Source organism: Acinetobacter sp. NIPH 1852, from assembly GCF_022549455.1.
Classification (GTDB): domain Bacteria; phylum Pseudomonadota; class Gammaproteobacteria; order Pseudomonadales; family Moraxellaceae; genus Acinetobacter.
Window position 1 is genome coordinate 1 of record NZ_JAKZGG010000022.1, and the last position, 57,373, is coordinate 57,373.

63 protein-coding genes are annotated in these 57,373 nt (G+C 39.0%); 43 read left to right on the top strand and 20 right to left on the bottom strand.

Features of this window, described 5'->3' with window-relative positions; translation table 11 throughout:
- Positions 1–196 precede the first annotated feature (196 nt).
- The 5 genes from rtcA to MMO38_RS14475 form a co-directional block, all read right to left on the bottom strand.
- Positions 197–1,246, bottom strand: a complete 1,050-nt coding sequence (rtcA, locus tag MMO38_RS14455) for an RNA 3'-terminal phosphate cyclase (protein WP_241323987.1) — start codon at positions 1,244–1,246, stop codon at positions 197–199.
- A 258-nt stretch (positions 1,247–1,504) separates the two neighbouring features.
- A complete protein-coding gene (locus MMO38_RS14460) occupies positions 1,505–1,963 on the bottom strand; it encodes a DIP1984 family protein (RefSeq protein WP_241323988.1) in 459 nt (152 codons plus the stop codon).
- Between the two features lie 12 nt (positions 1,964–1,975).
- Positions 1,976–2,359 (bottom strand): hypothetical protein, encoded by a 384-nt coding sequence (locus tag MMO38_RS14465; RefSeq protein ID WP_241323989.1) that lies wholly within the window; start codon positions 2,357–2,359, stop codon positions 1,976–1,978.
- 2 nt (positions 2,360–2,361) lie between these two features.
- Positions 2,362–3,633 (bottom strand): RtcB family protein, encoded by a 1,272-nt coding sequence (locus MMO38_RS14470; RefSeq protein ID WP_241323990.1) that lies wholly within the window; start codon positions 3,631–3,633, stop codon positions 2,362–2,364.
- Positions 3,634–3,911: 278 nt separating this feature from the next.
- Positions 3,912–4,877 carry a ribonuclease Z gene (locus MMO38_RS14475; protein WP_241323991.1) on the bottom strand — a complete coding sequence of 322 codons (966 nt, stop codon included), beginning with the start codon at positions 4,875–4,877 and terminating at the stop codon, positions 3,912–3,914.
- A 67-nt stretch (positions 4,878–4,944) separates the two neighbouring features.
- Here MMO38_RS14475 and rtcR point away from each other — a divergent pair, with 67 nt between their 5' ends.
- Entirely contained in the window at positions 4,945–6,543 is a 1,599-nt protein-coding gene (rtcR, locus tag MMO38_RS14480) for an RNA repair transcriptional activator RtcR (protein WP_241323992.1), read from the top strand.
- Positions 6,544–6,546: 3 nt separating this feature from the next.
- Here the strand turns inward: rtcR and MMO38_RS14485 are convergent, their stop codons facing one another.
- Together MMO38_RS14485 and MMO38_RS14490 are read right to left on the bottom strand one after the other, a co-directional pair.
- A complete protein-coding gene (locus MMO38_RS14485; RefSeq protein ID WP_241323993.1) occupies positions 6,547–7,623 on the bottom strand; it encodes a DUF2157 domain-containing protein in 1,077 nt (358 codons plus the stop codon).
- A 90-nt stretch (positions 7,624–7,713) separates the two neighbouring features.
- Entirely contained in the window at positions 7,714–8,343 is a 630-nt protein-coding gene (locus MMO38_RS14490; RefSeq protein ID WP_241323994.1) for a hydrolase, read from the bottom strand.
- A gap of 124 nt (positions 8,344–8,467) precedes the next feature.
- Between MMO38_RS14490 and yaaA the strand changes: the two genes are divergently transcribed.
- The 4 genes from yaaA (at position 8,468) to MMO38_RS14510 (ending at position 10,712) form a co-directional block, all read left to right on the top strand.
- The gene (gene yaaA, locus MMO38_RS14495) at positions 8,468–9,241 is read left to right on the top strand and encodes a peroxide stress protein YaaA (RefSeq protein ID WP_241323995.1); all 774 of its coding nucleotides are present in this window, start codon (positions 8,468–8,470) and stop codon (positions 9,239–9,241) included.
- Positions 9,242–9,271: 30 nt separating this feature from the next.
- A complete protein-coding gene (locus MMO38_RS14500; RefSeq protein WP_005197227.1) occupies positions 9,272–9,532 on the top strand; it encodes a hypothetical protein in 261 nt (86 codons plus the stop codon).
- Positions 9,533–9,544: 12 nt separating this feature from the next.
- Complete coding sequence (locus tag MMO38_RS14505) at positions 9,545–10,159, top strand: metal-dependent hydrolase (protein WP_241323996.1); 615 nt, start codon at positions 9,545–9,547, stop codon at positions 10,157–10,159.
- 97 nt (positions 10,160–10,256) lie between these two features.
- Positions 10,257–10,712, top strand: coding sequence for an NUDIX domain-containing protein (locus tag MMO38_RS14510; RefSeq protein WP_241323997.1), 456 nt, complete (start codon positions 10,257–10,259; stop codon positions 10,710–10,712).
- Positions 10,713–10,763: 51 nt separating this feature from the next.
- On the opposite strand, the gene MMO38_RS14515 is transcribed toward MMO38_RS14510, so the two are convergent.
- From MMO38_RS14515 to MMO38_RS14535, 5 genes are all read right to left on the bottom strand, one after another.
- Complete coding sequence (locus MMO38_RS14515; RefSeq protein ID WP_005197222.1) at positions 10,764–11,549, bottom strand: thiazole synthase; 786 nt, start codon at positions 11,547–11,549, stop codon at positions 10,764–10,766.
- Positions 11,550–11,575: 26 nt separating this feature from the next.
- Positions 11,576–11,773, bottom strand: a complete 198-nt coding sequence (gene thiS, locus MMO38_RS14520) for a sulfur carrier protein ThiS (protein ID WP_241323998.1) — start codon at positions 11,771–11,773, stop codon at positions 11,576–11,578.
- A 9-nt stretch (positions 11,774–11,782) separates the two neighbouring features.
- Positions 11,783–12,148, bottom strand: coding sequence for a DUF423 domain-containing protein (locus MMO38_RS14525; RefSeq protein ID WP_004671423.1), 366 nt, complete (start codon positions 12,146–12,148; stop codon positions 11,783–11,785).
- A gap of 101 nt (positions 12,149–12,249) precedes the next feature.
- Complete coding sequence (gene rpoH, locus MMO38_RS14530; protein WP_004671421.1) at positions 12,250–13,119, bottom strand: RNA polymerase sigma factor RpoH; 870 nt, start codon at positions 13,117–13,119, stop codon at positions 12,250–12,252.
- 138 nt (positions 13,120–13,257) lie between these two features.
- Positions 13,258–13,500 carry a sulfurtransferase TusA family protein gene (locus MMO38_RS14535; RefSeq protein ID WP_034595159.1) on the bottom strand — a complete coding sequence of 81 codons (243 nt, stop codon included), beginning with the start codon at positions 13,498–13,500 and terminating at the stop codon, positions 13,258–13,260.
- Positions 13,501–13,856: 356 nt separating this feature from the next.
- On the opposite strand from MMO38_RS14535, the gene MMO38_RS14540 reads away from it, so the two are divergent.
- From MMO38_RS14540 to fba, 3 genes are all read left to right on the top strand, one after another.
- Positions 13,857–14,069, top strand: coding sequence for a cold-shock protein (locus MMO38_RS14540; RefSeq protein ID WP_004653893.1), 213 nt, complete (start codon positions 13,857–13,859; stop codon positions 14,067–14,069).
- A gap of 106 nt (positions 14,070–14,175) precedes the next feature.
- Positions 14,176–15,327 (top strand): ATP-dependent RNA helicase RhlB, encoded by a 1,152-nt coding sequence (rhlB, locus tag MMO38_RS14545; RefSeq protein WP_034595158.1) that lies wholly within the window; start codon positions 14,176–14,178, stop codon positions 15,325–15,327.
- Positions 15,328–15,540: 213 nt separating this feature from the next.
- Entirely contained in the window at positions 15,541–16,578 is a 1,038-nt protein-coding gene (fba, locus tag MMO38_RS14550; protein ID WP_004671418.1) for a class II fructose-bisphosphate aldolase, read from the top strand.
- 118 nt (positions 16,579–16,696) lie between these two features.
- Here the strand turns inward: fba and MMO38_RS14555 are convergent, their stop codons facing one another.
- Positions 16,697–18,004, bottom strand: a complete 1,308-nt coding sequence (locus MMO38_RS14555; RefSeq protein ID WP_004671417.1) for a peptidylprolyl isomerase — start codon at positions 18,002–18,004, stop codon at positions 16,697–16,699.
- The gene (gene lptD / locus MMO38_RS14560; RefSeq protein ID WP_241323999.1) at positions 18,004–20,478 is read right to left on the bottom strand and encodes an LPS assembly protein LptD; all 2,475 of its coding nucleotides are present in this window, start codon (positions 20,476–20,478) and stop codon (positions 18,004–18,006) included. The genes MMO38_RS14555 and lptD overlap by 1 nt, the downstream gene beginning before the upstream one ends.
- A 118-nt stretch (positions 20,479–20,596) precedes the next feature.
- Between lptD and MMO38_RS14565 the strand changes: the two genes are divergently transcribed.
- From MMO38_RS14565 to pyrF, 29 genes are all read left to right on the top strand, one after another.
- Positions 20,597–21,610: a phosphotransferase gene (locus MMO38_RS14565; protein ID WP_241324000.1), complete on the top strand. Its 1,014-nt coding sequence runs from the start codon at positions 20,597–20,599 to the stop codon at positions 21,608–21,610.
- Positions 21,610–22,299 (top strand): N-acetylmuramate alpha-1-phosphate uridylyltransferase MurU, encoded by a 690-nt coding sequence (gene murU, locus MMO38_RS14570; RefSeq protein WP_241324001.1) that lies wholly within the window; start codon positions 21,610–21,612, stop codon positions 22,297–22,299. Before MMO38_RS14565 ends, murU begins: the two co-directional genes overlap by 1 nt.
- A 168-nt stretch (positions 22,300–22,467) precedes the next feature.
- A complete protein-coding gene (gene rsmG, locus MMO38_RS14575) occupies positions 22,468–23,103 on the top strand; it encodes a 16S rRNA (guanine(527)-N(7))-methyltransferase RsmG (RefSeq protein ID WP_004671412.1) in 636 nt (211 codons plus the stop codon).
- Between the two features lie 18 nt (positions 23,104–23,121).
- Positions 23,122–23,904: a ParA family protein gene (locus MMO38_RS14580; protein ID WP_005197197.1), complete on the top strand. Its 783-nt coding sequence runs from the start codon at positions 23,122–23,124 to the stop codon at positions 23,902–23,904.
- A complete protein-coding gene (locus MMO38_RS14585; RefSeq protein ID WP_005197195.1) occupies positions 23,901–24,788 on the top strand; it encodes a ParB/RepB/Spo0J family partition protein in 888 nt (295 codons plus the stop codon). Before MMO38_RS14580 ends, MMO38_RS14585 begins: the two co-directional genes overlap by 4 nt.
- A gap of 55 nt (positions 24,789–24,843) precedes the next feature.
- Entirely contained in the window at positions 24,844–25,473 is a 630-nt protein-coding gene (locus MMO38_RS14590) for a MotA/TolQ/ExbB proton channel family protein (protein WP_241324002.1), read from the top strand.
- Between the two features lie 14 nt (positions 25,474–25,487).
- A complete protein-coding gene (locus MMO38_RS14595; protein ID WP_004671404.1) occupies positions 25,488–25,916 on the top strand; it encodes a biopolymer transporter ExbD in 429 nt (142 codons plus the stop codon).
- Positions 25,913–27,640 carry a lipid A export permease/ATP-binding protein MsbA gene (gene msbA, locus MMO38_RS14600; protein ID WP_004671402.1) on the top strand — a complete coding sequence of 576 codons (1,728 nt, stop codon included), beginning with the start codon at positions 25,913–25,915 and terminating at the stop codon, positions 27,638–27,640. The genes MMO38_RS14595 and msbA overlap by 4 nt, the downstream gene beginning before the upstream one ends.
- Before the next feature lie 2 nt (positions 27,641–27,642).
- Positions 27,643–28,653, top strand: coding sequence for a tetraacyldisaccharide 4'-kinase (lpxK, locus tag MMO38_RS14605; protein ID WP_241324003.1), 1,011 nt, complete (start codon positions 27,643–27,645; stop codon positions 28,651–28,653).
- A gap of 9 nt (positions 28,654–28,662) precedes the next feature.
- Positions 28,663–29,424, top strand: a complete 762-nt coding sequence (gene kdsB / locus MMO38_RS14610; RefSeq protein WP_241324004.1) for a 3-deoxy-manno-octulosonate cytidylyltransferase — start codon at positions 28,663–28,665, stop codon at positions 29,422–29,424.
- A gap of 4 nt (positions 29,425–29,428) precedes the next feature.
- Positions 29,429–30,427, top strand: coding sequence for a DNA polymerase III subunit delta' (locus MMO38_RS14615; RefSeq protein ID WP_241324015.1), 999 nt, complete (start codon positions 29,429–29,431; stop codon positions 30,425–30,427).
- A 202-nt stretch (positions 30,428–30,629) separates the two neighbouring features.
- Positions 30,630–30,938, top strand: coding sequence for a hypothetical protein (locus MMO38_RS14620; protein ID WP_241324005.1), 309 nt, complete (start codon positions 30,630–30,632; stop codon positions 30,936–30,938).
- 358 nt (positions 30,939–31,296) lie between these two features.
- Entirely contained in the window at positions 31,297–31,641 is a 345-nt protein-coding gene (locus tag MMO38_RS14625; RefSeq protein WP_004671391.1) for a PilZ domain-containing protein, read from the top strand.
- Between the two features lie 22 nt (positions 31,642–31,663).
- Positions 31,664–32,437, top strand: a complete 774-nt coding sequence (locus tag MMO38_RS14630; protein ID WP_241324006.1) for a TatD family hydrolase — start codon at positions 31,664–31,666, stop codon at positions 32,435–32,437.
- Between the two features lie 42 nt (positions 32,438–32,479).
- The gene (locus MMO38_RS14635; RefSeq protein WP_171063481.1) at positions 32,480–33,091 is read left to right on the top strand and encodes a TetR/AcrR family transcriptional regulator; all 612 of its coding nucleotides are present in this window, start codon (positions 32,480–32,482) and stop codon (positions 33,089–33,091) included.
- Between the two features lie 8 nt (positions 33,092–33,099).
- Positions 33,100–33,651: a type II secretion system protein gene (locus tag MMO38_RS14640; protein WP_241324007.1), complete on the top strand. Its 552-nt coding sequence runs from the start codon at positions 33,100–33,102 to the stop codon at positions 33,649–33,651.
- Positions 33,638–34,024: a type II secretion system minor pseudopilin GspI gene (gene gspI / locus MMO38_RS14645; RefSeq protein ID WP_004671386.1), complete on the top strand. Its 387-nt coding sequence runs from the start codon at positions 33,638–33,640 to the stop codon at positions 34,022–34,024. The genes MMO38_RS14640 and gspI overlap by 14 nt, the downstream gene beginning before the upstream one ends.
- Entirely contained in the window at positions 34,024–34,641 is a 618-nt protein-coding gene (gene gspJ / locus MMO38_RS14650) for a type II secretion system minor pseudopilin GspJ (RefSeq protein WP_241324016.1), read from the top strand. Before gspI ends, gspJ begins: the two co-directional genes overlap by 1 nt.
- A 5-nt stretch (positions 34,642–34,646) precedes the next feature.
- Positions 34,647–35,606: a type II secretion system minor pseudopilin GspK gene (gspK, locus tag MMO38_RS14655; RefSeq protein WP_241324008.1), complete on the top strand. Its 960-nt coding sequence runs from the start codon at positions 34,647–34,649 to the stop codon at positions 35,604–35,606.
- A gap of 102 nt (positions 35,607–35,708) precedes the next feature.
- Complete coding sequence (locus tag MMO38_RS14660; protein ID WP_005197174.1) at positions 35,709–36,305, top strand: 6-carboxytetrahydropterin synthase; 597 nt, start codon at positions 35,709–35,711, stop codon at positions 36,303–36,305.
- A gap of 44 nt (positions 36,306–36,349) precedes the next feature.
- Positions 36,350–37,063 (top strand): uracil-DNA glycosylase, encoded by a 714-nt coding sequence (ung, locus tag MMO38_RS14665; RefSeq protein WP_004671382.1) that lies wholly within the window; start codon positions 36,350–36,352, stop codon positions 37,061–37,063.
- Positions 37,060–38,184, top strand: a complete 1,125-nt coding sequence (locus MMO38_RS14670) for an enoyl-CoA hydratase/isomerase family protein (RefSeq protein WP_241324017.1) — start codon at positions 37,060–37,062, stop codon at positions 38,182–38,184. Before ung ends, MMO38_RS14670 begins: the two co-directional genes overlap by 4 nt.
- A 5-nt stretch (positions 38,185–38,189) precedes the next feature.
- On the top strand, positions 38,190–38,696 hold the full coding sequence (gene tadA / locus MMO38_RS14675) for a tRNA adenosine(34) deaminase TadA (RefSeq protein WP_004671379.1): 507 nt from the start codon (positions 38,190–38,192) through the stop codon (positions 38,694–38,696).
- A 70-nt stretch (positions 38,697–38,766) separates the two neighbouring features.
- Complete coding sequence (locus tag MMO38_RS14680; RefSeq protein WP_004671377.1) at positions 38,767–39,207, top strand: SRPBCC family protein; 441 nt, start codon at positions 38,767–38,769, stop codon at positions 39,205–39,207.
- A 9-nt stretch (positions 39,208–39,216) separates the two neighbouring features.
- Positions 39,217–39,897 (top strand): (d)CMP kinase, encoded by a 681-nt coding sequence (gene cmk, locus MMO38_RS14685; RefSeq protein ID WP_241324009.1) that lies wholly within the window; start codon positions 39,217–39,219, stop codon positions 39,895–39,897.
- A 114-nt stretch (positions 39,898–40,011) separates the two neighbouring features.
- Positions 40,012–41,694, top strand: a complete 1,683-nt coding sequence (gene rpsA / locus MMO38_RS14690; RefSeq protein WP_005197163.1) for a 30S ribosomal protein S1 — start codon at positions 40,012–40,014, stop codon at positions 41,692–41,694.
- A gap of 156 nt (positions 41,695–41,850) precedes the next feature.
- Positions 41,851–42,153, top strand: coding sequence for an integration host factor subunit beta (locus MMO38_RS14695; RefSeq protein WP_004671373.1), 303 nt, complete (start codon positions 41,851–41,853; stop codon positions 42,151–42,153).
- Positions 42,154–42,167: 14 nt separating this feature from the next.
- On the top strand, positions 42,168–42,533 hold the full coding sequence (locus tag MMO38_RS14700; protein ID WP_004671371.1) for a lipopolysaccharide assembly protein LapA domain-containing protein: 366 nt from the start codon (positions 42,168–42,170) through the stop codon (positions 42,531–42,533).
- Positions 42,534–42,815: 282 nt separating this feature from the next.
- A complete protein-coding gene (pyrF, locus tag MMO38_RS14705; protein ID WP_004671369.1) occupies positions 42,816–43,496 on the top strand; it encodes an orotidine-5'-phosphate decarboxylase in 681 nt (226 codons plus the stop codon).
- 69 nt (positions 43,497–43,565) lie between these two features.
- Here the strand turns inward: pyrF and MMO38_RS14710 are convergent, their stop codons facing one another.
- Positions 43,566–44,483: a lysine exporter LysO family protein gene (locus MMO38_RS14710; RefSeq protein WP_005197155.1), complete on the bottom strand. Its 918-nt coding sequence runs from the start codon at positions 44,481–44,483 to the stop codon at positions 43,566–43,568.
- Between the two features lie 47 nt (positions 44,484–44,530).
- Positions 44,531–46,045, bottom strand: a complete 1,515-nt coding sequence (locus MMO38_RS14715) for an NAD(P)/FAD-dependent oxidoreductase (protein WP_241324010.1) — start codon at positions 46,043–46,045, stop codon at positions 44,531–44,533.
- A 155-nt stretch (positions 46,046–46,200) separates the two neighbouring features.
- Between MMO38_RS14715 and MMO38_RS14720 the strand changes: the two genes are divergently transcribed.
- The 5 genes from MMO38_RS14720 (at position 46,201) to MMO38_RS14740 (ending at position 52,510) form a co-directional block, all read left to right on the top strand.
- Positions 46,201–47,220 (top strand): AraC family transcriptional regulator, encoded by a 1,020-nt coding sequence (locus MMO38_RS14720; protein WP_241324011.1) that lies wholly within the window; start codon positions 46,201–46,203, stop codon positions 47,218–47,220.
- A gap of 118 nt (positions 47,221–47,338) precedes the next feature.
- Positions 47,339–48,484, top strand: coding sequence for a cell division protein ZapE (gene zapE / locus MMO38_RS14725; RefSeq protein WP_004671365.1), 1,146 nt, complete (start codon positions 47,339–47,341; stop codon positions 48,482–48,484).
- A 291-nt stretch (positions 48,485–48,775) separates the two neighbouring features.
- Positions 48,776–50,938: a malate synthase G gene (locus MMO38_RS14730; RefSeq protein WP_241324012.1), complete on the top strand. Its 2,163-nt coding sequence runs from the start codon at positions 48,776–48,778 to the stop codon at positions 50,936–50,938.
- A gap of 205 nt (positions 50,939–51,143) precedes the next feature.
- Complete coding sequence (locus tag MMO38_RS14735; protein WP_004671363.1) at positions 51,144–51,764, top strand: 2OG-Fe(II) oxygenase; 621 nt, start codon at positions 51,144–51,146, stop codon at positions 51,762–51,764.
- A 77-nt stretch (positions 51,765–51,841) separates the two neighbouring features.
- Positions 51,842–52,510 carry an SOS response-associated peptidase family protein gene (locus MMO38_RS14740; RefSeq protein WP_241324013.1) on the top strand — a complete coding sequence of 223 codons (669 nt, stop codon included), beginning with the start codon at positions 51,842–51,844 and terminating at the stop codon, positions 52,508–52,510.
- Between the two features lie 58 nt (positions 52,511–52,568).
- On the opposite strand, the gene MMO38_RS14745 is transcribed toward MMO38_RS14740, so the two are convergent.
- Together MMO38_RS14745 and MMO38_RS14750 are read right to left on the bottom strand one after the other, a co-directional pair.
- Entirely contained in the window at positions 52,569–53,033 is a 465-nt protein-coding gene (locus MMO38_RS14745; protein ID WP_004671360.1) for a MarR family winged helix-turn-helix transcriptional regulator, read from the bottom strand.
- 710 nt (positions 53,034–53,743) lie between these two features.
- Positions 53,744–54,601, bottom strand: a complete 858-nt coding sequence (locus MMO38_RS14750) for an alpha/beta fold hydrolase (protein WP_241324018.1) — start codon at positions 54,599–54,601, stop codon at positions 53,744–53,746.
- A gap of 137 nt (positions 54,602–54,738) precedes the next feature.
- Between MMO38_RS14750 and MMO38_RS14755 the strand changes: the two genes are divergently transcribed.
- Complete coding sequence (locus MMO38_RS14755) at positions 54,739–55,194, top strand: hypothetical protein (RefSeq protein WP_005197142.1); 456 nt, start codon at positions 54,739–54,741, stop codon at positions 55,192–55,194.
- A 12-nt stretch (positions 55,195–55,206) separates the two neighbouring features.
- Here MMO38_RS14755 and MMO38_RS14760 read toward each other — a convergent pair whose 3' ends face one another.
- Together MMO38_RS14760 and brnQ are read right to left on the bottom strand one after the other, a co-directional pair.
- On the bottom strand, positions 55,207–55,467 hold the full coding sequence (locus MMO38_RS14760; protein WP_005197139.1) for a hypothetical protein: 261 nt from the start codon (positions 55,465–55,467) through the stop codon (positions 55,207–55,209).
- A gap of 391 nt (positions 55,468–55,858) precedes the next feature.
- Positions 55,859–57,160 (bottom strand): branched-chain amino acid transport system II carrier protein, encoded by a 1,302-nt coding sequence (brnQ, locus tag MMO38_RS14765; RefSeq protein WP_004671355.1) that lies wholly within the window; start codon positions 57,158–57,160, stop codon positions 55,859–55,861.
- Between the last annotated feature and the right edge of the window lie 213 nt (positions 57,161–57,373).

Genomic DNA, 57,373 nt, shown 5'->3' on the forward strand with positions numbered 1-57,373 from the left:
ATGGTGGCTGAAGGCATAGGTTGTGTGGTAACTCCCTAATGGTTTTCAGCCACCTTTTTTTCAAGCTAATTTCTTATCCGCGATTCAGGTTAGTTAATATATTGGGTTTAAATAAGATTTAAAAATAAGATATGGATTAGGGCTTTGAGCCTGTATCTTTAAAAGATGATTGAAAAGAAGCTCAAGGCTGAGCTTCTTAAACTTTTACATTAATTTGAAACAGATCCTTATCCAATTCGATAAAGTCAATTTCACAATCAATAAATTTTTCAATCATGGCGGCCTGAGTACGGGTATGCTCGCTAATACATTGTGCGGTAAATTCACCACCTTGACCCAATGCCAAAGGCAATAACAACTGATCCGCTAAATACTCATCAACGACAGCTTTGGACACAAGATAAAGCTTCACTTTTTCTGCTAAGTGATTTGCTATTTGTTCGGCACTTTTTCGCATTTCGCCTAAAGCTGTGAATAGCTGAGCGTGATGTTCATGCTCAACTTTGACATACGCCGTATTTCCTTGGCTGATTCCATGTAAATGAAATTGCTGTTGAGTATCTAGTTTCAGCCTTTTGTTTAAAGTGGCTAATTCACGTTGCGCAATTTGTGCTTCTTCTGAAAGATTGAGGACTGCTACAAAGGCATCAATTGATTGTAACGAGCCACGATCTAATAAGCTTAGCTTGTTTCGATGCTGCCACGGCTGAATCTTGATTTGAATTTCACCCGCACCAATCGGAAAGAAGCCTGCTTTATTTAATTTAAACTCGACCTCTATTCCAAGTTTTTCTAATGCAGGCAAAAAGCAATGTTCAACAAAATCAGCCGTTGGCGCAAGCGGATTATGTGTGCCACCAGAAATCGTGAGTTCACTGGCTTCATTTTGTAATAACAACGCAGGCAATAGCGTCTGTAAAACCAGTGTGGCACTTCCAGCAGATCCAATCTGAAACTGGTATTTTCCGCTTTGCACATGCTGTGGCGCAAAATACAAACGTTGGCTATGCAGTTCAGCCCCTTCAACATAAGCTTGGCTGATATGTTGGGATGCCTGTACACAGACCAAATGCTGACGCATTAAGCCCGGTTTTTTACGCCCAGCACGAATGTTGATTAATTCAAATGCTTGACCTGTAATCATTGAAAGAGAGAGGGCAGTTCTTAAAATTTGCCCACCACCTTCACCTTGAGAACCATCAATCTGGATGGTTGTTGCTGGCATATTTGCCAAAGCCTTATTCACGTCTATTTTCCTTATTTTCTAATTTAATGAACATACTGTCAGTACATGGTAATGCGAAGTAACGCGTGACTTTGCTTTTGGCAAAGGTTTACTAGGTACATGGTGCTGAGCCTGATCGGTGAAGATTGATGCACGGCTCACATGCTGCCATAGCCGCCTGAATTGTTTTCAATCCCTCAGATCGGAGTAACGCAGGATCTTGTACTCGCCCAGTATGTCCAAACTGTGATTGTGAACTAAATTCACAAAATCTGTTGTTTATTGAACTAAATCAATCTGCCAATTTGCAGCCTGAATCTTGATATTTAAATCACGTAGTTTCACGCTGATATCATCGGCTTGTTTTTGCAAGCTAGAAACAGGGATGACTTTTTGCCATTTAATCTCACGTGAGCTATAACGATCAGGTTCACGATGTGTATTGACAATCGCATCAACGAGAATCTTATGTTGTTCAGCATAACTATCTCTTAAGCTGAGTAACGATAGTAATATTTTTCCATCCTCAACTTTTGCTTGTGCATTGGTCAAATGAATACGACAAATCAATTGATTGCTTTCTTGGGTTAAAGCAAACACTTCTTTGATCAGTTCATTTGGATCTTCGCTTGGTTCATCACCATCTTGTACCAATACATTGGCATTGATCCGTTGTTTTAATGAAGCGAGCTTTTTCTGTTGATCGCTTCGAAGTAAAAGTGCTTCTGCGAGTTTCATTTTATTTTCCTTTTATTCAATATGTACAATAACTAAGTTTGAAACACCTTCCAATTCCATACTAAATTTTGCAAATTCAATAACTTCATCTAAAGTTTCATTTTCATGCCAAGTTGTCATGAAGCAATTATTGGCTGGTGGTTGATAGTTATAAAAACCTAGATATGTTTCATCTAGGACATCATCCCAAATAGAGCACTCATATCCTGTCACCATTGCCTGAGTGCATAGTTTTGAGTAGACAATCTGCTCACAAATCCAATTACGCCATTCAGACAGGATTTGCTTAGTACCCACAATCAGAATGATGTAATAGGATTGCTCAGGTAGTACGAGATGAGCATCTTCATTTGTCCTGATTCTATAGCTCCGAATATCTAAACAATCCTTTTTCATCATTACCCCTTAACACAAACCACTTGTCTTAGTGTATAAACCACTTCAACCAAATCTTTTTGCGCATTCATTACGTCTTCAATCGGTTTATAAGCTGATGGAATTTCATCAATTACAGCAGCATCTTTACGGCATTCCACACCTTCAGTCTGAGCAATCTGATCTTCTACGGTAAAGCGACGTTTTGCTTCAGCACGACTCATCACTCGACCTGCACCATGCGAACATGAGCAGAACGACTCTTGATTTCCAAGCCCGCGAACGATGAAAGATTTAGCACCCATTGAACCAGGAATAATTCCATATTGTCCAAGTTTTGCACTTACAGCACCTTTACGGGTTACCATCACTTCTTCGCCATAATGTTCTTCCTTTTCCACATAATTATGGTGACAGTTCACCGCTTCCAATTTTGCATTAAATGGTTTTGGAATAATCGTTGCCAAAGCTTTAATCGCTGACTGCATCATGATTTCACGATTTTTCATTGCAAAGCGTTGTGCCCAACCCACAGCAAACCAATAATCATTAAAATGCTCAGTTCCTTCAACTAAATACGCCAAGTCTTTATTCGGCAAATTAATGAAATGCTTTTGCATATCTTTTCGTGCAAGCTCGATAAAATGATTTCCGATGGCATTACCTACACCGCGAGAACCTGAGTGCAACATAATCCAAACGTGATCATGTTCATCTAAACAGACTTCGACGAAGTGATTTCCTGTTCCTAAAGTCCCCAATTGTTTGCGGTTGTTGGTGTTTTTAAGGCGGGGGTGCTTTGCACAAATCAACTCAAAATCAGTCACTAAGTCTGCCCAAGCCTGATCCACTATTTCAGGTGGGTTTTCCCAAGACCCACGATCTCGTCCTCGACCTTTAGTCATTCCATGTGGAATTAAGCGTTCAAGTTCAGTACGTAATCCGTGTAAGTTATCTGGTAAATCAGAAGCGGTTAAGTTCGTACGAGTTGCCATCATTCCACAACCGATATCGACGCCAACAGCCGCAGGAATAATCGCGCCTTTGGTTGGAATTACACTTCCAATGGTTGCCCCTAAACCAAAGTGTACGTCTGGCATTACTGCCATCCATTTATAAATAAATGGCATTTGGGCAGTTTGTAGTAATTGTTGTTTTGAGTTGTCATCAACAAGTACGCCGTTGGTCCACATTTTCACAGGCATACTTTTTTCACTATGTAGAACTTGATAAGCACGTTGTTGCTGTTCTTGTTCAAATTGAGCTTGTTGATTGACTTGTTCAATGACAGACATTTTCATTTTTCCTTTCAAAGCCTGCCTGCCAAGCGTTTGCAGGCAGGTGTTATTCACAAGATCCCAATGATGTTGTGTGCTTATACTATTGCAGCGACTGTGCCAACTTTATAAAAATAAAATCATATATTTTTAATACATTGATAATTATAAACAAAATATTTTAAATCTATTTTTAGATGGAATTTATGAAGTTTTTTATAAATAAAAATATATCTATAAAGATATTGAAGTATCTTTATAGATATATGTGTGTTTTTAGCAAGGTCGATATGCCATCAAGATGATTTACTGATTTTCAAAAGCTGACCAGTTTCATCTAAGCTAAATTGATCAAAATCATGAGCTAAATAAAAATTACCTTTGAAAAACTCTCTGACTTCCTCGGCGATCGCTTGCTGCCCAGCACTATCTTGATGTCGCGGACTAAAGTGGGTGAGAATGAGATTGCCTAATCCTTGCTGCTGAGCAAATTCAGCCACCATTTTTGCTGAACTATGCATCGGACCTTGCCCAACTTTATCCAGAACTGCTTGAGTGTAGGTGCTTTCATGAATCAACAGTTGAGCATCTTGACATGGCTGAGCTAATAACTCAGGACGATCATTGTCACCACCAACTATCGCGCGAACGCGCTGTATATGGGTTTGAATAAAATCACTGGCTTTTAAGGTTTGATCATTGAACTGGATATCTTTGCCTTGTTGCAAATCACCCCAAGCTTTACCTTTAGGTACACCAAGTTGAATTAAAGCCTGTGTGTCTAATTTCTTTTGGGTGTGTTGCGTGATAATACTAAAGGCAAAGCTTGGTACTCGATGGCTAAGTGGGTGGGCTTGAATTGAAAGTTCATCCGTTAATGGTTGTATTTGAGTCGCTTTATTGACATCAATAAAGTTGAGCGGATACGGAAGGTGGAGATCGGTGAGTTCTGTAGTTGCTTCAAACCATTGTTGAATTTCTTTGGGGGCGATAATGGTTAAGGGCGCAGTACGTGCATTCATGCCAGCACTTGCCAATAAGCCGACTAGCCCATAACAATGATCGCCATGTACATGGGTAATACAAACCGCAATCAGATTTTGTAAAGAAAGTTTGGCTTGTTGAATACGGTGTTGTGTGCCTTCACCAGCATCGACCAAGATCCAATCTTTGTTTTTACTGTTTCGTATCGCTAAACCTGAAACATTACGAGTGAGTGTGGGTACACCTGAAGATGTACCTAAAAAAGTAAAATGAAGCATATTGTTGGAATTTTTCACTTAAATGCGTATTGTATATTATAGACATTTATAAAATTTTATAGAAATCATGACGGATGTGAAAAAAACAGTCGTAATAGGCTTTGTTGGTTCAACTTTAGATCAAGGAAAACGTCCTGATCGCTGGCAACGTTGGCGTCCAACGCTGAGTCTATTGATGCATGAAGATCTAATTGTAGATGAGCTGATCTTATTGCATGATCGCCAACATCATAATTTGGTGAAGTTTATTGCTGAAGATGCAAAGGATGTATCTCCATCTACAACAATATCAGGTCATCGAGTAAGTATTCGTGATCCTTGGGATTTTGCCGAGGTATACGGTGCACTTTATGATTTTGTAAAAACATATTCATTTGATACCGAAAAAAATAACTATCTTTTGCACATTACGACTGGAACACACGTTGGCCAAATTTGTTGGTATCTTTTGGTCGATGCGAACTATTTACCAGCCAAGCTGATTCAAAGTGCACCAAATCAACAGAAAACGCCTGAGGGCGAATATCGCATTATAGATTTGGACTTGTCTAGATATGATGTTCTCAAACAGCGTTTTGAAGATGAACAGCAGCAAAACTGGCAACAACTCAAAGCCAATATTTCAACCTATAATCTTGATTTTAATCAGCTGATTAGTGAAGTTGAATTGGTCGCAACACGGTCTAGTGCGCCGATTTTGATTATGGGTGCAACAGGTGTTGGAAAATCTCATTTGGCTAAACAAATCTTTCAATTGAAGAAAGATAAGTTCCATTTGAATGGGCGTTTTATTGATGTGAACTGCGCCACTTTACGTGGTGACAGTGCCATGTCGAGTTTGTTTGGGCATATCAAAGGAGCTTTTACAGGCGCAGCAGCTTCTCGGGCAGGTTTATTAAAAAGTGCCGATCAAGGCATTTTATTTTTAGATGAAATTGGGGAGCTTGGATTAGATGAGCAAGCCATGTTGCTCAAAGCACTCGAAGATAAATCCTTTTTTCCAGTAGGTAGTGATAAGGAAGTTCAGGCAGATTTTCAACTGATTGCGGGGACAAATCGAGATTTGAGAACCGAGGTGCAAGCAGGGCGTTTTCGCGAGGATTTATGGGCGCGACTCAATACATGGACTTTCTTTTTGCCAAATCTAAAAGATCGTGTTGAAGATATCGCGCCGAATATTGAGTTCGAGCTACAACGTTTTGCTGCTAATCATCAACGTCAACTTCGTTTTCAGCGTGACGCTTTAGATCTATATTTGAAATTTGCCAAGTCGAAAGATGCTTCTTGGCAGGGAAATTTCAGAGATTTAACCGCAAGTGTGACGCGTTTAGCGACATTATCGGATGGAGAGTTGATTCGCTCTGAAACAGTGGAAAAAGAGATTTATCGTTTAAAACAATTGTGGTCTATTCAGAAACATTCACATGATGAAAATGATCAAGATATTTTGCTGAAATATTTAGATCAAATGCAATTAATGGAAATTGATGAATTTGACCAGATTCAGCTACGTGGTGTGCTTGAGGTTTGTAAAAATGCCAAGTCAATGGCAGATGCTGGTCGTCAGCTTTTTGCTGCATCGCGTCAGCAGAGAAACACAACCAATGACAGTGACCGAGTCAAAAAATATTTGGCTCGGTTTGGCTTGAGTTGGAGTGATTTCTAATCGTTATTCAGCTTGATCAGGTTGTTGTTTCTTACGCTGCGATTGGCTAGATAAAAACTCTAAATTCCAAAGTTTTTCTGCATGTCGACCAATCCACCAAAATGAAGCAGCCAGTATAATAAAGAAGATTGCTTTATGCATACCAACCCAAAAGAACTCAAAATATTTGGTATATAAATTTAGAAATAAAAAGGTAATGCCAAAACCGCGTGAAGTGGCATCATCATGTTTTAAGCCATATACAATAGCAATGATGGCAACAAATGCGAATAAGATGCCCCAATGAAGTAGCTCGTATTGTTTAACGTTGTACCAGCTATTCAGGTCACCATAATTGCCAAAGATTGAAAGAATCCATAGCGCGATAAATAGATAAAGCAGACCCATGACATAGGTTGAATGCGCAAAGTCAGAAAAACGCGCGTGGCGTTTAAACAATAGACTGAGTCCAATCAGCACACCGCCGAATAATACAAAGCGCAAAGGAAAGTTCATACCTAAATAGTATGCACCCCAACCAGACATATAGCCTGTTTCAGTTCCAAACCAAGAGCCGAGCGAAAGCAGCGAAAAGATCCAAATCAATTTGGAAGGAAACCAGAAAGCCAGTGCAGCGTAAATAATTGTTGAAAGTAAAAATAGCAACGAGAAATGTCCGCTACCAGTATCAATCGCTTGTCCAAAATACGCCACCGAAACGGCAGTAGAAAGTACACCCGCAAAAATAATCGCTTCATTGCTAAAATGATGTAAGGGTTTGGTTTTCCTACGACGATAGGCAAATATATAAAAAGCAGCCGCCGCAGCAGCAAAGATAAGACATGGGATAACATTTGAACTTAAAAATAATTGTTCAAGTATTTTCATTAGCCATTCATCAAGGGTGATTGCAGCAACTGCAATCACTGCGCAAATCATCGAAATCCAAAATGAATATTTTGCTAGTCGTTCCCAATCAAAAGATCGAATGGAAAAGCTACTTCTAAGATCATTGGCGACGTCAGGTGTAATCGTTCCTTGTTGTTGCCAATACTCAATTGTGTGTTTTAAAAATAGTCCCTGTTTTTTATTTAATTTCATCAAAGAACCCTAATGCCTATTCATCTGTACTGATATAACAGACATGGGATTCAAAAGAAGTATATTTTTCTTAATAATTTGTTGTTAAGTCTACACTTTTAAAAAGCGAGTGATCACTTGACGTAATTGCTTTAAATAACCTGTAAAGAAATGATTTGCACCAGGCATGATGGTAATTGGATGCTTTTGTGGTTTTGCCCACGCAACCATATCTGAGAGTAGGGTGATATCATCTTGTTCCCCATGTACAAACAAAATATCACCATTAATTTCAGGGGTTTTGTAGTGACGTAAATCAACCACTGAACCTGTTGGTAAGCCACACAAAACTAATTGTTTCGGGCGTAGCTCTTCACTGAGCTGCACTTGGCATTTGGCTAAGACATGTGAGCCAAAACTAAAGCCACCCGCATGGAACGTTAAGCCTGCATGTTTTCCACGTGCATATTCAATCACTGCCATAATGTCATCAGTTTCACCATGACCTTGATCATGTGTGCCTTCGCTACCACCTAAACCGCGAAAACTTGGACGATACACGATACAGCCCATTTCATTAAAAATTTGCGCTAATAAAACAGGCACTTTGTGATTGGGTGTGCCACCTTGTAATGGATGGGGGTGACAGACGACTGCAAAACCTGTGATTTCACCTTTGGGATGATCAACAAACATTTCGATTTGACCAACAGGACCTTGGATGAATAGTTGCTCAGACATAAAGTAAGTAATGAATTATGGAAGAATCCACTATTTTACCGATAATGAAGAATGAAAACACGAATTGGCATTAAAAATTCTCAACTGTTATAGTTTAGCCAAGATAAATTGATATTGATTGAATATGCTTGCTCTAATTTCTCCTGCTAAAACACTTGATTACACAACAGCTTTACCAACAGATACACACACGCAGCCACGTTTATTGGAACAATCACAACAGTTGATCGAGGTTTGTCGTAAACTTTCAGCGACTGAAATCGCATCTTTGATGGCTGTGAGTGAAAAAATTGCCAATCTCAATGTAGAGCGTTTTCGTGACTGGAATTCAGATTTTGATTTTTCCAATGCTCGTCAAGCGATATTTGCATTCAAAGGTGATGTTTATACAGGTTTAGATGCCTATCATTTAGACGACCAAGATATTGATTTTGCACAGCAGCATTTAAGGATGTTGTCGGGGCTTTATGGTTTGTTACGTCCTTTAGATCTCATGATGCCATACCGCTTGGAAATGGGAACAAAGTTAAAAAATACGCGTGGACATAACTTATATGAGTTTTGGGGCGATATTATCACTGATCAAATTAATCAAGATTTAGCAAATATCGATGCAAAAGTGTTGGTAAATTTAGCTTCTGACGAATATTATAAATCTGTGAATGAAAAGAAAATTCAGGCGGAAATTATCAAACCTGTGTTCTTAGATCAAAAGAATGGAAAATATAAAGTGATTAGTTTCTATGCGAAAAAAGCGCGTGGTCTAATGGCAAGATACTTAATTGAAAATCAATTGAGTGGAGCAGAACAATTAAAAGCATTTAATAGTGAAGGATATTACTTTGATGCAGAAAGTTCATCAAATAAAGAACTTGTATTTAAACGGGATGAACAGTAGTCATCCTGAGTTTGTCGTGGGTGGGGTGAGATGTTAAGCAAAGAACATTTATTAAAACATGCGATTTCATCTGATCAAGTCTGTATTAAAGGACATTTGACAGAACCGCGTAGTTATGGGGTTTATGCTTTGCCATTAGATACGGATGGAACAAGACGTTTTCGTTTTGGCAATCACCCAGTACGTCAACAGGAACTGAGACATGAATTTGGTTCCTGTACCTTATATCAGCTTTTTCTTGATCGTAAAGATGCCGAATCATTGGCAAAATGGCTGAATCAAGCAATGTAGAGATGACTGATTATGCAGCAATATTTATCTACATTAGAAAAATCATGGTATGAGTTGCATCGGCATTATCAGTTTTCTGAACCTCAGAGAACTTTTAATAAACTGATTGCTGCTTATAGCGAAAAGCAAAGGGCTTATCATACGATTCAGCATTTGTATGAGTGCTTGGTTTTACTCGAAGCTACTCGATCTGATTTAAATGATGATCATGCTGTTGCATTGGCACTTTGGTTTCATGATGCAGTTTATGATCCGCAAGCAAAAGATAATGAGCTGAAAAGTGCTGAACTATTTGAACAGTACTTGGCTCAAGATTTAACAAGAGAGATTGTTCAGAAAATAAAGCGTTGGATTGTTGCCACGCAAAAGCATGAGCCGACTGAAGAACTGGATTTACAGTTTTTATTAGATATTGATTTAGCGATTCTAGCGGCTTCACCAGAACGTTTTGTGGAATATGAACAGCAGATTCAGCAAGAATATGCTTGGGTTGATCCTGATGTATATTCTATTAAAAGAAAAGAAGTGCTAGCACATTTTTATCAGACAGAACCACTTTATCAAACGGAATATTTTCAGAAGTGTTTCGAGCAAAGAGCGAAAGAGAATTTGCGGAAATATAATTAGCGCTTAGTGTTTATTTTATCCAGATAAAAGATATAAAGGTTTTTATTGCTGATTAAAAAAATATAATACAGAGATTAAATAACCTATTGAGTGTGCAGTGAAAGATCTAACATTAAAAGTAGCCGAGGGAAAACTCAATATTCGTGTGGCAGCATGGATAGAACACAAAGATCAAATTTTAGTATCTGCATTCCCAGATGGAACAATTTCTTTGGTGGGTGGTCGATTAAAATTTTCTGAAACAACGCTTGAGGGAATTCAACGAGAAGTATTTGAGGAAACGGGAGAAGCTTTTAACTCACCTGTACTTTTTGCAATTGTTGAAAACTTCTTTTGTGATGTTGTATCCCAAGAGCAATTTCATGAATTTTTATACATTTATAAAGGTCAGATTCAGCCAAAACTATCCTATCTAGATGGAGGGGAATCTCAGATTATTTCATGGATGGAAAAAACAAAAATAGCAGATTTAAAACCTGATGTTTTGCAAAAAATTGCTTTGTTATCCCACCAAGAAAATATTATTCATCTTGTTAACTTGGAATCACGATAAATATAAGTTGATAGAAGAAGGGGCTTTATATTGCCCCTTACTACTCAATTCTTATTTAAAGAAATAACCCGTTTCAGGTGAGCTAGCATTCGCCATACGCTTACGTGGCATACGACCTGCTAAAAATGCCTCACGACCTGCTTCAACTGCTTTCTTCATCGCGGAAGCCATCAAAACCGGATTTTGAGCAGCCGCAATCGCCGTGTTCATCAATACACCATCGCAGCCCAGTTCCATCGCAATCGCAGCATCACTAGCCGTACCTACACCAGCATCAACTAACACAGGAACTTTGGCATTTTCTTTGATGATTGAAATAGTATGCGGATTGAGAATCCCTAAACCAGAACCAATCAAGCTACCCAAAGGCATAATCGCAACACAGCCCATGCTTTCAAGTTCTTGAGCGACAATTGGATCATCTGAGGTGTAGACCATAATTTCAAAACCATCATCAATCAATGTTTGAGCTGCTTTAAGCGTCGCTGTCACATTTGGATATAAGGTTTTTTCATCACCAAGCACTTCGAGCTTAACTAAGTTATGACCATCAAGTAATTCACGAGCCAACATACAAGTACGAATTGCGCTATCTGCATCGAAACAGCCTGCAGTATTTGGCAGAATCGTGTATTTCTCAGGTGGAATCACTGAAAGTAAATTGGGTTGATCTGGATGCTGTCCAATATTTACACGACGAATCGCAACTGTGACAATCTCAGCACCACTGGCTTGAATGGCTAAATCAGTTTCATTTAAATCTTTATATTTACCAGTTCCGACCAATAAACGTGATTGAAAAGTACGTGAACCAATAATTAAAGGGGAATCTTGCATGGGCTTATTACTCCATTTTTAGCCATTTAGCCGCCACCAACAGCTTGAATAATTTCAATACGATCTTCAGGAGCAATTGTTGTTTGCTCAAGTCTACTTTTCGGAATGATCTGTTGATTCTTTTCTACAGCGAAGCGTTTGCCTTCTAGGGCTAAGTCTTGAATCAGTTGCTGTAGGTTTTCGCAAGACGTGTCAATTAACTCGCCATTTAGATAGATTTGCATGATAAATCCTTATTTCGCATGCTTGATTGCTTGCCATGCGAGTAGCACCCAACCCACAATCATAAATGCACCACCAATCGGGGTGATTGCACCTAATATTCTAGGTAAGCCAAGCGCCATAATGTACAACGAACCGCAGAAAAAGAGGATACCAATTTGAATCAAAATAAAAGGAATTTTTATTGGAAAGGTTGGTGTGGTTTTATTTAATACAGCCAAGATAAGCAAACCAATAGCATGATAGAAGAAGTATTGTGTTGCGGTAGCCCACCAAGTAAGTTGTTCAGGCGTAGCAAAAGACTTTAAGCCATGTGCACCAAAGGCACCGAGCATCACCGCAAGCGCGAGATTCAGCGCAGAGATCGCTATCCACATAATTACAATGTAACTAGAAATTTGAGTGGTAAAGTTACCATATTCAGAAAGTTAAGCATAGCCAAATACAACAAAAGGGCTTATGGCCCTTTTGTTGTATTTTAACTCGCTGACATCGCGGTTTTGATTTTTTCCATTGCATTTTTTTCTAGCTGGCGAATACGTTCGGCAGAAACGTTATATTCAGCAGCAAGTTCATGCAAGGTAGACTTATCATCATCTAGCCAACGGCGTTGTAAAATATTTCGTGATCGGTCATCCAACTGATCCATTGCTTCATGTAAAGCAGCAGTACTTTGCTCTTCGTAGTCTTGTTCTTCGACAAGTCGAGCAGGGTCGTAACGGCTATCTTCTAAATAAAGCGCTGGTGCGGTATGAGGTGTGTCATCGTCGTCATCGCCTTGTGCTTCAAATGCAGCATCATAAGCGGTTAAACGACCTTCCATTTCAATCACTTGTTCTGCTGTGACATTTAAATCACGTGCTATGGCTTTTGCTTCTTCAAGCGTCAGCTTTTTGCTTGATTTTTTTAGACTACGTAAATTAAAAAATAATTTACGTTGAGCCTTGGTGGTCGCAATTTTGACGATACGCCAGTTACGAATCACATATTCATGAATTTCAGCTTTGATCCAATGTACAGCAAAAGAGACTAAACGAACGCCCATATTTGGATCGAAACGTTTTACTGCTTTCATTAATCCAAGATTACCTTCTTGGATTAAATCACCTTGTGGTAATCCGTAACCTGCGTAGCTACGCGCAATGTGTACCACAAAGCGTAAATGTGACATGACCAATAGTTTGGCAGCATCAAGGTCTTGGTCGTAATAATAACGATCAGCAAGTTCTTTTTCTTGCTCGGCCGTTAAGATCGGAATTTGATTGACAGTACTGATATATGCACCAAGGTTTACGCCAGGCGCAGACAATGACAGGGGCATCAATTGATTGCTGCTGTCAGTAGTCATGGAGTCTCCTTATAGGATGGTATTGAGTCAGCAATTTCATCTTAATGCGAATGTGCTTCATCATTAAGGAAATTTGAGTATATAAATGTAAATCTATCTTTACCAAGAGTTTAACAAAAAAAGTAAATTGGAAAAACCCTAAAGAGATTCAATTAAATAGTGGAATTCATTTTCTGAAACTTTTTGGACTTGGCATTGTAGTTGCTGAATTTGGCAATATCGTGTTACATCAATTTCACTATGTGGATCAGAAGACTTTAATAGGTATTGTATTTTACCGTTTGCTTTTTTTAGGGCGCGTTTGAGCAAAAGTAGTGGCATCGGACAGGGTTGTCCTAAAGCATCAATAACTTCAGTTGAGCTAGAAAGTGTAAAGGTCATAATCATTTAAATAACTTCATTCAAAATGATCTTAACAAATTTTGAAAGGCTTTTAGAGAAAAAGTTTTATTAAAAATGCAACCAAATAATCGTACGAAATCAATGGAAACAGGGGAAATAACTTAAAATAAATCTATTAATTGTTAGAAACCCATGTTAAGCTCGGTGCGTTTTAGGGAGTGTTTAATACAATTAGATTGTACTAAAACCTATAACAAATGGATGTAACCGGAAATTGTTGTTAGTTTTACAGAATGATTACAAGCTTTAAAATTATAAAAAATTTTAAAACCTTGTTGGCTCTGCTGTTTGCAACACCGGAAGGTCCTTATCTTTCAATATCTGAGGATTGACTTATGACAGCTCGTGAACAAGGCGTAGTAAAGTGGTTTAACGACACTAAAGGCTTTGGTTTTATTCAGCGTAATGGTGGTGATGACGTATTTGTTCATTTCCGCGCAATTATGGGCGACGGTCACCGTTCTTTACGTGACGGCCAACGCGTTGAATTCAGCGTAGTTCAAGGACAAAAAGGTTTCCAAGCTGAAAACGTTCAGCCTTTAGACTAATTTGTTTTATTGCTTTAATGCAATATGAAACGCTCCAATGTTATATTGGGGCGTTTTTGTTTATAATAACGACTTTGTTTTGGTCATTGATGGTTCGAGAGCATATATGACACCAGGTTTTGAAACCTTAAATTTACATCCGCAGTTGAAAAAAGCGATTGATGCTTTGGGTTTTACTCAGATGACCCCAATTCAACAAAAGGTTTTGAAATATACGCTAGCAGGGCATGATGCCATTGGTCGAGCACAAACAGGTACAGGTAAAACAGCTGCCTTTTTGGTGAGTGTGATCAATGATCTATTAAATAATCCGATTCAAGATCAGCGCTTTCGTGGTGAGCCGCGTGCATTAATTTTGGCACCTACTCGTGAGTTGGCTTTGCAAATCGAAAGTGATGCACAGGCACTTACAAAATTTTCAGATTTGCATGTTGTTACCTTGTTGGGTGGTGTGGATTTCGATAAGCAAAAGAAAATGTTGGATCGCAACTTTGTTGATATTATTGTCGCAACACCGGGGCGTTTAATTGATTTTGTTGAACAAAAAGAAGTTTGGTTGGATCGCATCGAATTTTTAGTGATTGATGAGGCTGACCGTTTACTTGATATGGGTTTTATTCCTTCTGTAAAAAGAATTGTTCGTTTTTCCTCGCCTAAAGAGCAACGTCAAACATTATTATTTTCTGCAACATTTAGTTATGACGTCTTAAATCTTGCTCGCCAATGGTTGTTTGAGCCAGTAACGGTTGAAATCGAACCAGAGCAAAAGACCAATAGTGATGTAGAGCAACGGGTTTATATGGTTGCGAAGCAAGATAAGTATAAGCTTTTACAAGAAATACTTCGTGATGAGCCGATTGATAAGGTCATGATCTTTGCAAACCGTCGTGATCAAGTGCGTCGTTTGTATGATCATTTAAAACGCGATGGTTATCGAGTTGGGATGTTATCAGGTGAAATTGCGCAAGATAAGCGCGTGAAAATGCTAGATCAATTTAAGAATGGCAAGAATAATATTATGATTGCAACGGATGTTGCGGGTCGTGGTATCCATGTGGATGGTGTTTCACATGTCATTAATTTTACTCTGCCTGAACAATCTGACGATTATGTGCATCGTATTGGTCGTACTGGGCGTGCAGGTGCACAGGGTGTGAGTATTAGTTTCTTGTCAGAAGATGATGCGTTTTATTTACCAGAGATTGAAAAAGCGATTGGTAAAAAATTACCGCTGACTCGAATGGAAGGCTATTGCTAGATTTAAGTAAATAGAGTGACTTGGTGGTTTTAAAACCAAACATTTGATTCATAGAAGACTAAATCATTTTTTGATTTGGTCTTTTTTATTTGTAAGTGTGTCTTGATACGCAAATTACACAAAAGATTCAGTTTTTTTTTGAAATCCTGCGATTAGTTGCTGAATTGAAATAGATCAACATGTAGAATATGGCGCATTACCTGGGAGGATATTATGGCTCTAATCTCGATGCGCCAGCTCTTGGACCACGCTGCAGAACATAACTACGGCGTACCAGCGTTTAACGTAAACAACTTAGAACAAATGCGCGCAATTATGCTTGCTGCAGATGCGACAAATTCACCTGTAATCGTGCAAGCTTCGGCTGGTGCACGCAAATACGCAGGTGCACCTTTCTTGCGTCATCTTATTTTGGCGGCGATTGAAGAGTGGCCACATATTCCTGTGGTAATGCACCAAGATCATGGTACAAGTCCTGATATTTGCCAACGTTCGATTCAGTTGGGCTTTAGCTCGGTGATGATGGATGGTTCATTGGGTGTAGATGGTAAAACGCCAACTTCGTATGAGTATAATGTTGATGTAACACGTCGCGTGGTTGCATTGGCACATGCATGTGGTGTTTCAGTTGAAGGTGAGATCGGTTGCTTGGGTAGCCTTGAAACTGGTATGGCTGGTGAAGAAGATGGTGTAGGTGCAGAAGGTGTACTGGATCATTCTCAGCTTTTAACCTCTGTTGAAGAAGCAACTCAATTCGTTACAGATACGAATGTAGATGCTTTGGCGATTGCTGTAGGCACTTCACATGGTGCGTACAAGTTTACTCGTCCACCTACAGGCGATATCTTGGCAATTGATCGCATTAAAGAAATCCATACTGCGTTACCAAACACGCATCTTGTGATGCATGGTTCAAGCTCTGTACCACAAGAGTGGTTGGCGGTAATCAATCAATATGGTGGCGATATTAAAGAAACTTATGGTGTGCCAGTAGATCAGCTTGTAGAAGCGATCAAGCATGGTGTGCGTAAGATTAATATTGATACTGATTTGCGTTTGGCGTCTACAGGCGCAATGCGTCGTATGATGGCTGAGAAACCAAGTGAGTTTGATCCGCGTAAATTCTTTGGCGAAACTGTTGAAGCAATGAAAGATATTTGTGTCGCTCGTTACGAAGCATTTGGTACAGCGGGTAATGCAGACAAGATTCGCCCAATTTCTTTAGAGAAAATGGTCGATCGTTACAAATAAAACCGATTTGTGATGAATTAAAAACAGCGGCAATTGTCGCTGTTTTTTTTGTGTGATTTAAGTGAAAAAATGCCAGCGATAAGCTGGCATTTCCTTGAAGGTGGTTACTTACTGATGCTTATTGTGCTTTTGCATCTAAGCTAACATCTTTGATTTCAACGTAGGCATTGGCACGAAGTTCACGTGACCAACTATCTACTTCCATTTCAAACTGGCGCTCACCTAAGATCTGACGAGCCATACGTTCTTGGGCTTCTTTGGTCATATCTTGTTGGCGAGTGTCCATAACTTCTAAAATATGCCAACCAAATTGGCTTTGGAATGGTTCACTTACTTGTCCAACAGGTATGTCTTTCATGACCTTGTCAAACTCTGGCACCATCACACCTGGACTCACCCAGCCAAGACTTCCGCCATCACGAGCTGAACCAGGATCATTTGAATAGGTTGCAGCGAGGGTCGCAAAATCATCACCAGCCTTGACTCTATTATAGAGGCTATCAATCATTTGTTTGGCACGATCGAGGCTAACAACCTCTGATGATTGAATGAGGATGTGGCGTGTTTGATATTGGGGTACTAGGGCTTTTTGATCATTTTGTTTGCGATCAAGCAATTTTAAGACATGTGTGCCATCACGAACGTTAACGAGTTCAGTCGTTTGTCCGACTTTTAATGGGGTAATGCGTGCAGATAGCTCTGTTGGAATGTCTGATAAAGAGCGGAAGCCCATATCTGCACCATCAACGGTAACTGCTGAAGTCGAAAACTTGGTGCTGATGGCTTTGGGATCATCACTCGTAGTTAGAGATTTTCTTACTTCTTGAGCAACTTTTTGTACTTCAGCGGTATTTTCACCAGCAATACGCATATGGATGACATGAACTTGCGTACCAAGTGCGGCTTGACCTTCTGGTGAGTTTAAAAAGTTTTCAACATCATGATCGCTGATTTTGATGCGAGACATGACTTGTTGTTGGCGCAGACGACCAATTGCAAGATCTTCAGCAATACGATTACGTAAGTTTTCATAAGTACCCGGTGCAATCGCATCTAGCTTTTGCTGGAAAGCGGAGAGTGTGCTTGAACCAGACTGGTTTGCAACTCTCAATACTGCAGCATTTAAGCTATTTTCATCGGCTTTAATACCATAGCGCTTTACTTGTTCCAGTTGGGCTTGGCGAACAATAAGTTGATCCAAAACCTGCATTTGTAAGTATTGTTGTGGAGGGACTGGCTTATTTTGCGCTTTTAACTGGTGTTCGGTTTCAGCAATTCCTTGCACTAAATCACTTCTGAGAATGACACTACTATCCACAATTGCAACAACCTCATCCGTAGGTTGAGCAAAGCTTTGCATTGATGAAGAAATTAGGGCAGCGAGAACAGTGGCTCTAAAGATATGTTGAAAATGTTTTATCTTCATTAACGTTGTGTCCAAGATTGATTGATTTTGTTAAAGCCTAAAACTCTATTCTCAAGAAGAGAAGCAAGTTTATTGTTTAAAGCACCTAGACCTTTAAGTGTGAACTCCGCCATTACAGCGCGCTTTCTATGTACGTCTGGAAGGTTTGGATCATCCAAATCATTATAGTAAGAGCGACCATAAACTGAGACAGCCCAACAACATGATTCGTAATTTACGCCAAGTAAATATTCTCGTATCAGATTATTGTCTAGGTCATATTGAGCATGACCCATAATACGCCAATTATCTTTTACAGGTTGTATAAAGGATGCAACAACTTGGTCATATGCATCTTGGCGATCTTTAATGTCTTTTCGGTAGAAATAACCGACATTGTAGAGATTGCCTTTATCACCCGTGTAGTAGGCTTGGAAATCGCGTTGTGCGTTATCTCCATTTGACATCCAAGCTGAGTTTGCACTAATAGTGACATTCTGATTCAGTTGGCTAGATAAGCTCACGATTGGTCCTGTGCGACTTTGTGTATCAAAGCGATCAAGTTCCTCATTTAAACTGACACGACGATCGTTGAAGTAGTAACTTTGACCGACACTAGCACGAATACGCTCCAAACCTTCCATATCCAATAGACTGTAAGTTAGACCTAAAGATAAAAAGTTATTATCTTCTAGGCGGTCATGTCCATAAAAGCGATAAGGATTGAAAAGTTGGTCATAGCTGATCGAGGCTGTAGTCGAGTCGAAGTTCGGATAGTCGTCTTGCTTTTTATATGGTGAATAGGCATAGAAAGCACGAGGGGAAATACTTTGTAGGTATTTACCATCTTTTTCAAAGGTCAAACCTGTCGCAAGCGTAAATTGAGGGACGACAACGGATTTCTCTAAGTCATCTGAGGTAGAAAGTCCGCGACCTTCTTTTGAGTCTCGATCATAAAAAGTATTGATGCTGCGTATAGAGGCTTCTGGGATGACATAAAACCATGAAGGTGTAATATAGTTGTAACGTACTGCGAATTGATTGTAGATACGTGTACCGCTAGACTCTAAGGCAGAGCCATCACTAATAGATTTTTTAAAATAAGCGGTATCATTATTGAATTCGTACTGTAGTCCTTGTGGGTTACCAGTGACGTAATTCAATAAGAACTGAGGTAGACGTGCATAAGGCTTATCTTTATCTTCGATTTCTTTATCAAGGGTTTGGAAGTCTTCAACTTTTAACTGTGCTTTGAGTCCAGGAATACCATTTCGATAATTAAGTTCCCACGCACGACGTAAGTTTAAATCGGTTCTCGTGTTTGGGTTGTTATTGAAATCAGAAAAATAATCTTTATCCGATGCGTAATTGTATTCTAAGTGAGTTGACCATTGATTATTGATGAACCAATTATGAATAAGGTGTAGATCTGAGCGATTTTCTTTGTCGTACTCTTTATCATTTGGTATATAACCACCCCAAATTTGACCTGAACCGAAGTTTTCGGTCATGTAGCGGTATTCGGCATCTAACTTAACACCACGTTTACTCATAAAACTTGGTGTAAGTGTTAGATCGTAGTTCGGCGCGAGATTGAGGTAGACAGGTACGGCGAGTTGTGCGCCACCATCGTTACTATAGCCAAAGTTAGGGCTTAGCATACCAGTAGTGCGTCGGTCATCTATAGGGAAGTTAAAATAGGGTACAGCAAGTACAGGTACATCTTTTACATAGAGTTTTGTGCCACGTGTGACACCACGTCCACTCTCTTGATTAAGTTCAATTTGCTTGGCTTGGATTTTCCATGCTGGTTTTTGGCCGGGTGGACATGCGGTATAGCTTGCATCTGTAAAAACAACTAGATTTTCATTTTGACGTCGAATTTGGTTGGCATGACCATGCGCATGCTGTTGTTCAGCGATATAGAAACTATTGTTTAAATCGCCTGTTTGAGTCTTTAAGTTATAGTTGATCTGATCACTTTGGGTGAGTAAGCCAGCTTGTGCAAGTTGAACACGACCTTGTGCATTTGCATGAGTTTGCGTGGAATCAAGAATGACGTGATCTGCACGAATCATACGACCTTCTTGATCAATCACAACATTACCTTGCAAAACAGACTCGCCATTTGGATCGTAGTGTCCATAATCTGCTGTAATGACGGATGTTGTTGCATTCTGATCAGCAGTTTTGGTGACTGGGTTGATCGGTGTGACCCATGTGCCTTGACAGAAAGCTGAACTTAAATATTGGTTGTTGCGTAATTGTGCTTCTGGCGCAGACTTGTCAACATAATATTGCTGGAAAAATTTTTCTCCTGCATAAGTCTCTTGCTCCTGTTGAGCAAGGGCTTTGAGCTGTGTATTGTCAAGCGTAGAGGCATGAGACGTAAACGGCACAGATTGATCCGCTGCGAGACTTGATTGAATCGAGCCGCCACACAAGAGTGTCAAAATAGCAGTTGCTAAAGGATTATATTTAAACTGATGTTTCATTGTCTCATTAACCAATATGCTAATTCACAATTAATTATTGTCGCATCATAGAGAAAAAGTTGATAAGTGGCTACACTTAAGCTTTCAAAATCTCAGCTAGTTTTAGATTTTATTGCAAATGAATACACAACGTGAACAATTGATACAAACTTGGCTGCATACCACGCTGCAATCTGATCAGTTCGAGATCAGCTTTTTAGCGGGTGATGCTAGCTTCCGCCGCTATGCGCGAATCAAGTTACAAAACAAAACATATATGCTGATGGATGCTCCTCCTGAAAAAGAAGATTGTATTCCATTTGTGAGTATTGATGAGTTCTTTGATCAGCATGGTGTTCGTGTGCCCCATATCGTTGCGAAAGACTTAGCGCAAGGTTTGCTGCTGTTAGAAGATTTTGGTGATGTAGTGCTATCTACATTGTTGAATGATGAAACAGTCGATCAATACTATGCGCAGAGTTTTAAGCAGTTGATCGAATTGCAGCAAATTGATGGCCGAGACCATTTGCCAGCATATTCGTATGAAAAGTTAATGACTGAAATGCGATTATTGACGGAGTGGTTGTTGCCTTCGTTGAATATTCAGCCTACAGAACAGCAGCTTGAAACGATTGAGCAAGCATTTGACTTTCTGGCTGTCGAGGCGATCAATCAACCACAAGTGATTGTGCACCGTGACTTTCATAGTCGAAACCTCATGAAAATTGGGAATGAACAAGATTTGGGTGTGATTGATTTTCAGGATGCTGTGATTGGTGCTGACACTTATGATCTCATTTCGATTACACGTGATGCTTATGTGCAATGGAATGCTGAACGTGTGTATCACTGGTTTGAGCTGTTTTATAATTTGTTGCCTAGTTCTGCCAGAGAAAGCCGCAGTTTTGAACAGTTCAAACGCGATGCAGATCTTATGGCGATTCAGCGTCATCTCAAAATTCTAGGTATTTTTGTGCGTTTGTTTGAGCGCGACGGAAAATCTGGTTATTTAAGTGATTTGCCACGAGTGATGTGGTATTTGCTTGAAGAAAGCCAAGGCTATGATGAATTAAATGACTTTATGCAGTTCATTCGTGATGTGGTGATGCCGAAGTTTGTTGTGAAATATGGTAATTACGAGGTTGCGGCATAATGAAAGCGATGATTCTTGCTGCGGGTCTGGGCAATCGCATGCGACCTCTAACCCTACATACGCCAAAACCTCTGTTAGAAGTCGGTGGGAAACCATTGATTGTTTGGCATATTGAAAAGCTACAACAAATCGGTATAACTGAAATCGTCATTAATACGGCTTGGTTAGCTGAAAAACTTGTTGCTGATTTAGGTGATGGCAGCCAATTTGGTGTAAATATACTGTGGTCGCATGAAGGTGAAGGGCTTGAAACTGCGGGTGGAATCATCAATGCATTGCCGTTGTTGGGTGATCAGCCATTTATCTTGGTCAATGGTGATGTATGGACGACGATGGATTTTTCCTCGTTGTTGAATGTTGAGCTGGGTGATAAAAAAGCACATTTGGTGTTGGTTGAAAACCCACCACAACATCTAAAAGGTGACTTTGTTCTAGCAAATGAGCATGCTTATACTTTTGAGCAGGCACAATTGGGTGAGGCGCTGACTTATAGTGGTGTGGCGGTATTATCTCCACAAATGTTTGCTGGTTTAGAGGGTGGAAAGCGACCGTTAGCACCATTGTTAAAGCAAGCGATGCAACAACAGCAGGTTTCGGCTGAGAAAATGCAAGCCGTTTGGGTGGATGTTGGAACGCCTGAGCGTTTAGAACAACTTGATCAACAAATTCAGCAAGGCGAGCTTTTATAAAATACCTTGTCTATCTTTGATTTGTATGAAGAATGGCAAAATACAGAGGATTATGCAGTTTATCATGCTGTAAGATGTTTAACTGCATAATCGTTCAACAAGTCCTACTGTGTCTTGTATCAGAAATCGGTATACTGCACAGCAAATTTATCGAGATGTTGCACCGTTATGCATCCTTTTTTTCAAGAATTAAAGCAAGGAAGTCAAGCCTTAGGATTAAGCCTAAGCGAAGAAACCCTAACACTCTTACTGAAATATCAAGATGCTTTAGTGCTATGGAATAAGGCATATAACCTGACGGCTATTCGTGACCCTAAAGAAATGTTGGTTAAACATTTATTGGATAGTTTAAGTATCTTAAAAGATTTACCACAGGGGCGTTTGTTGGATGTGGGTACTGGTGGTGGTATGCCGGGCATGATCATTGCATTGTGTCAACCAGAACGTCATTGTGTGTTGTTGGATTCAAATGGTAAAAAGATTCGTTTCTTGAAACAATTTATCGCAGATTTGAAGCTAAAAAATGTAATTGCAGTGCAAACACGTGTTGAAAATGAAGAAAGCATCAATGAGCTTGGTCATTTCGATGTCATTACAAGTCGAGCTTTTGCATCATTGTCTGACTTTGTGGATGCGGCACAACCTTATATGCATGAGCAGAGCATCATTGCTGCGATGAAAGGCTTAATTCCAACGGATGAGGTTGAGCAGTTGAAAGATAAATATTCGTGTAAAGTGATTGAGCTTCGGGTACCAAGATTGGATGAACAGCGTCATTTACTTTTACTTCAACGTATTCAATAAAAAATATTAAGGGTAATCATGGCTCAAATTATTGCGATTGCAAACCAAAAAGGTGGTGTCGGGAAAACCACGACAGCCGTAAATCTTGCTGCGTCCTTGGCGATCTTAAAGAAACGTGTCTTGTTGATTGATATGGACTCACAAGGCAATGCCACGATGGGGTCTGGCGTTCAAAAAAATGATCTACTTTATTCAATAACCGACGTCCTTCTGGGTGAAGTTCCGATCGAGACCGCAATTCAAAAAGCCGAGGTGGGTTATAAGGTTTTAGGCGCAAATCGTGAGCTTGCAGGTGTCGAGCTTGCAATTGCAGAGCAAGATGGACGCGAGTTTATTCTTAAAAATGCATTGCAAGAAATTTCCGCATCTTATGATTATATTATTGTCGACTGTGCGCCAAGTTTAAGCCTTATTACGGTCAATGCCTTGGCTGCAGTCACTGGTGTGATTATACCAATGCAATGTGAGTATTATGCTTTGGAAGGGTTGGCTGATTTAACCCAAACAATTGATCGTATACAAAAAGCCCTTAATCCAAACTTGGAAATTGTTGGGGTATTACGTACCATGTACGATGCTCGTAATGCATTGACACGTGATGTCTCGGCTGAGTTGGAGCAATATTTTGGTAAGAAACTGTATGATACGGTTGTACCAAGAAATATCCGTTTGGCTGAAGCACCCGCACACGGTTTACCTGTGATCTATTTTGAAAAAAGCTCGAAAGGTGCGGTCGCATATTTGAATTTGGCCGCAGAAATATTGAAGAAAAGTAAAGTGAAAAAAGGAAGTGCTGTATGAGCATCAAAAAACGCGGGTTGGCTAAAGGTCGTGGTTTAGATGCGCTACTGGGTTCAATTCAGAAAGAGAAATTGCAACTTGAAGCACAAGCTTTAGATCATGGTCAACTCAAGCAGATTGATGTCAATTTATTGAAACGTGGGGAGTATCAGCCGCGTCGTTTTATTCAGGAGCAAGAGTTAAAAGAGCTTGCTTCTTCGATTGAAAAACATGGTGTGATGCAACCAATTGTGATTCGTCCTGTCGACGATGAACAGTATCCATACGAAATTATTGCGGGTGAGCGTCGTTGGCGCGCAGCGCAGATGGCGGGATTGACAGAAATCCCTGCAATTGTGCGTGAACTCAATGATCAAGTGGCGATTGCTTTGGCGTTAATCGAGAATATTCAACGTCAAGATTTAAATCCGATCGATCAGGCTTTAGCTTTACAGCGTTTCCATGAAGAATTTGGTTTAAGTCATCAGGAGATTGCTGAAACTGTTGGTAAAGCACGGACGACAGTTAGTAATTTATTGCGGTTACTCAGTTTGGCTGACCCAATTAAAGACTTTATGCAGCAAGGTCAAATCGATATGGGGCACGCACGTGCCATTTTGACCCTAAAGGCCAAAGATCAAATTGCAGTTGTAGATATCGTTATTGAAAAAGGCTTATCGGTACGTCAAACTGAACAATTGGTTCGTGAGTGGAATGAGCCAAAACCTGAAAAGGAAAAGGCGCTAATTTCTCCAGATATTGAACAACTGACTCAAAAGTTATCTGAACGTTTTGGGGCAAATGTGAAAATAGACCATAATCAAAAAGGCAAAGGGAAATTAGTGATTCAATATCATTCATTGGATGAGTTGGATGGAATCCTAAATATTTGTTTACCGAATTAAACTGATAATATTGAGAAACCATCCTTTTATATTTTAAATATTATTGGGGAATAATATGTGGGAACTTGTGAAAGCGGGTGGCTGGTTGATGCTGCCCCTTATTTTCTCATCAATTTTTACGGTTGCGATTATCATTGAGCGTTTCATCCGCTTGAAGCGTTCGCAGGTTTTACCTCAAGCACTCCTTGTTCAGGGGGCTGATGTAGAATCAGTTATTTCACATTTAGAACATGATGACGCTCAAAATAGCCCTTTAGGTCGTATCCTAAAAGCGGGCTATAAACATCAAAACCAAGGTGAGCAATTTGCTCGTGCGCAAATGGAAGCCACGGCTTCACAAGAAATCAGTTATCTAGAAAAGAATATCAATTTTTTAGGTACATTAGGTGCAATCGCACCATTACTTGGCTTGTTGGGTACGGTTATTGGCATCATCGAGGCTTTTTTGGTGGTTGATATTGGTTCTTCTGGTAATGCAAGCATGATGATGCCAGGGATTTCGACTGCGTTAATTACCACTGCTGTCGGGATGTTAATTGCTATTCCTGCCATGATTGCGTACCGCTATTTTCAACGAGTAGTACATGAATATGTTGCTGAGCTAGAGCAACAATCAACATTGTTTCATGCCGCGCTTTTTTATAAAAAAGCAGCGCATGTACAAGAACACCGTCGTGCAAGCTAAGCATAGGTGTCATGATGAAATTTAAACGTTCTCAGGTTGAAGATATTCATATCAATTTGACACCAATGATTGATTGCATGTTATTTATTTTGGTGTTTTTATTGCTTTCAACCACTTTTAGTCAGCAAAGTCGTATAAATCTTACGCTGCCTGATGCGCAAGGCGTTCCGCCGAAACAATTCGATCACAAAATTGAAATCATGGTAGACTCAAAAGGGTATTATTCTGTGAATGGTCAAGCATTATCAAGCAAAGAAATTGCTGACCTAAGCACTGCAATTAAACAAGTTGCCCAAGATCGCCGAGATTTTATGTTCATTATTGCCGCTGATTCAAATGCAGCACATCAAGATGTGATTCGTGTGATGGATGTGGCGGGACAGCTTGGCTTTGTCAATGTCAACATTAGCACTAAAGTTCCAACTAGAGGTTTTACTGAGTGAGTCAAGATTTTAAAGTCTATTTGCGTCTTTTAACTTATTTAAAATCTTATTGGGGCGTTGCCTTATTAGTATTGCTTGGTTTTAGTATCAATGCCGCCACCGAGGTGTCGGTCGCTAAACTACTTAAATATATTATTGATGCGATTCAGGAAGGTAGTCGAGAAAATTTAAACTGGTTTCCAGTTTTAATTATTTTGCTTATGTTTTTCCGCGGCATAGGCTTGTTTCTAGGTGGCTACTTTACAGCAGTAATTTCAAGAAGATTGGTGTTTAGTATTCGCCAAGAGGTTTATGCGAAACTCCTAAGGCTACCTGCACAATATTATCTTGATAATACTTCAGGACATATCAGTTCTAAGTTGATGTACAACGTACAACAGTTAACAGCAGCCTCGTCGGACTCACTGCAAACCGTCGTAAAAGATGGTTTAATTGTGATCGCGCTGCTCAGTTATTTATTTTATACCAACTGGCGCTTAACGCTTTGTATTATTGTATTTATGCCTGTGATTGGCTTGTTAGTTCGTGTTGCTGCGAAACGAATGCGTAAGCTTTCACTGCAAGTACAAAATACCATGGGTGATGTCAATCACGTGGTTCAAGAAACCATTAATGGTAATTCAGTAGTCAAAAGTTTTACAGGTGAAGCTTTCGAACAACAACGTTTTTATACATCATCGGTAGAAAACCTTCGCCGTGGTTTAAAAATGGTCGTGGTTCAAAATATTAACAGTCCTGTTGTTCAGCTTGTTTTGTCTTGTGCAATGGCACTTATTCTTTGGTTAGCGTTAAGACCACAAGTATTTGGTGATACTTCAGCTGGTGAATTTGTAGCTTATATTACTGCTGCAGGTTTGATTTCTAAGCCAGTGAAAAACTTAACGGATATCAATGAAAAACTACAACGTGGTTTAGCTGCTGCGCATTCAGTTTTTGAGTTATTGGATCTACCAGAAGAAGAAAATAAAGGCCAATTAAAACCTGCATTGAAAGGCAATATTCGATTTGATCATGCAAATTTGCAATATAGCGATGGCACCCATGCGATTAAAGATTTCACTTTAGATATAAAAGCTGGGCAAACGATTGCATTGGTTGGGCGCTCTGGTGCGGGTAAAACCTCGTTAGTGAATATGTTGCCGCGCTTCCAAGAACTGAGTCGCGGTCAGATTTATTTTGATGATATTCCTGTTCAAGAGATTGAGTTGCTTAGTTTGCGTTCGCAAATTGCGATGGTGAACCAACAAGTGGTGCTATTCAACCGTAGCGTGCGTGACAATATCGCCTATGGACAACTGCAAGATTCAAGTGATGAGCAAATCATTGCAGCGGCTAAAGCAGCCTATGCGCATGACTTTATTATGGAGTTGCCGCATGGGTATGACACCGTTCTAGGTGCACAAGGTTTAAATCTATCTGGTGGTCAACGTCAGCGTATTGCGATTGCCAGAGCAATTTTGAAAAATTCACCGATCTTGATTTTAGATGAAGCAACCAGTGCGCTTGATAATGAGTCCGAATACTTTATTCAACAAGCATTTGATGAGGCGATGCAAGGTCGTACCACGATCGTGATTGCACACCGTCTATCAACGGTTGAAAATGCGGATATTATTGTCGTGATGGACAAAGGTACGATTATAGAGCAGGGTACGCATACAGAGTTACTTGCTAAACATGGTATGTACTACCAGTTACATCAGCGTAATTTTGAGGAAGATTAAGCATGTCGATGGCGCAACGTATACAAGATGCTTGGAATGAACAAGCTTCATGGTTAATTGTTTTGCGCCCATTGTCATGGTTATATCGGTTTGGTTTTTGTCTAAATCAAAGCTTGTATAAAGTAGGCATCAAAAGTGTTTATCACGCGCCTGTGCCCATCATGGTGATTGGTAATATTACGGTTGGTGGAAGTGGTAAAACCCCATTGCTGATTGAGTTGGTGAAATATTTACAACAGCAAGGTGTACGTGTTGGGGTGATCAGTCGTGGTTATGGCGGACAAGGTCCTTTTCCTGCAAGCGTGGAACAGTCATCTGAGCCCTCCGTTGTTGGTGATGAGCCTTGTTTGATTGTTCAATCGACTGATGTGCCGATGGCGGTTGGGCCAAATCGTCAAGCATCTATAGAGTTGCTGTTGCGAACCGCGGGTGATCTTGATTTGATTATTAGTGATGATGGTCTTCAGCATTGGGCTTTGGGTCGTCAGATTGAATGGATTGTTTTAGATCAAAACCGTGGTTTAGGTAATGAAAAGCTATTACCTGAAGGGTATTTGCGAGAACCAAAATCAAGATTAAAAAGCAGCACGGTCATCGAGCATACTAAAGTTGCTCAGCCACATAACAATATGCATTTAGATGTGGGACAGCCTTATTTACTCAATACTCACTTGGCGTTAAGTTGGTTTGATGCAAATCAATATTTTAATGCGGTCGTCGGTATTGGCTTTCCACAGCGCTTTTATCAAACATTGAGTAAGCTTGGTGTGAGTCAATATCAAGCGCATGAGTTTCCAGATCATTATGATTATGAAGTCGAAGATTTAATCTTTGATTCGCAAGATGCAATTATTACGACTGAAAAAGATGCTGTAAAATTTAAAAGTTTATTGCAACAGCATCCTGATTTTAATATCCCAATTTGGGTTGTGCCAGTTGAAGCTGTTTTATCATCTGATTGTTATGATTTGTTGAAACAGCAGTTGCAACAAGTCGGTATTCAATTTTCTTAGAGAAACACCATGAAACATATCGTTATACCTGCTCGTTTTGCGAGTTCTCGTTTGCCAGCAAAACCACTTTTATTGATTCATGGTCGTCCGATGATTTTACGTGTGGTCGATCAGGCGAGTAAGGTTGATGGCTTTGACGATTTATGTGTAGCCACTGATGATCCTCGAATTGCTGATGTTTGTCGTGCCGAAGGTGTGGATGTGGTTTTAACCAGTGCCGACCATCCATCTGGGACAGATCGTTTGAGTGAGGTTGCACGCATTAAAGGTTGGGCAGCAGACGATATTATTGTCAATGTTCAAGGTGATGAACCATTGCTTCCTGCACAGCTCGTTAAACAAGTAACACAGCTTCTTGTTGATAATCCTCAATGTTCAATGTCAACATTGTGCGAGCGAATTTATCATTTAGATGAGTTTCACCGCGATAGTATCGTTAAAGTCGTGATGTCTAATCGCAATGAAGCACTCTATTTTAGTCGTGCCACAATTCCATATGATCGTGATGGCGCGAAACAAGCTGAAGCCAAGGTACATGATCAGGCATTTCGTCATTTAGGTTTATATGCCTATCGAGTGAAATTACTGCAAGAATATGTCACATGGGATCAAGGTCAATTAGAGCAATTAGAAAGTTTGGAGCAACTTCGAGTGCTAGAAAATGGCCATCGTATTGCGATTGCAGTTGCCGAAGCCAACTTACCACCAGGTGTCGATACTCAAGCTGATTTAGATCGACTGAATGCAATGCCAGTGAGTGCATTTGAATAATATGATCGTCGATATCCAGTCTACAAAAACTTACGCTTGGCATGAACAAACTTGGGAATTGCTTACAACCCGATTTCCAGAAATAGGGCATGGCCTATTATTCTATGGCAAGCAAGGCTGTGCTAAAAAAGAGTTTGCTGAGCGCTTTGTTGCTTGGATATTATGTGCGAATAAACAGCCTCAAGCAGCCTGTGGCGAATGTGCAAGCTGCCAATGGTTGAAATCAGATACACATCCGAATTATGTGCACATCACCACAGATGAAGATAATAAAAAACAAAATGCGAAAATTAAAATAGAAAAAATACGAGATTTACTTCCTTTTGTTCAGCAAACTGGTGAGGGGTGGCGAGTTATCGTGATTGAACCTGCGGAAGCGTTAAATATGGCTTCTGCAAATGCTTTACTGAAAACACTTGAAGAACCGGGTGAGAAAGTCATTTTGATTTTACTTGCCGATCATTATTTAAAATTACCTGCAACGATTCGCAGTCGTTTGCAACGTTTCGCTTTAGATCGCTTAAGTTTGGAAGATGCACAGTCATTTGTGCAACAACAAGTTCCAAACATTGGCACTCAACATATTTCATTATTGTTAAATCTAGCCAACGGAATGCCATTGACAGCGATTGAAATAGAGCAAAGTGGTTGGTTGCAAAAACGCACTTCGTTTTTAAGTGATTGGCTAAAATTAGTTGCTGAAAAAAGTATGCCGTTGCACTATGCCAACAAATGGTCTAAAGAGTTAAGTTTTACAGAATTTATGACCATGTTCGAATATTTATTAGCTGATTTAATTAGTTTTAAGTTGAATCAATCATTGAGAAATGATGATTTAGATTTTCGAGATTTAGCTGAACAATATCATTTAGAACACTTATTTGCGATTTATGCTGACGTACAACAAAAGAAGCTGATGGTGGCGCAGAATGTACAGTCGCAATTGGTCGTAGATGAGTTATTTATTCAGTTGATGGATGTTGAGCTTGGGTTTTCGCAATAACAAAGTGATGGACTATCATGCTTTTGATTCGCAAGAATCCCTATTTTTGTGGCTAATTGGATAGTCACTTTTAAGGTGGGACTGCATTTTAAGATGTTTTGTAAAGATTGTATTTAAATTGTTTTTTATTATAACTTCCGAACTAAAAATATATAAAATGTGAGGTACTTCACAATAATATCAAAAAATAAGGAATATGATGATGAAAATAAGATCTATAGCTGTTGCATTATCACTTGTAATTTTACCAGCCATTGCAATGGCTGAGCCCAAGTTTGAGTCAAATATCAATGGCTCATCTATTCTGATCAACGCATCTAATCATGGTTCACAAGCCTATGAGTGCGTGTATAGCTACTCATTTAATCATAACGAACAAAATGCAAAATCGAATCAGTTCAGCGGTAAACTGTATATTGAAGCAGGGGCGCGGCAGATCGCTGTTGTGACACGACATACCGATCAAGCGATTAGTAAACTAAATTTTGATTATAAGTGCACTGAAAAATAAGCCCTTTTAAAATAAAGTAAACCGCTCATGATGTATTCTGATGATGAGCGGTTTTTTAGTTTTTGTCGTAAGCATGATTTGAAAGTTTGGTCTGATGTCGTGTGGCGCAAGGTCTATGTAAAACCCCTAATCTAGCTAAATACAAGCCGTTTTGAGTGTTTTCGCAACATTTTGCTGAAACAGCATTTGTTGTTTCTAGGATTGTTTTCTATAATCAAATGATAAATCATGTATAGATACTAAGTAAGCGGTAATTCAAAGGACGTTTATAAAACAGATCAAAGCGAATTGATAGTTTTTATAAGTTTATCAATGTTGAATGATATTGATAATTTTATGTATTTAACAGGGGAAGGTTATGCAACATCAAATGATGGGTGGGATTATACAGGTCAATATTCCTGATAAGGCTACTCTACAATCAAGCTATATGCCTTTTGTACAAGGAGGCGGATTATTTGTCCCAACTAAACAAGCAGTAAAAATGGGACAGGAAGTTTTTATTTTGGCGACACTACCAGAGCAATCACAAAAAATCCCGCTCACAGGTAAAGTCATTTGGATCTCGCACAAACAGACACATTTCAAGCCACAAGGTTTTGCGATCCAGTTGGCTGGCGAAAAAGGTGTGTATTATAAGAACGAAGCTGAGAAATTATTGGCAGGTTCTAAAGCAATGGATCGTCCAAGTTATACGATGTAAGCAAAATGAATAGGAAGAAAGAGTGTTTGTTGATACGCATTGCCATTTAACCCTGTTAGATTTGAGTCCTTATGATGGGGATCTAGATCAAGCACTCGCACAAGCTCGACTTGCCGGTGTTTCAAAATTTATGGGAATCTCTGTTGATCTTGATGACCATATTAAACTGGCAGAAATTGCTTCCCGTCATGATGATGTGGGCTATACAGTGGGTGTGCATCCCTGTGAAGATGGTCATGTGATGGCACGTGCGACAACGGACTATTTAGTCGAACTAGCCCAATCCGAAAAGGTCTGGGCTTTGGGAGAGACAGGCTTAGATTATTATCACAGCACAGATTTTGTCGCTGAGCAAAAACAGTGTTTTGCTCGACATATTCAAGCATCAAAAATTGTGAAGAAGCCAGTGGTTGTACATACACGCTCTGCTAAGCACGATACAGTTGATATTATTCAAGCTGAACAATCTAGCCATGGCATATTGCATTGTTTTACTGAAGACTGGGAAACGGCAAAAGCAGTTTTAGATTGTGGCTATTATATTTCGTTTTCTGGCATTATTTCATTTAAAAATGCACAAGATTTGCGTGATGTTGCAAAACAAGTTCCATTAGATCGGGTACTGATTGAAACGGATAGTCCTTATTTGGCACCTATGCCTTATCGAGGAAAAACCAACGAACCTAAATATGTGCCGTATGTAGCAAAAGCCTTGGCTGATGTATATCATAAATCAGTTGAAGAGATTGGTGTGATTACAACACGGAATTTTGAAAATCTTTTAAATTTTAAATAAACGGTTTTATGTTGTATTAGGAAAGAGAGTTATCACGTGAAAATGGATCGTCAAGCTCAGTTTCGAGCACGAGAAGTATTAATTTTTCAAATCGCGGAGCAACTCCTATTAGAAAATGGCGAAGCGGGCATGACGCTTGATGCTCTTGCGGCTGAGTTGGATCTTGCGAAAGGTACGTTATATAAGCACTTTCAGAGTAAAGATGAATTATATATGTTGTTGATTATTCGCAATGAACGAATGTTGTTAGAAATGATTCAAGATATAGAAAAAAGTTTTCCTGAACATTTGGCTTTTTTTATGTTGCACCATCTGCATCATCCTGAGCGCACAGCGTTATTTCATCAGATAGAAGAGCGTTTATCTACGACAGCACAAGGTATCCAGCAGTTATTTAGTGAGTTGTATAAGATTCGTCGCCAACGTTTACGTATTATTATTCGCATGACGGAAAGTTATTTGCTTGATATTAATAGTGCGATGACGACCCGTGATTATTTAGCATCTATTTGGTCTTTGACCTATGGCGCGGCTGTGATCCTGAACTCAAGTTTTTATCAGCGTTATTTAGGTTCTAGAGATACATTACGAGTGGCTTACATTGAACAAGCTTTGGCGATGCCTAAGCAGCTTGAACAAGTTTCATCTTCGTGACCAATACAATGAAGTCTTCACTGAGGTCGCAACGAGCTTTTACCCTGATTGAGATCATGGTGGTGATTGTGATTATGACCGTCATGACATCGTTGGTGGTCTTGAATATTGGTGGTGTTGATCAACGCCGAGCGATGCAAGCCAGAGAAATGTTTATCCTTGATCTTAAGAAAATTAATAAAGAAGCCACAGATCAAGCGAAAGTTTTTGCATTAAATACCCAGAATGCAACTGATGTTGCACCATTTAGCTATAACCTATTTGAATATTACGATCAGAGTCATGAACAAATCCAACATGCGGATCGTATTTGGCAGGTTTATAAGGAGTTTAAACCTCGTCAGTTACCGAAAAATGTGTCTTTTAGCATTCAAAGTTTAGATACTGAAAATTATAAAAGAGCACAGAATGACGATCTGTTAGGTGGCAGGGCGCCACAACTGATTTGGTTTGGAAATGGCGAGGTAAAGCCTGTTAGAATCCAATTTTATTATGAGCAACGACCGATTGGACATGAGCTGTCGCTGGATCATTTGGGTAAAGTGAATGAAGAAGAATAAGGCTTTTACCTTACTTGAAGTCATGGTCGCACTTGCGATTTTTGCTGTGGCAGCAATTGCATTGACTAAAATTGCAATGCAATACACACAAGCAACGTCAAATGCGATTTTGCGGACCAAAGCTCAATTTGTTGCAATGAATGAAGTTGCGATGATGGAAATGAATAAAGAGTGGTTGGATGGAACGCAATCCAAGCAAGTTTCTTCGCAGGGCGAAACGTGGCAAATTGATAAAAAAGCCGAACCTACAATTAGTCCCAAAATACAACGTATTGAGTTACAGATAAGTTTGTTTAACGTCGATCAGGATAAAGTAGAAGCAGGTATTAGCAATATTGTATTTTTTAACTATCCTGAACAAGCGAAGACATGATGAAACATAAACAGCAAGCCTTTACCTTGGTGGAATTGCTGGTTGCGATTGCGATTTTTGCTGTGCTTTCGATGTTGGGTTGGAAGGTGTTTGACTATTTGCTGAAAGTCAAAGATCGTAATGCAGAACATGAAATGCATTTATTCGCGTTACAGGATGCTTACCAACAGGTTTTAAGAGATAGCTTACAAATTATTCCCTTGACTGCCAATGATGGACGACAACTACAAGCCGCTGTGCTGTTAAATGATCAAAGTTTTATGTTCAGTAAAGCTGGTGTGTCAGATCCATTGAAACAAGGCTTATCACCATACGAACGTATAGAATATCGTTTTGATGAAGCACAAAAAAAAGTATATCGCTTGAAATATGCAAATTTAAATATCCCAAATCGTGTGCAGCCGATCTCAAGTACTTTGTTGGAAAATGTTGATCAGTTTAAAGTACTGGTATTGAACCCTCAAGAATTGTCTGAGTGGCCAGAAAACACGGGTGATCCAAATAATGTGGATGAATTAAAAAAATTACCATTAGGTTTTAAAATACAACTCACGGTCGCAGGTACAGACTATGAGTGGATATATAGCTTGGTCAGTAAAAATCAGGGTGGTCAGTGATTGCTATGAAGACATATGCGTCTCAACGTGGTATTGCATTGCTTACGATCTTGGTTATGGTTGCACTTGCGACGATTCTTGCAGCAACCATCGCAAAACGACAAAGTAATAGTGTTGAGAATACAGGCTATTTGATGCGTCAAAATCAATCTTTGCTTTATGCTAAAAGTGCTGAGGCATTTTTCTCAGAGTTGCTAATACAAGATAGTGACAATGGTAACAATATTGATCATTTACAGGAGAATTGGGCCAAACCAATGCCATCATTTCCTGTTGATGGTGGTACTGTTCAAGGTCGTTTAGTGGATGAATCTGGAAAATTCAACTTAAATAATTTGGTAAAAGCAAATGGCAATGAAGTTGATGATTTAGCACGGCGTTGGTTTGAAAAACTTTTACAGCGTGTGGGTTTGCCTGCAGAGCTAAGCCAAGCTGTGATCGATTGGCAAGATACTGATGATGAAACAACAGGGGCTATGGGGGCTGAGAGTAATTATTATCAAGGATTAGATCCTTCTTATCTAGCTCCAAATACCAAATTTCATAGTGTTGAAGAATTGAAGTTGGTTAGGGGCTTCGAAGGGAAAAACTACGATTTGATTAAGCAATATATTACGGCATTGCCAGAACCAACAAAAATTAATATGAATACGGCACCTGCATTATTGCTCGCAAGTATTGATCCAAGCGTCGATGTCAATGCTGTAGAACAAGAATTAAAAACAAAACAAGCTGATTTATCATATTTCAATAATGTTGAAGATTTATGGAAGCTCAATGCTTTTTCAGGAATAGATCAGCAAAATAAGGCAGATGCGGCGACGTGGTTAGACAGTAAATCCTCTTTTTTTACTGCACAAATAGAAGTTGTTTTAAGTGAGCGGAAGCGTCAATTTAGCAGCTCAATGCATCGTCAAGATAAACAAGTTACAGTCTATTCGAGAAGTCTTGCTCCTTTTAAGTGATTAGATTGGATTATTGAATAGTCACAAGATTTAAATTCAATCCCAATGCTTGTTTTTTTGCTTTATAATAAAGCTTGTTTGCAAAAAAGATCAGCTTGGTGCATGTTAATTCGTAAATTATTTAAGTTTGAAAACGCTCATATCGTACGGAATTGTACATCGGATCGCTGTAAGCGTTCGATTCATGGGCATAGCTATAAAGTTGAATTATTACTAAAAGCGTCAAAGTTAGATCATGGGCAAATGGTTTATGATTTTGGGCTGCTTAAAGGCGTGATTAAAGAACTATTTGATAGTTTTGATCATGCGATTTGTTATTGGCAAAAAGACGATGCTGCGTATATTGATGCATGCAAAACCTTTAGCGCACGTTGGGTGGCTTTGCCTGTTTCACCATCAGCAGAACAATTTTCTCGTATTTTCTTTTTTCTTGCGCAACAGGTATTAAATTCAACAGTTACCCAAAATGGCGAAGGGGATGTTGAGGTTTATTCGGTGATTGTTCACGAAACTGATACGGGTTATGCACAAAGTTTTCAAGAAGATATTGATAATGAACAAATGGGCATGTTGAGCCTAGATCAAATCGTTTTCTCAGAGCAGGTTCAAAGTGAGTGGAGTGATCCACAAATGTATGAGCGCTTGAAAAAGGGAATCAGATTTCAAAACCCGAATGTAGAACTACAAGTTAATATTTAAGTACGTCCTCACTCAAGGGAGTGAATTTATTTCAAGGAATATTGATGCAATTTACTGAACAGCAACAGGACAAGTTAAGTAAAGTTCAACTGGATGAGTCATGGAAAGTCTCATTGTCCGAGTTTCTGCTCAGTCAGAAAATGGATCATTTACGCGCGTTCTTGCAACAACAAAGACTTGCTGAGAAGACGATTTACCCACCAAGCAAACATATTTTTAATGCATTAAATACAACGCCTTTGAGTGCAGTAAAGGTCGTGATTTTAGGTCAAGATCCATATCATGGTCCAAATCAAGCCAATGGTTTAAGTTTTTCTGTACAAAGAGGTGTTGCATTACCACCTTCTTTACGTAATATTTTTCATGAGTTGCACAGTGATTTGGCTGTGCCTATTTCTCGACATGGTGATTTGAGCAAGTGGGCAGCGCAGGGTGTGTTGTTGTTGAATAGTGTACTGACCGTAGAGGCAGGACAACCCACTTCACATCAAAAACAAGGCTGGGAAGATTTTACTGATGCTGTGATTGATGTGCTAAATGAGCAACGAGAGCATGTGGTGTTTGTTTTATGGGGTGCTTATGCGCAGCGTAAAGGACAACGTATTGATCGCAACAAACATCTTGTATTAAGCGCAGCTCATCCATCACCTTTGGCGGCAAACCGCGGTGGTTTTTTTGGCTGTAAAGTATTTTCTAAAAGCAATCATTATTTGAAACAACATGGCATTGAGCCTATAGACTGGCAATTGGACGCATAATGACTTCTCCTGATTTAAATAGCTATCATCCTGATTTGGTTATTGAGCAAGAAAAAAATGGTTGGCGAGTCATTCGTCTTAATCGACCAAAATCTTTACATGCATTAGATGAGTCTATTGTAAGTGCACTTTTTCGCGTCTTTGAACACTTTCATGATGATGAAAGTGTCAAAGCAATTTGGTTAGACTCAACTACACCTAAAGCCTTTTGCGCGGGTGGCGATGTGCGTAAACTTCGTCAACTGGTTGTAAATAATGAGGTTAATACTGCAAATAAATTCTTCGAGCAAGAATATGCATTAGACTTATTGCTTCACAATTATGCTAAACCGATTGTGGTATGGGGTGAAGGTTATGTAATGGGTGGTGGGCTTGGTCTATTTATGGCTGCACCATTTCGTTTGGTTACACCTTATTCACGTTTGGCTATGCCAGAAATCAATATCGGTTTATATCCAGATGTCGGTGGAAGTCGATTCCTTGCAGATCGAGGGCAAATTGGGCTATTTACGGGTTTAACTGGTTCAATTATGACTGCAGCAGGTGCATTTAGCATCGGCTGGGCAACTCATATTTGTGAAGCGCAGCGTGATAATGTCTTGCAAAAAGTCTTAAATGTAGACTGGAATCATTATCCAGCAGGTGCTTTCCGTGCCATTGATGACACATTAAATAGTCTTCACCGTCCGGTTGCCGCAGGTCCTTTGCAAAATTCGATCGATGTTATTCACAGTGTTTGTCGTGGTCAAAACTTTGAATTTGATTATCAAGCAATTATTGGGTTGAGTGAGGCAAGCAGTGATTGGTTGCGCCAAGCAAGTGAGAATCTGCAAAAAGGCTCGCCAAGTACGGCCGCTATTACTTGGTTGCTTTGGCAGTGGGGTAAACAAGGACATGCTTGGGATGAAGTTTTTGCGCTAGAAGCTCAGATTTCTGATTGGAAAATCCGTCATCCTGACTTTGTAGAAGGCGTACGCGCGCGCTTGGTAGATAAAGATCTTTCTCCAGAATGGAAAGCGACCGAGAACATCACCTTAAAAGATATTTTGTCTGATTGCCCTCCAGTGACCAATATTGATAGTTGGAATGCGTTATTAAGACAATACGGTATTATTGCTTAAGGCGTATGAGCGAAAATAATAGCAATGATGAATTTTGGATGCAGTTTGCTTATGAGCAGGCTGCATTAGCGGCTGCACAGGGTGAGATCCCTGTGGGAGCTGTTATTGTCAGCCAAGGTGAGATAATTGGGGTGGGCTATAATGCCCCAATTAAACTTTCTGACCCGACAGCACATGCCGAGATTCAAGCACTGCGTATGGCCTGTCAATCTATCAATAATTACCGCCTGCCAGATGATGCCACACTTTATGTCACGCTCGAGCCTTGCACCATGTGCGTGGGTGCTTTAATTCATGCGCGTGTTCAACGTGTTGTTTTTGCAACAACAGAGCCTAAGGCGGGTTCACTGATCAGTGCCCGTCAACTGCTTGAAAATGGTTATTACAACCATAAATTTGTCTTTGAACAAGGTTGCTTGCAAGCGCAATGTTCAACCCAACTTAGTGATTTTTTTAAACAAAGAAGAAGTGAAAAGAAGCAAAACCGTTTATCAAAAAACGTCCTAAAATGATTAAAAATGTCTTAGCTGTTATGGCAAACTAAGCCTCCGATGATTTTGGTTTAATCAAAAAGGCGAAACTATGCGTAATGCAATCACCATACAAAAAGAATTCAATGCACCTATTTCTGAGGTTTTTGACTTGTTGTCAAAACACGCGACTTATAATAAAGCGTTTGCACCGTTACAAGTGGTGCGAGTAAAAGACTCTGCCGATCCTGAACGTCCAGATGGTATTGGTTCAATTCGTCGTATGGGTTTTGGTCCAATTAAACCACTGCAAGAAGAAATCACGTTGTTGGAAGAAAACCAGCGCATTGAATACAAGTTAATCAATAATCCGTTGGTTAAGCACCATTTAGGGCAAATTGATTTCAAAGAAATCACCCCCTATATCACTTTGGTAACCTATAAGATTGAATTTACAGCAAAAGCACCTTTTGTAAGCAAATTAGTTCTTGCACAACTCAAAGCAGCGATTACACTAGGTTTTTCAAAATTAGCGAAATCAGTTGCTGCATAAGAGATGGGAATGACAGTTCATATTATTACGATTGATGGTCCAAGTGGATCTGGTAAAGGGACTTTGGCTGCAAAAATTGCTGCTCATTATCATTATAATTTATTAGATTCTGGCGCACTTTATCGTCTACTTGGGCTGTCATTGTTTCAACAAGGCTTGCTCGACCAATTAGATGTAAAATTAGAACAATGTATTGATTGTGCAATAAATTTAGATATTGAGTTCAAAACGACGGATACAGCTACACTCACCTTATTGGATGGGATTGATGTCACCAATACCATCAGGACTGAGCAGGTTGGCGAGTATGCGTCTAAAGTTGCAGTTGTTCCTGAATTGCGTAAAGCATTATTTGAACGCCAGCGTGCATTTATCCAAACGCCTGGCTTGGTTGCCGATGGCCGTGATATGGCGACATCGATTTTTCCAGAGGCTCAAGCTAAAATTTATTTGACGGCATCGGCTGAGTCTCGTGCAGAGCGCCGTGTAAAACAGTTGCAGGGCATGGGGCTTGATGCTAAAATAAGCGACATTTTATCTAACATACAGGCTAGGGATAAAAGAGATATGGAGCGTACAGTTGCTCCTCTTAGACCCGCTGACGATGCGTATGTCATTGATAGTTCTACAATAGGTATCAATGAAGTGTTTCAGTTGATGGTTGACTATATCAATAGCCGTATAAAATAGATACACAATTTTTTATCAGTTGAAGCATTGCTTGATCAGATTTTTTGGACAATGTAACAACTTAACTAAACCGGCCTTGTCTGATCCAAGACCGCGGACTTTATCAGGTATATCATGACCGAATCTTTTGCAGCCCTCTTTGAAGAAAGTGAATTAAACCTCAACGTTGAAAAGGGTGCAGTCATCCAAGGTACTGTTGTTAGTATCGATTCTGACTGGGTTACTGTTGACACTGGCCTTAAATCTGAAGGCGTTGTTGATCGTGCTGAATTTTTAAATGAACAACGTGAACTTGAAGTTCAAGTTGGTGATACTGTTGACGTAGTGGTTGAAGCACTTGACAACGGTATGGGTCAAACAGTTTTATCACGTGAAAAAGCAAAACGTGCTGAAACTTGGACTAAGCTTGAGAAAATCTTTGAAGACGGCGAAATCGTTACTGGTGTTATCTCTGGTAAGGTTAAAGGCGGTTTCACTGTTGACATCGGTCCTGTTCGTGCATTCTTACCAGGTTCTTTAGTTGACACGCGTCCTATCCGTGACACTACTCACCTTGAAGGTAAAGAGTTAGAGTTCAAAGTAATCAAACTTGATGCTAAACGTAACAACGTTGTTGTATCTCGTCGTGCAGTTATGGAAGCTGAATCTTCAGCTGACCGTGAAGCATTACTTGCTCAGCTTGAAGAAGGTCAAACAGTTACAGGTACAATCAAGAACCTTACTGATTACGGCGCATTCGTTGATCTTGGCGGTATTGATGGTCTTCTTCATATCACAGATATGGCTTGGAAACGTATCAAACACCCTTCAGAAGTTGTTGAAGTTGGTCAAGAAGTTACAGTTAAAGTACTTAAGTTTGACCGCGAGCGTAACCGCGTATCTTTAGGCCTTAAGCAATTAGGCGAAGATCCATGGTTAGCGATCATGAACCGTTACCCTAAAGGTTCTATCGTTAAAGCGCGTGTAACTAACTTAACTGATTACGGTTGTTTCGCTGAAATCGCTGAAGGCGTTGAAGGCTTAGTACACGTTTCAGAAATGGACCACACAAACAAAAACATCCACCCATCTAAAGTTGTTCAGATCGGTGATGAAGTTGATGTTATGGTTCTTGAAGTTGATGAAGAACGTCGTCGTATTTCATTGGGTATCAAACAAACTCGTGCTAACCCATGGGAAGAGTTTGCTAAAGCAAATGAAAAAGGCGAAAAAGTTTCTGGTACGATCAAGTCAATCACTGATTTCGGTATCTTCATCGGTTTATCTGGTGGAATCGACGGTTTAGTACACTTGTCTGATATTTCTTGGAACGAACAAGGCGAAGAAGCGATTCGTCGTTACAAGAAAGGCGACACAGTTGAAGCAGTTATCTTATCTGTAGATGCTGAAGGTAACCGTATCAGCCTTGGTATCAAGCAATTAAACAGCGACCCATTCAATGACTTCTTGGCTGCGAATGAACGTGGTGCTTTAGTTAAAGGTACTGTAACTGCAGTTGATGCTAAAGGCGCAACAGTTAAACTTGCTGATGACATTGAAGCGACTCTTAAAGCATCTGAAATCAACCGCGATCGCGTTGAAGATGCGACTAAGTTCCTAGAAGTTGGTCAAGAAGTTGAAGCGAAGATCATCAACGTTGATCGTAAGTCTCGCTCTATCAACTTGTCTATCAAAGCGAAAGACGAAGCTGAAGAGAAAGAAGCTGTGAACACTGTTCGTCAAGCTGCTGCAACTCAAACTGCAGAAAGCAATGGTCCTAAAACCATTGGTGACTTAATTAAAGCTCAAATGAAGTAATTTGTTAAAAGGTACGTTTCTTGTAACAGATACGTACTTTTTTATACAAAAATACTGTAAACGGTAGCGTAGTATTGATGTACTACGCTACCGTTTTGTATTTAAACAGGTTATTATTAAAAAACTGAGAAGTAGCAATAATTAAAGAGGTCATCAATGACTACTGAAGCACTTAATAAATCTGATTTAATTGAACGGATTGCACTTAAAAACCCACACTTGGCTGAACCATTAGTGGAAGATGCTGTAAAGATTATGATCGATCAAATGATTGAAGCACTTTCAACTGGTGATCGTATCGAGATTCGTGGTTTTGGTAGCTTTGCTTTACATCACCGTGAGCCACGTTTAGGTCGAAATCCTAAAACTGGTAAATCTGTTGATGTTGCGGCAAAAGCTGTTCCTCATTTTAAACCAGGTAAAGCACTTCGTGATGCAGTAAACGAAACCGCTGATTAAGAGTTGAGGTGTTTATGCGTTATGTATTAATTGCATTGCTCGTTGTTATTTTTGGCTATTCGCTTGCTTTAGTGCTTCAAAACCCAACAGAGCTGCCAGTAGATTTATTATTTACTCAAGTTCCTGCCATGCGTTTAGGTCTTTTGCTTTTATTGACTTTAGCATTGGGTGTTGTGGTTGGATTATTGCTGGGCGTACAGGTTTTTCGCGTTTTTCAAACGAGTTGGGAAATCAAGCGATTACGTAAAGATATTGACCATCTTCGTAAAGAGCAAATTCAACTTGCTCAGCAAGCTGCAGCAGAAGTTGCAGCCAGTGTGAGACATGAGAAAACGGTGATGGATATTAATCCAGAAAGTCAACCTCGTAATCCGCTATAATTTAAGATATTTCAAGTGCTTTAAAATCCAGCGATTTTACAGCTAAAAAAATAGCTCTTTATTTGATTAAAGAGCTATTTTTTTACTTTAAGGAAAGCCAAGATATTTTCATGTGGAACGTTTCTGCCGAGCAGATGTCGCTAAATCTATATTATTTGAACTGAGAGATAGCTGAAAGGTATCGTGGTGAGAAAGCTTTTTTCATTATGGATGCTTTCTTACTTTGTTCATTTTATTAATCATCTTATAATGAAGTGATTTTTATGTGATGGAACTAGATTCGTGAGTATTATTGTTGCCTTAGACGCAAAAAGCCAATTTGACGCCCTAACTATTGTAGATCAGCTTGATCCGTCACTTTGTCGTGTAAAAGTGGGCAAAGAGCTTTTTACTCGTGAAGGTCCATCTATAGTTAAAAACCTACAAGATAAAGGTTTCGATGTTTTCCTTGATCTAAAGTTTCATGATATTCCGAATACAACAGCGCAAGCTGTTTGTGCAGCTGCAGATTTAGGTGTCTGGATGGTCAATGTCCATGCATCTGGTGGCCGTAAGATGATGGAAACTTGTGTAGAGCGATTGCAGGCAGGAAATTATCAAACTCAATTGATTGCAGTGACTGTTTTAACCTCGATGGGACGTGAAGATTTACGTGATATTGGTTTGGATATTGAACCCGTTGAGCAGGTACAGCGTTTAGCAAAACTCACACAAGAAAGTGGTTTGGATGGAGTGGTATGTTCTGCACAAGAAGCAAAAATCTTACGTGAAATGCTAGGACAAGATTTTGCACTTGTAACGCCAGGTATCCGTCCTGAAGGTTCAAATGCCGATGATCAAAAACGTATCGTGACACCAAAACAAGCAATGCAAGATGGTTCTACGCATTTGGTGATTGGTCGTCCAATCACCAAAGCAGACAATCCAACCGAAATGTTAAAGTCGATTTTAGCTTCGATTTAAATCTATTCATGTATAGGCGAACTGTGTTCGCCTATCGAGTGATTGACGGATTAGCAAACTTCATCGCCATTATAATTTCAGATTTAGAAATAAGCTGATTAACAGTGGTGCAAGTAACGAAAGAATTAATCCGCTCATCATTGCATGTGGTATGTAATGCGTACCACATGATTGTTTGACCATGGCGAGTGTGACATCCATCGAGGTTGCACCAGCACTTGAAATTGCCGATCGTGGAAAACGCCAACCGAGACAATACATCAATATAATCGCAAAGATTTCTCTAAACAGATCAGTTAATAAGGCAATCCCACCGAGTTTGGCTGAGTGTAGTTCTGTGAATAAAATCCCAGACATTGAATACCAACCATAGCCTTGAGCCAAAGCCATCACTTCATTCAAGCTATAGTCATTGGATAAAATAAAATAGTTGAAAATAGAGGCTAAACACGAGCCAATGATGGCAGCAATTGGAACAAGCAAAATTTTCCAACTCAACCAACTGCGATCAAATTGTGTAAAGGCGAGCTCAATACCGATCAAGCAGATAAATATCAATAATAAATACCAACTATTAAATGTGATCTGTAGATTAGAGATATTTACAAGTGTGCCAAGTAGAATTCCGACACCCAATGCTAAAAAAGCTTTAGCAATATTTTTCAATGCATTGATGAATAGATGTAATGAAATTCTTCCTTGTACGCTTTGGCGATCAATGATTTTGTAGGTAATCAAACAAATGAAAAATGAGCCGATCGAGGTGGTAAATGCGATTAATACTGCAGGTGGTAAAATTGCAACAGGGTTTGGAATATGGTTCAACGCTTGGCTGAGTTCAAATGCAACACTAATTAATAGAACATAAGAAAAATAAGGCAGGATTTGAAAAACAAATCGCTTAATTTTTTGTGATAAGTGGGGAGCTAAGAAATAGCCTAAGCTTATTGCAATAAAAATTTGGAAAATAAGGACGACAGATTGCATAAAAAAAGCAGGTCACGAATAACCTGCTTATTATGAAGAATTATTGATTAGGCTGCATTGTTTTTTACATTTGCTGTTGTACTGATAAAATTATAATCAGCTACATTTACTTTACGGGTTTCTAACCAGAATCTCCAAGTGTAGGTTGGCCATAAAGAGAAGTTTTTACCATCAGCTGCTTGGTACCAACTACTACAACCACCAGCTTGCCAGACAGTACCTTTGAGTTGTTCTTGGACACGTTCGTTAAATTGATCCTGTACGTCGTGTTTGACTTCAATTGCTTGGGTGCCTGTTTTATCAACAGTTTGGATCAACTGAAGAATGTAATTCACTTGTGATTCGATCATGAAAATCACAGAATTATGTCCAAGAATTGTATTCGGACCCAATAACTGGAATAAGTTAGGGAAGTTCTTGGTGCTGATACCATAGTAACTTTCTGCGCCATCTTTCCATGCTTGTTTGAGTTCAATCCCATTGCGCCCAACACAATTGAAATGCTTTAAATAGATGCGTGGATCAGTGATAAAACCTGTGCCGTAAATTAAGCAATCGATTTGACGTTCTTTACCATCTTTGGTCATGATGCCATTTTCTGTGATTTCTTGAACGCCATCGGTAATTAATTCAACATTTTTTCGATTGAACGTTGGGAAGTATTTATTTGAAATCAAAATACGCTTACAGCCCATCACAAAATCGGGAGTCAGTTTTTTCGCTAATGCTTTGTCTTTGACTTGGAAGCGAATAAAGGCTTCTGCAAGTTTCTGACCATATTTCATGATCTGAGGCTGTACGATAGGCACAACGCGAGATTCATTGGTCCAGTACAAACGACTACGGTGAATTTGACGATAGAGATTGGATGCTTTAAATAATGTTTTACTCAATTTTGAGTATTTACGTTCATCACGAGGAATCACCCAAGCGGCAGTACGTTGAAAGACATAAAGCTGCTTAACTTCGGGTGCGATTTCAGGAATATATTGAATCGCACTACCACCTGTACCGATAGAGGCAACGGATTTACCGCTTAGATCGTAATCGTGATCCCATTGAGAAGAGTGGAAAACTTTACCTTTAAATTTTTCTATGCCTTTGAGATGTGGAACTTGAGGGACATGGAGTGGACCTGAAGCAAAAATAACAAACTGCGCTTCAAGCGTAGGTTGGTCTTTAAATTCTACTGTCCAGATATTACGTTGTTCATCAAACTCGGCATGTGTAACTTCATGATTGAATTTACAATAATCTTTCAGTTTGTATTGTTCAGTAATATCTTGAATATAATCAAAGATTTCATCTGCCTCAGCATAGCGCTTCGACCAGTCTGTTTTCGGTGCAAATGACAGGGAGTACATGTGTGATTGCACATCACAAGCAGCACCTGGATATTGGTTTTCACGCCATGTACCACCAACATCATTGGTTTTTTCTAAGATTACAAAATCCTTGATCTGGCTTTGTAATAGTCGAATTGCCATTGCTAAGCCACCAAAACCTGCACCAATAATTGCAACTTTAGTTTTTTGAATTGCATTCTGGTTTACATTACGCATAGTCCACGCCCTATACCACTAAATTTTGTGTCAGTTTAAAGGTTTTGGCGAGATTAAATATGATTGTATAGACGTAAAACTTGATCATTTCGGCAATTCATTTATATGTGTTTTTATAGTAAAACATTAAAGTTTTGAGAATTGTATTCAGAATTATGAAGAGATCTATCCTCGGATTGATGTATTTGATTCAAGGCATGCGCCATGTTGGTATTGATGTGGATGCACGTTTAGCAAATATGGGAATACAGGCTGATGCTTTAGATCCAAGTTCAATTATACCTGATGCAATTGAATGGGATATTTTGCAACATATTAGTCAGGATATTGCGCCAGAACAAGGTCTGTTCATTGGGCAGCATTATGCACTGGCTGGATACGGTCCTTTTCTCATGTTGATCGTTACCAGTGACACATTACATCATGCCTTGTTGAATGGCGTGCGTTTCCAACAATTAACCCATTTATTTGGTTCTTTACAGCTCGAAATTGACAATAAAGCGATTCATTTATTTTATCAACCTACTAATCTAGATACCCATTTAGGGCAGTTTAGAGCGCAATGTGAAATCTCAGGAACCTATAAGTTCCTACAAGATATATTTAAGATGATGGGACTCGAACCCCCCAATATTCAGATCGAACTGCCTTTTCAAAGACCCGATGATGTGCAACTCACCGCTGCATATCAGCAATATTATGGTCAAGATGTCAAATTTGGGTGTAAGCAAGCCGTATTTATTTTAGAAAATACGCAAATTTTGGATGTTAGTGTCCCTTCGGCTGATGCACTGACTTATAGAATGTATGAAGAAAAATGCCTACGTGACATAGAACTATTAGAGAAAGTTTCTGATTCAAAAGTGACGATCGTCGAATATGTCGAGGATTATCTAGAGTTGCAAAATGGAGTCATACCAACCATGACTGAAACAGCATATGCATTGAAAATTCCAGAGCGAACTTTAAGGCATCAATTGCAGCAAATGCAGACCAGCTATAAAGAAATTCGTGAAAGGCTGATAAAGCAAAAGGCAATAAAATTCATCGAAGGCAGCTCATATTCAATTGAACAAATTGCCGAAATGTTAGGTTATTCTGAGCCAGCCGCTTTCAATCATGCATTTAAAAGGTGGTTTGGACACAGTCCTCGCCAATATAATCGAAATCATTAAATGATTAAAAATGGTACATTATGATGTTTAAACCTGATGATAAATAAGCCTAAAATCTAATGTCTTTGAACTCAATGTTCGATATAATTTTCCTCAATTAAAATTGCAATAACACCTTATGTCAAATTCTAAACCAGACTCACATAGCACTGCGTATATTCCAACGTCACCTGCTGAGCGTTATGCTCAAGCAATTCAGTCAGGACAATTCATGCCTGATGAAGCTCAGGCTCAGGCAGTGCAAGAGTTAGATCGAGTATGGAAAGAGTTACTCACTCGCTATAAGGCTTCAAAAAAAGCATTTCGACGTTTCCGTCGTCAAACCTACCCTAAAGGTGTTTATATGTGGGGTGGTGTTGGTCGTGGAAAAACTTGGCTCATGGATCAATTTTATGAGTCAGTTCCATTTCGTCGCAAAATTCGAATGCATTTTCATCACTTTATGCAGCATGTACATAAAGAGTTAAATAAACTTTCAGGTCAGCGTAATCCTCTAGATTCGGTTGCTGATCAAATTTATAAAAATGCTGTGGTGATATGCTTTGATGAGTTTTTTGTATCAAACGTAACTGACGCAATGATTCTGAGTGATTTATTCCAAAAATTATTCGAGCGTGGCGTTACGCTGGTTGCAACGTCAAACATTGCGCCAGAAGGTTTATATAAAAATGGTATTCACCGAGATCGGTTCTTGCCTACGATTGAATTGGTACAGAAAAACTGTACAGTTTTGAATGTGGATGCAGGAATTGACTATCGTTTGCGGGTATTAAAACAGGCACAGTTGTTTAAGCACCCATTAGGTCATGATGTACAGTCTTGGATGTCAGAGCGTTTCCATGCTTTAACACAAACTCAGGTACAGTCAAACTCTCCGATCATGATTAACAATCGAGTAGTAGAGACTTTGGGACACACTGAAGACGTATTGTGGTGTGAGTTTTCGGAACTCTGTTTTAAACCACGTAGTCCTGCTGATTTTATCGAGATTGCCAATATTTATAATACGGTATTGGTAAGTGGTGTGCCGCATTTGACTGATTTCTTGTCAGAGGGAACACGTCGTTTCATTTATTTAGTCGACGAATTCTATGATCGCGGTGTGAAGTTATTACTAACCTCAGAAGATTCAATTATTGAGCTTTATGAAGGGGATAGATTGGCATTTGAAATTGAGCGGACGCGTTCAAGATTGTTAGAAATGCAATCGGATGAGTATCTAAATTCTGAGCATCGGCAAATTCAAATTGCAAAAACATCATAAATTTAAAAGGCATTCTTCGGAATGTCTTTTTTATAAATTTAGATAGAGAAAGCTTTATTCTTGGTTAAATTTTGCTATAACTAGGTAGGTTTTAGAATTGAGTGTGTTGCAAACTGAAACAGTAAGGACGTTATATATTTTATTTTTCTGGTAAGGTGTAAATTGATATTTGTCAATACCTTCTGCTTGGAAAATGCTTACTATTTAGGAATGTGATATTACTATTCAGGCTAGTATAAATCGGTATACTAGGTTTCTTGTTATAAAAAGTTAGCACCATCAGGAAAGACAATGACTGCACGTATTCAAAAAGGCAAGCTAGCGATTGCTAAAGAACTTTACGATTTCATCGAAAATGAAGCTTTACCAGGTTCTGGTTTAGACAGTGAAACTTATTGGAAAAACTTCGAGCAAGTCGTTGTCGATCTTAGCCCAAAGAACAAAGCATTATTGGCTAAGCGTGAAGAGCTCCAAGCGAAGATTGATGAATGGCATCGCAACAATAAATTTGAACTAAATGCATATAAAGCGTTTTTGACTGAAATTGGTTACTTAGTACCTGAAGTTGCAGATTTCCAAGTTACAACTGAAAATGTAGATGAAGAAATTGCTTTATTGGCAGGTCCACAATTGGTTGTGCCTGTACGTAACGCACGTTATTGCTTGAACGCTGCCAATGCACGTTGGGGCTCTTTATACGATGCGCTTTACGGTACAGATGTAATTTCTGAAGAAGACGGTGCGGAAAAAGGTAAGGGTTATAATCCAGTTCGTGGCGATAAGGTAATTGCATTCGCTAAGAACTTCTTAAATCAAACTTTCCCATTAGCGCAAGGTTCACATGCGGATGCGACCAAATATGCGATTGATCACAATCGTTTAGTCGTCACTTTGAAAGATGGTTCTACATCATCTTTAGAGCATGAGTCTCAGTTTGTTGGTTTTAATGGTGATGCTGCCAATCCAACGGAAATCGTTTTATTAAATAATGGCTTACACGTTATCATTGATATCGATGCAAATAGCCCAGTCGGTAAAACTGACGCTGCTGGTGTTAAGGATTTAACGCTTGAAGCTGCGATTACAACGATTCAAGATTTAGAAGATTCTGTTGCCGCCGTTGATGCAGAAGAGAAAGTTGAAGGCTACCGTAACTGGTTAGGTTTGATGAAAGGCGATCTGCAAGAATCAATCGAGAAAAATGGCAAAACCGTTACTCGTGCGCTGAACAAAGATCGTACCGTTCAAAACTTAATTGGTGGTACCACAACATTACATGGTCGTTCACTCATGCTACTTCGTAACGTTGGTCACTTGATGACAAACCCTGCGATCTTGGTTGAAGGTGAAGAAGTTTTTGAAGGTATTATGGATGCTTTAGTGACGCCATTACTTTCAATTGCAGATATCCGTGGTCAAAACGAGAACAAAAACTCTCGTAAAGGTTCGATGTATATCGTTAAACCAAAAATGCATGGTCCAGAAGAAGTTGCATTTGCAGTTGAGCTATTTGAGCGTGCAGAACAAGCACTTGGCTTACCAGCAAAAACACTCAAAATCGGGATCATGGATGAAGAGCGTCGTACCTCTGTAAACTTGAAAAACTGTATTGCTGCCGCTAAAGACCGTACAATTTTCATCAATACTGGCTTTATGGACCGTACAGGTGATGAAATTCACACCTCTATGGAAGCTGCGCCAATGGTACGTAAAGAAGCTGTTAAAACACAAAAATGGATTGCATCTTACGAAAACCGTAACGTTGCGATTGGTTTAGTTTGTGGCTTACAAGGTAAAGCACAAATTGGTAAAGGCATGTGGCCAAAACCAGACAGCATGAAAGACATGTTAGCAACCAAGACTGCACATCCAAATGCTGGTGCGACTTGTGCATGGGTTCCTTCACCAACAGGTGCGGTATTGCATGCAATGCATTACCATCAAATCAATGTAAAAGCACGCCAAGATGAGTTAGCTGCTGAAAACATGTTGTCTTTAGATGACTTGTTAACACCTCCTTTCGCGCCTGAAACAAATTGGACGGCTGAAGAACTGAACAATGAACTTGAAAATAACTGTCAAGGTATTCTCGGTTATGTTGTTCGTTGGGTTGATCTTGGTGTTGGTTGTTCTAAAGTTCCAGATATCAACAACGTTGGTTTGATGGAAGACCGTGCAACATTACGTATTTCTTCTCAGCACGTTGCAAACTGGTTACGTCACGGTATCGTAACGCGTACGCAAGTTGAAGACGTACTGAAACGTATGGCGGTTATTGTTGATCAACAAAATGCGAATGATGCGCTATATACACCAATGGCACCAAACTTTGATGGTATCGCTTTCCAAGCGGCTTCAGACTTGATCTTTAAAGGTGCAGAGCAACCTTCAGGTTACACAGAGCCATTGTTACACGCTGCGCGTTTAAAATTGAAAGGTTATACAGGTGATTAATCTCATCTAATCCAAAGAGCCTCTACGGAGGCTCTTTTTTATGCATATTAATTTGTAGAGGGGAATATAGGGTTAACAGAAGTACGGGATAGATGATGTTGGCGAGATAATGAATATGAAGTAATTGTTAAAAACACGAAACATAATACAAATGAAATATTTGCTATAATTCATTCTAATTTGATCATTCAGTCGAATCGTAACGATGTCTCATATTTTAAAATTAGATGCTTTAAAGCAAGCACAAGTTTCTACATCTCCATATCCATACTTTGTTGTGGAAAACTCGATAGTAGACGAAGAAGTAAAAGCCGTCATTCAAGATTTTCCAAAGATTGAACAAGGTGGAAGTTATAATATAGAAGATGTAGAGATCAAACCCAACTTTGATCGTTTTTTAAAATCATTAGATAGTAAAGCGTTCCGCCAAATTTTGACTGAAAAATTTGATGTAGATGTGATGGAACATCCAATGATGATTACGTTACGTGGTTATTCTCGTCAAAAAGATGGGCGTATTCATTCTGATTCTAAGACCAAGTTATTGACTATTTTGATTTATTTAAATGAATCGTGGGATGCACCTACGGGTCGTCTTCGTATTTTAAATGATGAAAAGAACATGGATGATTATGTCGAAGAAATTAATGCTGGTCCAGGCACGTTGGTTGCTTTTAAAGTGACTGATAATGGTTGGCATGGCTATGTCCCTTATGAAGGACAACGTCAATCGATCCAAATCAATTTTTTAACCAGTGATAAAGCCAATGCCAAACATCGTTTTGTACATGGTTTAAGTGCGAAATTGAAAAAGTTATTTAAATAAGCTTTGAACAAAGTGAGGAGGTGAGCAGACCTCCTTTTTAATATCTTATTTTGAGCGTTGTATGATTAAGTGATCTTATGTGTGCTAATTATAAACCTTTGACTATTGAACAAGCGAAGCAACTTGAACTTCCGCTTATTCCTTTTGAATATGCGGATGAGGTTTATCCAAGTTATAAGACTCCTTTATTGTTTAAATCGGCACAAGGTTTGGAGTGGCGTGAGGTGTTATTTGGGCTAGTGCCTAAATGGTCTGAAGATACCAATATCACGAAGCATACTTATAATGCGCGGCACGAAACAGTTTTTCAAAAGCCGAGTTTTCAAGAAGCGGCATCTAAGTGTAAGTTTGGCGTTATCCCAGTCTCAGAGTTTTATGAAAGTAAATATATTGATCATAAGCCGCAAAGATGGGGAGTTCGCCGTAAAGATGGCAAAGGTTTTTTTATTGCGGCGCTTTATGAGATTCGAAAATTAAATGATCAGATTATTCGTTCTGCAACGATGTTAACGATGGATGCAATTGACCATCCAATGATGAAAGACTTTCACGAACCAGGTGATGTAAAACGATCAGTTGTGGTTGTTCCTCACGATCGTTTAGATGAATGGCTGAGTTTGAAACAACCGAATCAACTCTTCGATTTTATGCAAGGTTTCCCTGTAGAAGAATTTGAATGTTCATATGTGCCTAAGGCTAAGATAGAAAAAATCACACCACAGTTAAATATGTTCGATGCATTCTAGCGTTTTATCATCCAAATAAAAAAGGCTTCTAATCGAAGCCTTCCTCGCTAAGCAAAAATCAACGCGCAAGATTTTTAAACATAAGCTTTAAAATTTCCATGGTTTTTTCAATTTGAAGGGGCGTTAAGCCATCAAAAGATTGTTCCAAAATAACAGAAGTTAGATCATTGATTTTGATGACCATTTCCTTGCCTTTATCGGTTAAATAAACGCGGGTAATACGGCCGTCATCTTTACAAGAGTAGGTTTCGATGTAACCTTCATCTTTCAAGCGATAAACAATTTTGGTTGTAGTAGACATTTTTGAAATGACCATATCCGAAAGTTCGGAGACGCTTGCATGAGGTTTAACTTCTAATGCAATTAAAATACGACGGCGAGAGTTGTCTAAACCATATTTCTTGAGTACGTTGTCAATATTTTGAACGTACTGAGAATTTACTTGAGAAATCCAATAGTATGGAAAATCTTCTAGCTTAAATGATTCGGCTGTAGGTAAAAAACGCGCATATTTCTTTGTCATTTACTTCTTTCCCATGCTTGTATATCGAGCAATATAGCGTCGCTCTTAGATTCCATGAAATGTCTACAATTTATCTGCTAAAAAAACCTTTTCTGATTTTTTTATCATTTCATTGATAGCAAATCTACCAAAGATAATTATGAAACTATCTTTATAAATGATTAAGGGAATTATCACAAAATTCACATAAATTTGTAATGAATAATGTATTTCCTGAATCATTTTATTTCAGTGATATTCCTACAATTTTGCATTTCTGCTCATTTGTAGAGTAATCGTATTGTAGGAAAAAAATACGCGTTTTGACGTGACTTTTTTATAAAAAATTCTGTCTAAAATGTCATAAAAATACAAAATCATTATATTTATAAAATAAATAATCGTTAAATATATAAAAAATACATGTGTTTGTTTTAATCATTTGGTTAAAATTTGATGGAAAAGAAGTGATAAGTAATGTTGAATAAATACATGCTTTATCACACTTTATAGCAAGGAGACTTGAATTTATTACTTTAAAAGTGTTATTTATTAAGATTTTCTAATCAATAATATTGTTGGATAAGAAAAATTAATTGATAACACAAGAAATAAAAAGTCATACCTAGCAAATCGCAGCCATCAAAACACAATAAAAAAACGCATCTAAACTGGATTACGCGTTTAGATGCGGAAAGTGTGAATCTAAAAGAGGAGATAGATGGAGAGGATTAGACTGTTAATTCATTTTCAATAATAGGCCATAACTTCTGATGTGATTTTTTAAACATTAACATATGCCCAATCTGCTTATAGCCATGTTGTTGAGGTTTTAGCTCAATTAATTTGGTTTTGGCATTTGGATATAAACCTAAGAGCTCTTTGACGTTTGCTTGAGTAGCAATCTCATCATCAGTAGCCCAAAATGAAGTAATAGGGCATTGAATTTCCTGATGATAATCTTCAAATATGGTTTTACCCACTGCGTTCATGACATAACCCGGTTTACTACAAAATTCCGCCCATTGCTTCGCCACATTTCTGGGTAAATTTTCGCCCATTCCGATAAATTGTGTTGCACCATAGCCTTTGATAAAGCTAGAGAGTGGAAAAATTATATTAAACATAACGGGTGCTAAAAATTTGGTCTTGCCTTTTAATCCTTTTACATGTCCAGTAGAACCTGCAATTGCGACTACTTTAGCGACTTTGTCATAGTTAGGGTTAATACCAAGTAGCTGTCCACCAGCACTGTGCCCAATGATGATTACTTTCTCAGATTGTGTTTGATGCAATAAGCTGTCAACTGCTGCGGGGATATCTAAGATTCCCCAATCGTTAATACTAGCCGTGGAGTTTTTCAGCGGCTCATGTAGTGATTCTCCGATTCCTCTAAAATCAAAACTCAGAACAGGATAGCCTCGTTGGCTTAACCATTCAGCGAAAGAATGATAGAACGTTTTAGTAATGCCTGTTGCAGGGCAAATCAAAATTGGATAATTTTTGCTGTCAACTTGTGCTGGATAAAATTGGGCAGCCAGTTGATAGCCATCTTTACAATCGATCCAGCATGATTCATAGGTATTCATTTGAAAATACTCTTGTAATTGCATCTTTTTACTTTACCTGAGTTCTAAAAAGAAACTCGATTAAAAAATGACTGCAAAGTCAATTTTTAGGTAATATAGGTGCGCATAATAAATCATATTTATATTGGGGAGATGAGATGTATGTTTTGAGTAGCGCGACACAAATTGCGATTGTGTTTAGCGGGATTTTTTTATGGGTTGGTATGCTGACAGGGGTTTGGAAGTATTATCAGATTAGAAAAACAGAACAAGCACGAGCTCATTATTATGTAGATATTGCCCATCGGAGTAGTCTACTTTATGCGGCTGCAAGTCTAATTCTTGCTGTTTTAAGTCACTTTACTGTTTTATCAGCGTCTATCGCTTTGTTTTGTGTCATTGCCAATTTATTCTATTTTGCGATGTCTATTTTGACTTATATCATCCATGGATTTTTAAGAGATACCACCAATCAATTCAAACAACCACATCAATTAGGTCGGTGGACACTTCCTGCTTGGGTAATGAGTTTAATTATGTTGAGTTTAATTATTGTTGAACTAGGTGCGACAGCAGTATTGGTATTTGGAACCATCGCTAAATTTCTGTACTAAAAAAATGGATGATTACTCATCCATTTTCCTTAAAGATTTTATTTTACGTGCGAGGCTGAGCTGTCGGAATTTTTGATCAACGACTGCCCATACACAAAACGCTAATGAAACAATCAGTGCGTAAATAAAATATTCAGGTTTCAAGTTGCCTTTAATTGTACCCTGAAATAAGAGTGTAGCCATTAATGCAAGTGTGGTAATGGCATAAATAATTGAGTCATTGGTCTTCAGAGTGTTAATGAAGACTTGCTTGTTGAAATGTGTTGATAACATCTCCATCCCTCCTTGTCTTAATGACAAAACCATGTGATTTTGTCGGAATTGTTATTAAAGTTGTACTGCGATTTTCTCTTTATTTCAATAGGTAAATCTATAATTTTTTTGAATAAGTTTATATTGGTATTGATTGTTAAGGCTTTTTAGTATTCTTAATGTGTATTGTTGGTATTTTTTGTTAAATATCAACTCCATTTTTTTACATTTTGAAAAATTTAGCACTGCTATTCATCTGTGCAAATTGGGGATTCGGGTATGAAAAATGCGATGTTTAATGTTTAGGTAAGAATAATTTGTCGTAAACAAAATACGTCCATTGGGTAAAGGAACATTTTTTGTATAGCTAAAATCATGTTTGGGTAAAACACTATTTTAACGACAAGTTATTTTATCTTTTTGTTGCTAGCACTCGATCCACGATCATTGCAATTACAAGAATGATTAAAGATGGAAGTAACCATGCAAGATTTTGTTCATTTAAGGGTAATTGCTCAATGAATGTAGGTAAGTGGGTACCAAAGCCTGCTGCTTTAATGGCTTCGATGATACCAAAAAGGAAAGCAACACCAGTCACTGAACCGACGACAATAGAGGGCTTATTCCAATACTTCCAAAAAAAGCTCAGCATAATCACCACAATTGCAGGTGGATAAATTGCGCTCAAAACTGGAATTGAGAAGGCGATCAATTTGGTTAAGCCTAAGTTAGAAATTAATAGTGAAAACCCTGTGAGAATAAACACCAACAATTTGTAAGGTAGACCAGTCAACTCAGTGAAGTATTCGGCACATGCGCAGGTTAAACCAATTGCTGTCACCATACAGGCAAGGAAAATCAAACCTGTGAGGAAATAAGAGCCATAATCGCCAAATGCGTGCTGTACATAGGCATGCAAAATAATTGCACCATTGTCTGCATTTGCAGCGACTTCATGGCTACCTAAACCAAGCTTAAATAAGCTGACATAAACGAGAGTAAGGCCTACACCCGCGATCAGACTTGCGATGATGGCATACTTGGTTATGAGTTTAGTGTCGGTTACGCCACGAGACTGAATCGCTTGAATGATCACAATACCAAAGACTAAAGCGCCTAACGTATCCATGGTCAAGTAACCACTGACAAAACCTTCTGAAACTGGACTAGCCACGTAGTTATTGATGGGTGGTGAGATCAATCCAGTCGGTATGGCAAATGCAGCAATACCGAGTATTGCCAACGCAATAATTTTTAATGGTGCAAGTACATGACCTACAGTATCTAAGAGTTTGTTTGGGTAAAGCGAAATAGCCGTAACAAAAGCAAAGTAAATGATACTGTAAATAAAAAGGCTGCTGCTTGATGTTCCAAAGTAAGGCGCAAAGCCAATCTCATAGGAAACAGTAGCGGTGCGTGGGGTTGCAAATAGTGGCCCTACAGTTAAATAGCAGACGATTGTAAGCAATAAACTGGCAAAACGTCCGAGTGGTGAGCTGATATTTTCAATTGAACCTTGGGTGCGAGACAAGGCCATGATGGTAATAACAGGAAGACCAACTGCGGTGATTAAGAAGCCAAATGCAGCAAGCCACACATGTTCACCAGCTTGCTGGGCAACAATGGGAGGAAAAATAATATTGCCAGCACCAATAAACAGTGCAAAGGTCATAAAACCTAAAGCAATAATATCTCCTGTACGGAGTTGGTTCATAAAAGAGGGGAGTTTAAAATAAAAGTGCGAATTTTAGAGCATAAGTGCGGTCATTTGAAACTAATTTATGTGAAAGTTGATTTATTTTTGGCTAAAAAGACCGCATTAGAACTTTAAAGTGTTATGCCTTAATTGAATTTGTTAAAAGCCAGAGCCGGTATCATGTGTGCTATCGTTTTTTCCTGTGATCATAATTGAAATTAAATGTAAAAT

Bases quoted from the DNA above. Each gene is read 5' to 3' on its own strand.
- MMO38_RS14460 (WP_241323988.1), bottom strand. From the start codon at position 1,963: ATGAAACTCGCAGAAGCACTTTTACTTCGAAGCGATCAACAGAAAAAG.
- MMO38_RS14465 (WP_241323989.1), bottom strand. From the start codon at position 2,359: ATGAAAAAGGATTGTTTAGATATTCGGAGCTATAGAATCAGGACAAAT.
- MMO38_RS14470 (WP_241323990.1), bottom strand. From the start codon at position 3,633: ATGTCTGTCATTGAACAAGTCAATCAACAAGCTCAATTTGAACAAGAA.
- MMO38_RS14475 (WP_241323991.1), bottom strand. From the start codon at position 4,877: ATGCTTCATTTTACTTTTTTAGGTACATCTTCAGGTGTACCCACACTC.
- rtcR (WP_241323992.1), top strand. From the start codon at position 4,945: ATGACGGATGTGAAAAAAACAGTCGTAATAGGCTTTGTTGGTTCAACT.
- MMO38_RS14485 (WP_241323993.1), bottom strand. From the start codon at position 7,623: ATGAAATTAAATAAAAAACAGGGACTATTTTTAAAACACACAATTGAG.
- MMO38_RS14490 (WP_241323994.1), bottom strand. From the start codon at position 8,343: ATGTCTGAGCAACTATTCATCCAAGGTCCTGTTGGTCAAATCGAAATG.
- yaaA (WP_241323995.1), top strand. From the start codon at position 8,468: ATGCTTGCTCTAATTTCTCCTGCTAAAACACTTGATTACACAACAGCT.
- MMO38_RS14500 (WP_005197227.1), top strand. From the start codon at position 9,272: ATGTTAAGCAAAGAACATTTATTAAAACATGCGATTTCATCTGATCAA.
- MMO38_RS14505 (WP_241323996.1), top strand. From the start codon at position 9,545: ATGCAGCAATATTTATCTACATTAGAAAAATCATGGTATGAGTTGCAT.
- MMO38_RS14515 (WP_005197222.1), bottom strand. From the start codon at position 11,549: ATGCAAGATTCCCCTTTAATTATTGGTTCACGTACTTTTCAATCACGT.
- thiS (WP_241323998.1), bottom strand. From the start codon at position 11,773: ATGCAAATCTATCTAAATGGCGAGTTAATTGACACGTCTTGCGAAAAC.
- MMO38_RS14525 (WP_004671423.1), bottom strand. From the start codon at position 12,148: ATGTGGATAGCGATCTCTGCGCTGAATCTCGCGCTTGCGGTGATGCTC.
- rpoH (WP_004671421.1), bottom strand. From the start codon at position 13,119: ATGACTACTGACAGCAGCAATCAATTGATGCCCCTGTCATTGTCTGCG.
- MMO38_RS14535 (WP_034595159.1), bottom strand. From the start codon at position 13,500: ATGACCTTTACACTTTCTAGCTCAACTGAAGTTATTGATGCTTTAGGA.
- MMO38_RS14540 (WP_004653893.1), top strand. From the start codon at position 13,857: ATGACAGCTCGTGAACAAGGCGTAGTAAAGTGGTTTAACGACACTAAA.
- rhlB (WP_034595158.1), top strand. From the start codon at position 14,176: ATGACACCAGGTTTTGAAACCTTAAATTTACATCCGCAGTTGAAAAAA.
- fba (WP_004671418.1), top strand. From the start codon at position 15,541: ATGGCTCTAATCTCGATGCGCCAGCTCTTGGACCACGCTGCAGAACAT.
- MMO38_RS14555 (WP_004671417.1), bottom strand. From the start codon at position 18,004: ATGAAGATAAAACATTTTCAACATATCTTTAGAGCCACTGTTCTCGCT.
- lptD (WP_241323999.1), bottom strand. From the start codon at position 20,478: ATGAAACATCAGTTTAAATATAATCCTTTAGCAACTGCTATTTTGACA.
- MMO38_RS14565 (WP_241324000.1), top strand. From the start codon at position 20,597: ATGAATACACAACGTGAACAATTGATACAAACTTGGCTGCATACCACG.
- murU (WP_241324001.1), top strand. From the start codon at position 21,610: ATGAAAGCGATGATTCTTGCTGCGGGTCTGGGCAATCGCATGCGACCT.
- rsmG (WP_004671412.1), top strand. From the start codon at position 22,468: ATGCATCCTTTTTTTCAAGAATTAAAGCAAGGAAGTCAAGCCTTAGGA.
- MMO38_RS14580 (WP_005197197.1), top strand. From the start codon at position 23,122: ATGGCTCAAATTATTGCGATTGCAAACCAAAAAGGTGGTGTCGGGAAA.
- MMO38_RS14585 (WP_005197195.1), top strand. From the start codon at position 23,901: ATGAGCATCAAAAAACGCGGGTTGGCTAAAGGTCGTGGTTTAGATGCG.
- MMO38_RS14590 (WP_241324002.1), top strand. From the start codon at position 24,844: ATGTGGGAACTTGTGAAAGCGGGTGGCTGGTTGATGCTGCCCCTTATT.
- MMO38_RS14595 (WP_004671404.1), top strand. From the start codon at position 25,488: ATGAAATTTAAACGTTCTCAGGTTGAAGATATTCATATCAATTTGACA.
- lpxK (WP_241324003.1), top strand. From the start codon at position 27,643: ATGTCGATGGCGCAACGTATACAAGATGCTTGGAATGAACAAGCTTCA.
- kdsB (WP_241324004.1), top strand. From the start codon at position 28,663: ATGAAACATATCGTTATACCTGCTCGTTTTGCGAGTTCTCGTTTGCCA.
- MMO38_RS14620 (WP_241324005.1), top strand. From the start codon at position 30,630: ATGAAAATAAGATCTATAGCTGTTGCATTATCACTTGTAATTTTACCA.
- MMO38_RS14625 (WP_004671391.1), top strand. From the start codon at position 31,297: ATGCAACATCAAATGATGGGTGGGATTATACAGGTCAATATTCCTGAT.
- MMO38_RS14635 (WP_171063481.1), top strand. From the start codon at position 32,480: ATGGATCGTCAAGCTCAGTTTCGAGCACGAGAAGTATTAATTTTTCAA.
- MMO38_RS14640 (WP_241324007.1), top strand. From the start codon at position 33,100: ATGAAGTCTTCACTGAGGTCGCAACGAGCTTTTACCCTGATTGAGATC.
- gspI (WP_004671386.1), top strand. From the start codon at position 33,638: ATGAAGAAGAATAAGGCTTTTACCTTACTTGAAGTCATGGTCGCACTT.
- gspJ (WP_241324016.1), top strand. From the start codon at position 34,024: ATGAAACATAAACAGCAAGCCTTTACCTTGGTGGAATTGCTGGTTGCG.
- gspK (WP_241324008.1), top strand. From the start codon at position 34,647: ATGAAGACATATGCGTCTCAACGTGGTATTGCATTGCTTACGATCTTG.
- MMO38_RS14660 (WP_005197174.1), top strand. From the start codon at position 35,709: ATGTTAATTCGTAAATTATTTAAGTTTGAAAACGCTCATATCGTACGG.
- ung (WP_004671382.1), top strand. From the start codon at position 36,350: ATGCAATTTACTGAACAGCAACAGGACAAGTTAAGTAAAGTTCAACTG.
- tadA (WP_004671379.1), top strand. From the start codon at position 38,190: ATGAGCGAAAATAATAGCAATGATGAATTTTGGATGCAGTTTGCTTAT.
- MMO38_RS14680 (WP_004671377.1), top strand. From the start codon at position 38,767: ATGCGTAATGCAATCACCATACAAAAAGAATTCAATGCACCTATTTCT.
- cmk (WP_241324009.1), top strand. From the start codon at position 39,217: ATGACAGTTCATATTATTACGATTGATGGTCCAAGTGGATCTGGTAAA.
- rpsA (WP_005197163.1), top strand. From the start codon at position 40,012: ATGACCGAATCTTTTGCAGCCCTCTTTGAAGAAAGTGAATTAAACCTC.
- MMO38_RS14695 (WP_004671373.1), top strand. From the start codon at position 41,851: ATGACTACTGAAGCACTTAATAAATCTGATTTAATTGAACGGATTGCA.
- MMO38_RS14700 (WP_004671371.1), top strand. From the start codon at position 42,168: ATGCGTTATGTATTAATTGCATTGCTCGTTGTTATTTTTGGCTATTCG.
- MMO38_RS14710 (WP_005197155.1), bottom strand. From the start codon at position 44,483: ATGCAATCTGTCGTCCTTATTTTCCAAATTTTTATTGCAATAAGCTTA.
- MMO38_RS14715 (WP_241324010.1), bottom strand. From the start codon at position 46,045: ATGCGTAATGTAAACCAGAATGCAATTCAAAAAACTAAAGTTGCAATT.
- MMO38_RS14720 (WP_241324011.1), top strand. From the start codon at position 46,201: ATGAAGAGATCTATCCTCGGATTGATGTATTTGATTCAAGGCATGCGC.
- zapE (WP_004671365.1), top strand. From the start codon at position 47,339: ATGTCAAATTCTAAACCAGACTCACATAGCACTGCGTATATTCCAACG.
- MMO38_RS14730 (WP_241324012.1), top strand. From the start codon at position 48,776: ATGACTGCACGTATTCAAAAAGGCAAGCTAGCGATTGCTAAAGAACTT.
- MMO38_RS14735 (WP_004671363.1), top strand. From the start codon at position 51,144: ATGTCTCATATTTTAAAATTAGATGCTTTAAAGCAAGCACAAGTTTCT.
- MMO38_RS14740 (WP_241324013.1), top strand. From the start codon at position 51,842: ATGTGTGCTAATTATAAACCTTTGACTATTGAACAAGCGAAGCAACTT.
- MMO38_RS14745 (WP_004671360.1), bottom strand. From the start codon at position 53,033: ATGACAAAGAAATATGCGCGTTTTTTACCTACAGCCGAATCATTTAAG.
- MMO38_RS14750 (WP_241324018.1), bottom strand. From the start codon at position 54,601: ATGAATACCTATGAATCATGCTGGATCGATTGTAAAGATGGCTATCAA.
- MMO38_RS14755 (WP_005197142.1), top strand. From the start codon at position 54,739: ATGTATGTTTTGAGTAGCGCGACACAAATTGCGATTGTGTTTAGCGGG.
- MMO38_RS14760 (WP_005197139.1), bottom strand. From the start codon at position 55,467: ATGTTATCAACACATTTCAACAAGCAAGTCTTCATTAACACTCTGAAG.
- brnQ (WP_004671355.1), bottom strand. From the start codon at position 57,160: ATGAACCAACTCCGTACAGGAGATATTATTGCTTTAGGTTTTATGACC.